Here is a 57,671-nt window from a genome sequence, read left to right as displayed (position 1 = left end):
CGGATGTGTTGTAGGGGGCCTCTTATTTACCGCCGCGAAACAAAAAAACGGTTTGCACAGCAAAAGCCGGAGATCCGGCATCTTAATCCTCAACCACTATGGCCGCAAAAACATTATTTAATATCCCCTACGCAGGGGTGGACAAAGGCAGTGACTTTGATCTGCTCATCGGTCTGCAGGGGGATTGTTCCATCATCATTAAGATCGTTAATCCGGTTATCCGGTTTTCAGCCCATGCCAGCGGATATGAAGAGTTTCATCATACGTTGCTGAATATCGTCAAAATTCTGGGCGATGGTTATATCATTCAGAAACAGGATGTCATCAGCCGCGCCCCCTGGAAAGGGAACCCTGCCGGGGAATATCTTCAGCAAAGATATAACGAGCATTTTGAAGGGCGTGAATGCCTGCATGTGGACACCTATCTTGCCATCACCAGGCCGCCAAAAAAAGGTGCCTTTTACGTTTACGACGCCAAAAAACTCCGGGAGTTCAGGATCGCAGTTGCCAAGGTGCTGGGTGTGCTGCCCTCGCCCTTCGTTCTGCGGGAAAAGGAGATCAACCTGCTCGTCATGCAGACCCTGAGCATGGATTTCAGGAGCAGTCACATCAGCCTGAACAACCTTTTCCCCACAGATACGGAGATCCGCTCAGGGAATAAGGTCATCCGGAACATCAGCCTGGTGAACATTGACAGCATCGACCTGCCCGGCGAAATAGGCACACATATTGAACTGAACGACAAGGAAAGCATCCGCGGATTTCCGGTTGACCTGCTTTCCTTTCTTTTTAAAGTGCCGGGTTGCGATGTCATTCTCTATAACCAGGTCATTTCCATTCCCAACCAGCTGACAACGCTGCGCAAACTGGAACAGAAAAAGAAACGGCACTCCGGGATACCCGACCCGGCCAATCAGTTATGTGTGGAGGATATTGACCTGCTGCTCAATGATGTGGCCAGGGAAAACCAATTGCTGGTCAACTGCCATTTTAATATTGTTGTCGGGGCAGCAGAAACGGAGATCGCGAAGGCTGCAAATTTCATTGAAAGCTCGCTTTTTCAACTCGGTATTTTACCCAGCAAAAATGCCTATAACCAGCTGGAACTCTTCCGGTCGGCATTGCCGGGAAATGCCGCTGAACTGAAAGACTATGACTGGTTTTTAACAACCTGTGATGCCGCGGCCTGCTTTTTCTTCAAGGAGTCCCTGCCGAAGGATGATGCATCCGACTTCCTGATCCGGTTCACGGACAGACAGGGCATACCCGTTGGAATAGATCCTTCAGACCTGCCCATGCGCACTGGCAGAATAAATAACCGCAACAGGTTCTGCCTCGGTCCCAGTGGTTCCGGCAAGAGTTTTTTTATGAACTCACTCATCGAGCAATACATGCTTTACAACATGGATATGGTGATTGTCGATACAGGACATTCCTATTCCGGCCTGTGTTCTTATTATAATGGAAAATACATCACCTACAGCGATACTACCCCCATCACCATGAATCCATTCCGGATCACCGAGCCGGAATATAATATTGAAAAGAAAGACTTTCTGTGCACCCTTATCGGTGTTGCATGGAAAGGAGCGGAGGGAACTTTCAGCCCGGTGGAAAGAGATGTCGTATCCAGCGTGATCTCGGCCTATTACCTGATATCATTTGCTGAAAATGCCGAACTTAATTTTAATACTTTCTATGAGTTCGCCCTGGACAGGATCCCGGTGATCAAAGCAGAGGAAAGGATCGTTTTTGATTTCGATGAGTTCCGCTATGTGCTGAAGAAGTTCTATAAAGGCGGCGAGTTCGCGCCGATCCTGAACAAGGAGTCAGATAAATCGCTTTTCACGGAACGCTTCATCGTTTTTGAAATTGACGCGATCAAAGAACATAAGATCCTTTTCCCGATCGTGACCCTTATTATCATGGATGTGTTTATCCAAAAAATGCGTTACCGTTCTGACCGCCGGAAGGCGCTGGTTGTCGAAGAAGCATGGAAAGCGATTGCCAGCCCGCTGATGGCCGGCTACCTGCTGTATCTCTATAAAACGGTCAGAAAGTTCTGGGGAGAAGCGATAGTGGTAACGCAGGAACTCGGGGATATCATCGGCAATGCCGTTGTGAAAGACAGTATCATCAACAATTCGGATACCATCTGCCTGCTCGATCAGACCAAATTCAAGGATAATTACAATGATATCGCCGCATTACTGTCCATTAATGAAACGGAAAGGCGCAAGATATTTACGATCAATCAACTGGACAATACGGAAGGGAGGGGCCGCTTCAAAGAGGTGTATATCAGGCGCGGATCAGCAGGCGAAGTTTATGGCGTGGAGGTTTCCCTGCACCAATACCTCACCTATACGACGGAAAAACCGGAAAAGTCGGCCGTGGAATATTATACCGGGCGCTATGGCGCTTACCGGGAAGGACTGGACGCCTTTGTGGCCGATTTCCATCAGAGCGGGCTCAGCCTGCCCCGGTTTATCAACCAGATTAATCAAAAAGCAAGATCATGAAAAAATTACTTACCGCAGTTTTCTGCCTGCTCGTTAAATGCAGTACCGCCCAGGTGCTGGTATTTGACCCTGTTACCTCAGGTGCCATAGCGGTCAACGCGGGCATCATCAATGGTAAACTGAACGATACCAATGATAAACTCGACCTTATTCAAAAAGGACAACTCACCGTCAGTGCCCAGCTATTAGTGATTAATGACCTGCAAAGTAAAATTTACACCGGCCTGAGCCAGGTGTCGTCCGTGATCAATAACCTGACGACCATCAAGGAGATCGCCGAATGCGGAAATGATATTGTGACGGATGTTGTCAGTTCGGTACAGCTGGCCAGAGCCAATCCCCTGCTGCTTTTATTTGCGGAACAGGGGGCAAGAGATTTCCAGACAAGAGCGGCAACGCTTGCGGCGGAGGTCAGCGCTTTTGTACTGAAGGGCGGCAACGCCAACCTGATGGACGCAGGGGAAAGAGCCAAACTGCTGAACCACATCGCTCAGGAAATGCGCATTCTTCGCGGCATAGCTTATGGCATGAACCGGTCCATGTACTGGGCGAAGATAAACGGCATATTTCGTTCCCTCAACCCCTGGGCCGAATGGCAGAACCAGGACGTCCGGATCGCTAACGATATATTAACCAATGCCAGATACCTGAAACGATGAAGAAGACACTTGCCACGATAACTTTTGCCGTTTTTTTTTATTGTGCCGCCGCGCAGCAGATCAACATTGTCGGAATACATCAGCTGGTGGACGAATCGATCTCTGAAAACAAGATCCAGATCAAAGCCCGCGATAAACAGGCAGTAGCCTCCGGCAATGAACAGGTCAACCTGACCCTGATAACAAAACTAAAGGGTACTTACCGGACATTGCAACAGCGGTATAACCTGCTGGGTACCGCGATCAGCCTGGCGGAGATCGGCGTTTCCGCCAGACCCATGGTCAGCAGGATCATCAGCAACCAGGCGGAGATCATCGGATTGGTACAACAAAATCCCGCACTGCTCCACCTCGGTTACCAGTCTGTCCTTGAGTTCGCGGATCAGGCAGGAAGTCTGTTAGGCTATATCACCGGGCTCACCCTGTCTTTTGGGGATGTTAATCAGATGCGCGCCTCTGACCGTAAACTCCTCTTTGATTACGTGATCGCTGAATTAAGCAGGTTACAGGAGCGCTCCGGTAACCTGCTAAGCCTTTTCAGATATACCAGCCTGAACGCGCTCCTGCGGGCAGCGAATCCATTTCAGGATTATATCGATATAGATAAGGGCATTGCGGAAGAAATACTTCAAAACGCAAAACAATGGAAATAATGAAAGCATTCTGTTTTTTGACGGCAACTGTGCTGATGCCCTTACTGACTTTTGCGCAGCAACTTGTGATCGATGTACAGCACTTTGTTGCCGTCAGTGAAAATGCCGCGGTGCGAACCGGTGCTGAAGCTACGCATGAACAGTATCTCAGCAAAATCAACCATAACATTGACAACCTCAACACCAATATGGGCTCCGTTGTACTGGCGCAGTCCATGATCTGTCAGGCCCTGTCCAATGTGAACTCCGCCCTGAAAAACGGTCTTGAAGTAAAATACATGGCCGTGATCATTGGCGACATGGGCAACTACATGGCGCAGGCCATGGAAATGGCCCGCGAGGAGCCCTGGCTGCTGCTTTTCGCGGAAAAGATATCCGCTGAAATGCGGGCCAAAAGCCTGGCGCTGGTCAATGACGTTTCCGGCTATATATTGAAGGAAGGCAGTAACATTCTTTCAGACTATAATTCCCGCGACCAGCTGCTGCATGATGTCACCCGGCGATTACAGGTGCTGAACGGACTGGCATACGGTGCCTGGAAGGCCATGTACTGGGCCAGGCAACGCGGGATCATCGCCGCTTTAAATCCTTTTCAAAACTATATCAACAGGGATAAAGCGATTGTCGCCCAAATTATTCAGAATGCCCGGTATCTCCGGGAATAATTACCGCTTAACGGCCGGCCGCCGGCAACTAACATCAACGATCATGAAAAACAGCATTATTCTTACCATCATATGCCTGATGCCCGGCTTATCGCCCGGTACCTATGGGCAAACGTTCGTCAGCGACAAAAGCATCAGGTACCAGCAGGAACGTATGGTCTTTTAAACAATGGGACCGCAAAAAATTTACGCCAACTTCCGGATTTCTGGGCCTCAATCCATGGTACTGGCTGACCTGGGGATTCTTTTACCCCAATTACCATAAAAAGGATCTGCGCCCCCTGAGCGGCCCCGGTCCGCAGACACAACGGCTGGCGCTGGTCGCAGCCATGAGCAATACCGACAATCACTATAAGCTGCAATCCGATACCCTGCGCAATAGCGCCTTATCAGAGATAGCCGGGCATTCCGGCCTTTTATCCGGTGCTGATCCGTTGTGGCAGTTGTATTACAGTAAGGAGTTCAGGCCGGTGCTCAACAATTCCATGGCATCCATTCTGGATGGATTATCCATTTCCGTACGTTCCAAACTGTTAGCGGAAGGCATGTACAGCTGGTACAAAAATGAACTGGACCGCTTAAAGGAACGGATCGATGGTGCCCGCTCAGCTGATATGGAAAGAGGAGCGAGGATTATGGCCTATTACCGCCTGCTCCGCGAATACCGTGAACTGGCCGCCATCTGGGCGATCCGGACCTCCGCGGCACAAAGCACCATAGAAATGACGGCTCAGCAGGAGCGCTTAAAGAACAACCGGATAGTGGCACCGGAATGGAGCCCGCAGGTGGATATCCGGATCGCCGGGGAGGTTTTACAACGTGTAAAATGAAAAGGAAGTTAACCTTACTATCGCTGTTGCCACTCGGAGTGACGACAGCTTTTTCCCAGCCAGCAGGCGGGATCAATAATGCCAAAACGCTGGAATATCTGCAGGGGGACGGTGTTTATGAAACGGGAGTAATGGTATTTTTAAAAGGACTCAAAGACTCCGTGTGGTCGCATTTTGATCTTTTTATTACCGATGCCAAAGCGCTTTCAGCGATCTTTATGATCATTTTTTTCGCGATCAAATCCTATGAGATGATGGTCGGTGATAAAAGGCTGGAAATCATGCCGCTGCTGAGGCCCTTCGGCCTGGTGATGATCATCCTTTGGTGGGGTGCATTTGTGAAAATGATCGCCTTTCCTACGGACCTGGTCGCCAGCCGGACGGAGCAGATGTTTGAAAGTGAACAAACCATCGTCAATAACCTGCGCCTGAACAGGGCAGACCTGATGCTGTCCGTAGCCAACTCACTTTACACCTTTCAGGCACAAACGGAAGTAGCAGAAAAGGAGAGCAGTACCTGGTATGGGCAGGCATGGGATGCGGTGTCGAGCACCGTCAAGCAGGGGATCAGCACCGTAGTATCACCGCTGATAGAACTGAAAAACAGGCTGACTATCGGGATGCAGCTGCTCTTTACCCAAATGCTGGAACTGGCGGGGATATGGATACTCAGGATAGCGGTCTACATTATATTTATGCTGCAAATCATATACTCCACCATCCTTATTATCCTTGGACCCTTCGCGGTAGCCGTCAGTATTTTGCCGGCATTCCGGGATAGTTTCAGCACGTGGATCGCCCGTTTTATTTCGGTCAACCTTTACTCCGGGATCGCCTACCTCATCATGTATCTGGTCGGACTCATGCAGGAATATGCGCTGACCTCAGAGATCAGCAAATACCAGGAACTGGTTGGGCACGACGGAACAAGCGCCAATCTGGAAAAAATGGCCTGGTTTGCCGGCAACGGCATCCTTTCTTTCGGAACCGTCATCATTGTATTTCTCATCGGTGCCATCTGCATGTTTACCGTGCCAAGTATTTCTACCTGGATCATTTCCACCTCCGGAATCAGTTCCGCGGCATCTACCTTCGGCAGAAGTGCCGGAACGGTAGCAGCGGTGGCCAGAAAGGCATCCGGCAGTATAATATAAAATATTCCGATTTTTCTCACTGCCGCCCGAATGGGCGGCCAACAATCTAATCATCTTATGATCATCAAAAACATTGAAGCGAAAATCAGGCTGGCGGTTTTTGTCTCAGCCGGGAGCCTGTGTACCGCGCTGCTTATCGTAGCTGTCAACTCTTTTTACGCCTACAAAATGGTGGCAAACGCACAGAAAAGCATTTACATTCTGGATAAAAATGTACCTGTGCTGGCACGGCAGACCGATATGCAGCTCAACCGCCCCGCCGAATACCGGGCCCATGTTGATCTTTTTCATTCCCTGTTCTTTTCGCTGACACCGGATGATAACTATATGGAATATCAGATGAAAAAGGCCATGTACCTCGTGGATGAAACCGGAATGAAGCAATACAATGACCTGAAGGAGAAAGGCTTTTTTAATTCTATCCTTTCCTCCAGTTCTGTACTTACTCTGCAAACGGACTCCGTCACCGTCGACGCGGTACGGCAATATTTCCGCTATTACGGAAAATTAAAGATCGACAGGCGCAGTTCCACGGTGATCCGCTCGCTGGTAACGGCAGGCTACCTCAGGGACATTCCGCGAAGCGACAATAATCCCCATGGCGTGCTCATTACCTCATGGAAAACACTTGAAAATAAAGACCTCGAAGATGTGGAGAAAAATACATTCTAACCGCGATCCCAGGGATACGCTGTTCAGCGAAATAAAAAAGGTGGTCAGCCCCCGGCTGGAGGGCTTAATGGAAGGGTTCACTGCCATGACGATCCGTTACCCCTGTTCTTTTCTGTTGTTAATGATCATATCCATGATGGTTTCCGCCGTGTTGTCTTTTACACTATTCCGTTCGGGAGAAAAACTGGCTAAAGCCCGTCCTGCCCCGAAGGTGATAAATCCGGTGCAGGATGGTTTAAGCCAGATCACCCGGGCGGCGGAAGAAATACAGGAGATGATGATTCTCCGGCACACCGTCGACAGCATTTCGGCGAAAAAACAGCTGACACCTGCGGACAGCCTGCTGCTGGACAGCGTGCTAAGCCGCCTTCAGCGTATTCACCCATTAAAACAATAATGTGATGCAGATTAATTTCAAACAACCCAAATATGTATTGCCGCTGCTCGCCCTGCCATTCTTATGCTTATTTTTCTATGTCTGGCACAGCGGATTTTCAAAGCCCGTACAGGAAGTGAAGGCAGATACGGGACTCAATGGCACCGTCGGTAATGTTTCCGCCGGCGTCAGAAAAAAAGAGCTCGATGATAAACTGGATGCTTACCGCAATACCTATAAACAAGCGGACGGATCTTCCGCCGTCAATATTATTCCGATGGAAACCTCCGCTGTTGAGGACAGCAGGAATGCCGATAAGGATAGGAAGAATCTGGAAGCGATCGACCGGGCGATGAGGGCGCAGTTCAGCGAAACCCCGGTCTCCGGTAAGGACAAAAAAATTGCTGATGCCCTTAACAGGATGCCTTTACCGCAACGCGAAACCGCACAGCTGCCAAATTCACAGGAGAAAGACCCCATGGAGGTCTTTAAACAGCAGATGGCCTATATGGACAGCGTAAGTAAATCCAATGATCCGGAGTACAAAGCGGAACAGCAGAAACTGCTGGCCGCGGAACAGGCGGCACAAAAAAAGGCCGGTACACGGAAGGTCAGCGTCACCAAAGAACCGCTGACGGACAGTAATTTTACGACAGTCATGCCGCAAAAAACCGATCAGTTTATTGCTGCGGTTATCGATGAAACGATAACCGGATATGCCGGTTCGAGACTGCGCCTGAAACTACTGGAGGATATCAGGGCAGGAACACGTATAGTTCCGAAAGGCACTTATCTTTTTGCTCAGATCAGCGGTTTCTCGGAACAGCGGGTCATGCTGTCCGTAACCTCAATTCTGTCAGCCGGAATGATCCTGCCGGTCAAACTTGACATCTATGACCTGGATGGCATGCCCGGTTTGTTTGTTCCCTTTTCTTCTTTCCGGGAGTTTACAAAGGACCTCGGGAGCAACTCCGTGCAGGGCGTAACCATCGGTGGCAACTCAGGAGGCAGCCAGTTCATCATGAGCTCTGTGGATAAGCTGTTTCAGTCCACTTCCTCCGCTATAGCAGGTATCATTCGCAAGAACAAGGCGAAAATGAAATATAACTCTTATCTCTACCTCATCGACACCGATGCGCTGCAAAATACAGGCAGTGCCGCTCAGCACCAATAAGCCGCTTGTCCAGGTCGCTTAGCTATTCAACATTCCACCTTAAAATTATTGAAATGAAAAAGATCTTTTTTTATATCGCCCTTTTTATGTCCCTGCAGGTATCCGCACAGGACAAATTACCCGTGGTTTACCTGCCTGCTCACCTGACCGTGCATTTCATATCCCCGGAACCGATCCAGTATGCGGACCTTTCTTCCGGGGCAATGGCAGGCGACCTGCCCTTAAAAAATGTGTTGCGGATCCGGATGAAAGATTCTGTTGCAGGAGTTCCGGACGCGGTCGTTACCATCGCCGGTGAAAAGTTTATCGCGCAGTACCGCATCCTTCCCGGAAAGGATACGGTTTCTACGGAGATCCTTATAACTCCCGACGTTATGACACCCCTGGATATTTCCGGCATTGGCTTTTCTCAAACTCAACTGAAATCCCTGGCTTTTGGGGTATTTACTGAAAAACCCTGGAAAGGGCATACAGAAGGCATCCTCCTTTGGAATTTCCGGAAAACTCAATCACGTGTATGCTGCCGGAGAATACCTCTTTCTGGACATCAGCTATAAAAATACTTCCGCAATGCAGTATGATATAGAAGATCTCCGGTTCAGGATAGCGGACAAAAAAGTGGCCAAAGCCACCAATGTGCAATCTTATGAACTGAAGCCGGTATTTGTGCTTTTTAACATCGCAGCTTTCAGGAAAAATTACCGGAACATATTTGTCTTTAAAAAGCTGAGTTTTCCGGGCAATAAAATACTTCAGGCCGAACTGAGCGAGAAGCAGATATCAGGCCGGGTGCTCAGCCTGAAGATCGCTTACCGGGATGTCCTTGACGCGGATGTTCTCCCAAACTGATCCTTTATGACTTCACTGATCGCCTATGACTATGTAAGGCTGATTCTGGAGGAAGAGTTCCTCACGGCCTACCTGTGCTTTTCCGGCAACGGCATTCTGCATTACGAACTGACCAATATACTGGAGTTATGTGCGCCTCTGCTGACCGGACTCGATGAGGATGACAGGTTTCTCCGGTATGAGGTAACCGGAATGATCGCAATTTATTTGGAGGAGGGGTAATATGGCATTCAACAGCAGTAAAAAACTGGCGGATAACATCGAAGCCATAGCGATAGCCCTTAATTATATCGGGCAGATCCTCTCAGACGATGAAATCCGCACCCTCTCCGCATACGCCGGATTCGGGGGCATCAAAGCGGTACTGTTCCCGGCCGGAAAGGACGATGACTGGCAGAAATTCGATATGTCGCAGGCGGACCTTAAGCTCCGGCCGCAGATCATGAAGCTGCACGAAATGCTGAAAAAGCATTTATCGGAAAAGGAATATAAGCGTTCATTTGATTCTCTGATCAACAGCGCAGGTACCGCGTTCTATACACCGGACTGGCTGCCGGAGGCAATCTACACCGTATTGAGCGATAACCATATTGTGCCGCGCAGGCTCTATGAACCCAGCGCCGGGGCAGGCGTTTTTGTCCGGGAAGCCATTAAGGCATTCCCGGAGCTGGAAGCGGTAAAGGCGGTGGAAAAAGACAGACTGACCGGTAAGATTCTTACCGTTTTAAGTCAGGCGATCAGCAGTAAGATATCGGTACAGGTCCGCGGGCTCGAAGAGACCGGCCCGGACGAAAAGGGACAGTCAGATCTGGTCATCAGCAACATTCCCTTCGGCAATTTTTCTGTCTATGATCCTGCCTTCAACGGCAGCGGCATTTCCTCCCGCATCCACAATTACTTTTTTGCCAAGGGACTGGATAAACTGGCAGACGGCGGCATCCTTGCTTATCTCGTTACAGACGGTTTCCTCAACAGCCCCTCCAATGACACCGCGCGGAAATATCTGTTTACTTCGGCTGACCTGATCAGCGTATCGGTATTGCCGGCCAACCTGATGAAGGAAAACGCGAATGTGGAGGTCGGTACCCATTTGCTGATCGTGCAGAAGAACGACGGCAAGCAAACGCTGACGGAAGCGGAAAGCCAGCTGATCGGAACGGTTGAATGTACCGGCAGCAAAGGAACGTATCACCAGAATGCCTTCCTGTTTAAGCATCCCGAACTCATCCTCGGTGATGAGATACTGGAAGGTACCAATGCCTACGGACAGCCGAATCTTACAGTCTGGCACAACGGCGATATGGCGGACCTCGCGGCGGAACTTAAGGCTCAGGTCCGGCGCGGGATCAGTGAAAACTTCGATCACCAGCGGTGGCTGGGCATCAGCTTTGATGTGCAGCGGTCAGCCGCCCGTAAGTTTACCTTCCTGCCGGTACCGGAGGTTAAGGATGTTGATGCTGTCGGACAGCTTGGCCTGTTTGATGCCGTTCCTGCCGCCAGCAGCAATAAGGCAGTTTCCTACCTCGATGATTTTGATCAGGCGACCGTTGATGCCACGACTGCCCGTGTGATCAGTACGGTCCGTACCACCGCCCGCCCCGTCCACGATAGTATTGTTATGCTGACCGCGAGAGCGAAAACGAACAGCCGGTACCTCTACAAACTTTTCAGCAATGTCGGGGAGCTGTCTGTATCTGCAAAATGGCATACCGGTATGGCCATTGGAAACGAGCTGGATAGCCTTTCAGCGAAACTGAAGTATTTCGCCTATGATTTCCGTTATGAAGGCGACACGAGCCTGGAGGCATCCTTTAAGCTTTCGCCGGACCGGCCAAAGGCCTTTACGGATCTGAGACCCTTTTACGAAAGCGGTACGCTGGTGCTGCTGGAAGGAAAAGCAGGACTGATCGGCCCGCCTGCCAATGATGAGGCTGAATTCAAACCGCTGGATATTCAGGACGATCCTGCCTTTTACCGGGCATATATCCGGCTGCGTGATACTTACCTGCAGCTATCTCTTCAGGAGGCTGAGCAAAAAATACCATTCCCGGAATTGCGTAAGACGCTGAATAGCTATTATGCAGCCTTTACTGAAAAATACGGTGAATTAAACAGGCAGGGCAACCGTTCCCGGATACTTGCCGATGCAACTTTTGGCTTCAGGATGATCGCATCGCTGGAGGTCAGGGAAAACGATCAGTTTACACGTTCAGATATTTTCCGTGGACCCGTGTTTCCCCGGGAGGAAGCTTTTAAAACCACTGACCCGGCTGACGCGCTTGCACGCTGCCTGAATGAGCTCGGCAGGGTAGATCTGGACTGGCTGAATGATCTAACAGGCGTTTCATCAGATGATCTCATTTATCGCCTGGACAGCCAGATCATACTGGATCCGGAAAGCGGGGAATGGCAGACCACCGATCACTATTTATCCGGTAACGTTGTCGAAAAACTCCGGCAGGCGGAGAATGCCCTGAGCGCCGATCCGGAAAACTTTCAGTTCCTGCGAAGCCTGACCGCGATCCGCCGGGTGCAGCCGGATAAGATCCCATTTGAACTGCTGGATTTTAACCTGGGTGAACGCTGGCTGCCCGTCAGCTACTATGAAAGATTCGCGGAAGATCTGTTTAAACTTCCAACGGAGATCAATTACTTTCCTTCTGTTGATACGTTCAGGGTAACATACGGTAAAGGCAATACGACAACAGATGAGGAATTTGCGGTCATTCCCAGGCAAAGCGATAAACTGACCGGTCGTACCCTGCTGGAGCATGCCCTGGAAAACACCTCCCCGCATATTACCTATCCGGTGGATGACGGTGACCGGGTGAGGAGGGTGCCGGACACGGAGGCCATCCAGGCAGCGCACCGGAAGATCGAGAACATCCGCAGCCGCTATACGGACTGGCTCAGGCAACTGCCTGCCGAAGATAAGCAGCGGATCGAAAAGCTGTACAACGACACGTTCAACTGTTATGTGCTGCGGGAGTATGACGGCAGTCACCTCAGCTTTCCGGGCCTTGACCTGAAAGCACTGAAGATCCCCGGTCTGTACAGCTCCCAGAAGGATGCTGCATGGCGGATCATTCAAAACCGGGGTGCGCTGGTTGATCATGAGGTTGGTCTGGGAAAAACGCTGACCATGATCGTGGCAGCGGTAGAGATGAAGCGGCTCGGGATCGTTCATAAACCGATGATCCTCGCGCTGAAAGCGAATGTCAGCGCGATCAGGGATACATTCAGACTGGCTTACCCTGCTGCACGGATCCTGGCACCGGGTGAAAATGACTATATGCCGGCTAAACGGCAACGCCTGTTTCACGAGATCAAAAACAACAACTGGGACTGCGTGATTCTGACCCATGACCAGTTCGGTATGATCGCGCAATCGCCGGAGATACAGCGGCAGATCTTTGAAGCAGAACTGGATAACGTCACCCGGGACCTCATGACCCTGCAGGGCCTCGGTGTCGCCATCAATAAATCCATGCTGAAAGGGCTGGAAGTGCGCAAGAATAATCTGCAGGTTAACCTCAATGCCATCCTGTACGCGATGGAGAACCGGAAAGATACCGGGATCAATTTTCAGGAAATGGGGGTTGACCATCTCTTTATTGATGAATCGCATAAGTTCAAGAACCTGACCTTTACCACCCGGCATAACCGGGTTGCCGGACTGGGTAATATGCAGGGCAGTCAGAAAGCACTGAATATGCTGTTCGCCATCCGTACCCTTCAGGAAAAGTATAAGGCCGATCTCTGTGTTACTTTTTTGTCCGGTACACCGATCTCCAACAGCCTGACCGAGATGTACCTTATCTTTAAATATCTCCGCCCGAATGAAATGGAGCGGCAGCGGATCAGCAACTTCGACGCCTGGGCCGCGGTATATGCCCGTAAAACGGTTGACTTTGAATTCAGCGTGACCAACGAGATCCGGGCGAAAGAACGTTTCCGCTACTTTATCAAAGTACCTGAACTGGCCCGCTTTTATAACGAGATCACGGACTACAAGACCGCCAGGCATATCAGCCTTGATAAACCGGTGCTGGAGGAGATACTGGTCAATATCCCGCCGACGCCGGAGCAGCAGGACTTTATCCGCAGGCTCATGAAATTCGCGAAGACCGGAGACGCTACGCTCATCGGCCGTCAGCCGCTGACAGCGAATGAAGACCTCGGACGGATGCTGATCGCCACCAATTACGCCAAGAAAATGGCGGTGGACATGCGGCTGGTCAGTGACAGCCGCTACGGCGACCATCCCGGCAACAAGGTCAGCATATGCGCACGGAACGTAGCGCGGGAATATAGTGAAAGCAATGCCCATAAAGGTACTCAGATCATATTCTCTGATATCGGAACGCCGAAACCGGAGGGATTCAATATCTATGATGCCCTGAAAGCTAAGCTCATGGAAGACTTTAATGTTCCTGCCTCCGAGATCACTTTTATACACGACTGGACAGACCGGCAGAAACCGGAGCTTTTCCGGAAAATGAATGCCGGTGAGATCAGGATACTGATCGGAAGCACGGAAAAAGCCGGTACCGGCCTCAATGTTCAGCAACGAGTGATCGCCATGCATCACCTGGATATTCCCTGGAAACCTGCTGAACTGGAGCAAAGGGACGGCAGGGGCGCAAGGCAGGGAAACTGGCTGGCGAAAATGTTCTCTGACAACAGGGTCAGGAACTATATCTACGCGGTAGAGCAGTCGCTGGATAACTATAAGTTCAACCTGCTGAAGAACAAGCAGACCTTTATCAGTCAGATGAAAAACAGTGAACTGAGCATCAGGACCCTCGATGAAGGTGCGATGGATGAACAAAGCGGTATGAACTTCTCCGAATATATCGCGGTGCTTTCAGGCGATACTTCGCTGCTGGAAAAAACGAAGGTAGAAAGGAAGGTCGCTGAACTGGAAGGCAATAAAGCTTCTCATTTTAAGGATGTAGCCCGCAGCCGGTATCTGCTCGAAGATATCGAAAGGAAAAGGAACGAAACCGCAGCTATGCTGGACCGGCTTTTACTGGATGAGACCGCTTACCTGAAAGTACTTAGCCATGATGCGAACGGCAGGAAACACAATCCGGTGAAAATATACGGGAGTACTGAAGCTGACGCTGAGCAGCTCGGTAAGCAGTTTATCGAACTGTATCAGCAATGGCAACCAGAAATTCCGGAACAGGATACCTGTCATTTCGGCGAACTTTACGGCTTTAAATTGTGTGTGAACAGACAGCTGGCATGGGTGCAGACCGGGCAGGGCAGTAAATATGAAAATGTCCGCTCCCTTTATGCGGAAAGCAGCCTGACCGGCATTAAGTATATGCGGAACAACGGTGTTCCCAATACGGACAATCCCAAAACCGCGGCCCGGTATTTTTTGAATGCCATTGACAACGTAGGATCATTGGTTATCCGTTACCGGGAAAAACTTCAGGGACTCGAAAAGGAAATACCTGTTGTCCGGGCGCTTACCGAAAGGCCCTTTGAACAGGAAGATGCCCTGAAAGCCCTGAAGGCGCAGCTTGCAATGCTCGAAGAGGAGATCAGCAGGAACATAGCAGCGAAACAGCAGGAAGCTGAAACGCAGGAGTGGATTGCTGAAGATATTGAAGCGGAGGAAGTGCTTACCCGGCAACCAAAACGCTGATTCATTACCGGTAGTAAGGCTGTCGCCTGGCCTTTTTTTATACCCGAAACTTATGGAAGAAACACGTGAACAGCAAAAGCTGCATGGTTTTATGCAATGCGGGATCTACCTGTCCATCCTGCTGGAAGCCTGCCTATTTATTTACCATGACGCGCCCTTCTGGGGTATCTTTCTACCGGTACTTGAAAAGATCGGAAGTCTGCCGGTGTACGGCAGCCTCCTCTATAGCAAGCTGGCGACTTTCGCCCTTATCTGCCTGGTCAGCATCGGTACGCTGGCAAAAAAGAAAACAGACCTCGATCCGAAAAGTCATATCGTGTATCCGCTCGCGCTGGGGCTGGCCCTGTTTTTTGGCAGTATGGCACTACAGGGACGGATATCGCAGCTTGTTGTTCCCTATACCTCCTGGTATGACCTGAGCTATATGGTCTGTTCTGTGGCCGGCGCGGTACTGATCAGCCTGTCAATGGATAACGTCTCTAAAATTATCAATTCCGGGCTGGGCAAAGACAAATGGAACACGGAAGCGGAAAGCTTTTTGCAGCCGCAGAAGAAGATAGAAACGCCTTATTCCGTGAATATCCCGATGTTGTTTTATTATGACCGCAGGGTGCGCAAGGGCTGGATCAATCTCTGTAATGTTTTCCGGGGAACAATGGTGATCGGCACGCCCGGGTCGGGTAAAAGCTACTCCGTCGTTAACCCTTTCATCCGCCAGCTGATTGCCAAAGAATTCGCGGTATGCCTGTACGACTTTAAATTCCCTGATCTGGGGCAGATCGCTTATTACCATTACCTGAAAGCCAGACAGGCCGGGAAAATGAAAGCTTATACTTTTCATGTACTGAACCTGAACGACCCGGAGAAAAGCAGACGGATCAACCCATGGCGGGCAGATTATATCCGCTCCCTGGCAGATGCCGCCGAAACCGCCGAAGCCCTCGTGGAAGCGTTAAAAAAGGGTGATAAATCCGGAGGAAGCGACCAGTTCTTTACCCAGTCGGCTATCAATTTTCTGGCCTCCTGTATCTACTTTCTCAGTAAGTACAGCAAGGGCAGCTATTCAAGCCTGCCCCATGTGCTGGCCATGCTCAACCGCAGCTATGAAGAGATATTCAACGCCCTGGTGTCAGAACCGGAACTGCGTTCCCTGATGTCGCCCTTCATGACGGCATTTAACGCCAAGGCATTTGACCAGCTCGAGGGCCAGATCGGTACGCTGAAAGTTTTTATCAGCAGACTGGCCACCAAGGAAACCTACTGGGTGTTTTCCGGCGACGACTTCGATCTGAAAATATCGGACAGGGAAAGGCCGGGAGTGCTCGTCCTCGCCAACGATCCCAATACGCAGAATATCAACGCTGCCTGCTACTCCATCGTGATCAACCGCCTCACGAAACTGATCAATACCAAAGGCAATCTGCCCTCCGCGCTGATCGTTGACGAAGTGCCGACCTTATTTATACACAAAGTGGAAAACCTGATCGCCACGGCCAGGAGCAATAAGGTCGCAGTGCTGATGGGCCTCCAGGAGCTGCCGCAATTCAGCCAGCAGTATGGTAAAGATACTGCCGCGACGATAACCGCCGTCATCGGCAATGTGCTGTCCGGTTCCGTCCGCAACAAGGAAACACTGGAATGGCTCGAACGGTTGTTCGGTAAATCCAAACAGATCGGTGAGGGCCTGTCCATAGACCGCAATAAAACCTCCACCTCCCTGAATGAAAAACTGGAGGTGCTGATCCCTGCCGGAAAGATCGCTTCGCTCAACGCCGGTGAAATGGTGGGCGTCATCGCTGCCGACGCGCAGGAAAAATTCACCGGGATCTTCGAGACCTCTGCCGTTAACTGCCGCATTGACCTGGACAGTGCCGAAATCGCCGGGGAGGAAAGGAACTATAAACCCCTGCCGGTATACTATGATTTTAGCGGGCGCAGGGAGGAAATACTCCGGCAAAACTTCAACCGCATCACACAGGAAATAGAAAATATGGTGCTGCTCTTCAGCACGCCGGCCCCATCTGGAAATTCAAAAATCAAATAATATGGAACTTAATGAGAATCTGGGAACACTCGTGCTGGTGAACCCGGAAATAGAGAACGATCCCGCAGGACGCAAAGGGGATATCGGCATAGTGGCATACATCGATGCGCCTAAAGGGGAAATATACCTTCGCTTTCCGGACGAATTTGAAGCGGTATATCCATTAAATGCGGTGTTCGCCCTGAAAGAGAGAAAAGACTTATTTAACGGTGGCGCGCATACGGCTCCTGATCTGAAAAGCTACAAGGACCTTTTCAAAATTTCCACACTCCGGGAGATGGGCAGAAGTACCGACTTGTGGAAAGCCCTGGAAATAGCACGGGACAATCCGCGTATCTGGCCTAACAGCCTCTTCTCCCTGACAGAGGGACAAAACCGGCGGCAGGTGCCCAATATCAGCCGTTGAAACCGCTGCTGTTGTGCTGCATGATCTGCCTGCCGCTTAAAAACCTGCAGATCACGTCCGGGTATGGTTACCGCATTCACCCGCTGAGCGGGAAAATCGCTTTTCACCCCGCTGTAGACCTGCGCGCCGGCCGTGACACCGTATTCGCTGTTATGAATGGCCGGGTAGCCACTGTCCGCTATGATAAGGGTCTGGGCATTTTTCTCCGGCTGGCACATGGGCCTGTTGAAACCCTGTACGGACATCTGAGCGCCGTTCTGGTTCATCCCGCCGATAGCGTTACGTGCGGACAGCCCATCGCTGTTACAGGTTCCACCGGAAAAGTGACCGCAGAACATCTGCATTTCACAGTCCACTTCAAGGGACAGCCCCTTGACCCGCTTGAATTCATTTATCAGTACATCTTAAAAAACAAACATCATGAGTAAAAACTTCAAACCGCTTTACGTGCAGGTCGCCGAAAAGCTCAGTGCCGAATTTAAAGCCGGCACTTCACCCATCCAGAAACCCGTTAAGGAGAATGGCCTCCCGGCTTTTGTCCCGCCTGTTAACCCGATCACCGGCAAAGGCTATAGTGCCATGAACGCCATCAACCTCGCCCTGAAAGGCTTCGACGATCCCCGCTGGATGTCCGCCGATACCGCGAGCTTTAATGGTTACCTCGTAAAGGAAGGTGCCAAAGGGACGCTGATCAACTTTCCGAAAAAGAGCGAGATCCAGGCGATTAGAACGCCGGACGGTGCCAAAGTAAAGGGAGAGGACGGTAAAACACAAACCAAAACCGTCGAATTCGATAAAGTACAAAATGGAAAAGCCTTCCTCTTTAATGCCACGCAGATCAGGGATATGCCGCCACTGGAGGACTGGCTGCGCGGAAAAGAAAAAGACGATCAGCTTACACCTGTTCAGAAAGCTGAAAAGCTGATAGCGGATAGCAAAGCAGTAATCGTTCATGGCGGGCAGGAGGCCTTTTATGACAAAGAAAAAGACCAGATCCACCTGCCGGAAGTTGAACAGTTCGAAAGCGAAACAAAGTATTATCAGGCAGCGATACACCAGCTGGCGCACTGGACCGGGCATGAAAGCCGCCTCAACCGCCCGATGGATGGTAAGTTCGGATCGATGGAATACGCGCATGAGGAACTCCGGGCTTCTATCGCGGCCATGCTCGTTGGCGCGGAAATAAAGCTCGGGCACAGCTTCGGGCAGCATCCGGCCTATACCGCGAGCTGGGCTAAGATGCTAAAGGAAAACCCTTTCGAAATATCCCGCGCGTCGGCAGATGCGCAAAAGATCGCCAACCGCCTGCTGGGCACAGACCAGAAACGCGAACTCAAACAGGCAGGCACTGCGGTCAATACGCTGTCAAAAGGGGAGGAGATCGCCTATAATGATACCACCTATAAGGTGCTGGATAAAAAGGGTAAAGGCTTCGAAATGGAGAAATCAGATACCGGTGAAAAGTTCAGGCTGAAACCGACAGATAAACTTTTTGCCAGCCTGATCGAAGCACGGAACAATCCGGCCCGTCAGGAGCTGGAAATGGAAACCGGGCAATCCTATAAAATCGGCAGATAAACGATGAACCTGATCAGCTTTAAAGAAAAGGACCTTCCGATCAAGGATCTGGAAGCCATAGGACTGGCATCGGGCGGGCAGCTCTTACTGAATGTAGACGACCTCAAGGCCCTGCTTTCAGGCCGCCGCACGAACCTGATGCAGCTCAAAGATCTGGAAGCGGAAGGCTTCCGGATCAAAGCGCTGGATGCCAAAGTCAGCCTGCGTGTGAACAGCGATGGTAAAACCGACCTGCTGATCCACCCGATCTACCGTAAACCGGCAAGGCCGGACTATCTCGACGATAACGAGGCAGAACAGCTGGAGAAAGGCGAAGTGGCGCACTTCCTGAAAATAACAAAGGATGATAAAGGGAACAAAAAGGAACTATTGGTGGAATTTGATGCGGAAACGAGGGAGTATATCGTCTCTGACACAGAAAAGATCATGGTGCCCGATATGGTGAACAGCGAGTTCCTGACCCCCGCGCAAAAAGAAAATTACCGCAGGGGAAAAGAGGTGCAGCTGGCTGATAAGACAGCCTTCAGCTATTCCGGAACGGATATTCATGGTATCCGCTCCAACCGCCTGGCTTTGATCGCGTCTGTGCTCATTGATGGCGGCCTTTCCTATATGGTCTACAAAGGACTGAACGCGGCATTCGGAAAGAAACATGACCCCGAAGAGGCGGAATTCCTGAGTCCCGGTTATCACAGCGCTATGCAGGATCTGGAGGACCAGCGCCCCGCCGTGGACAACCGCCACATCCGGTTCGGGAGCAGCTACAGGCCTTCCCGCTGATGCATCCTTTTTTTAACGAGCTTGGAGTTCCGGACGAACTCCAGGCTTTTCTTCAGCTGGACGAACCCGTGTTCTATTACAAGGATGAAGTGGAAATTTACCATCCCGACCTGCATATTGTTCCCACAACCTGCAGCCTGTGGATGGCGGGCAATTATACAGCTACCGAACTGATCCTGACCTCCAGCGCCATGGAGGCCATCGCTTATCTGACCCTCCGCCGTCACAGCTATCCGGTATTGTCCGCGTGTTCCATTATAGCGCTCGGCAATCTGCCCGCTTTGGCTCAATTAAACTGGATAAGACAATACGGCCGGAAAAGAAAAATAACACTGGTGTTCCCCAATGACCTGACCGGCCGCCTGACCGATATTTTCGTCTCGGCAGGCATCCGTAATAAAAGCGTCCGTTTGCGCTGGGGGCAGCATCAGGTCGTCTGCCGGGTGAACGATCGCATATTCGCCGCCGACCCTGAAAACCTCAGCCTTAATTCATTCGAGAAAGCCACGGGCTTGCGAAGCGGAATCCGCACCCGAAAACCTGAAATGCACAATAGCTTTCTCACACAAATTCGTTGCGAACGACAGATTTAAGCCCTCGCTATGCTGTTATAATGAACAGATTAATTAATAATTAAATTTGCATTTGTAGCGGAATCTTCGTATTTTAAAGTATTGAAAAGATCATGAAAACCGCGTTTTATTTTATCGCCACCTGTTTTATATCCACCTTCGCTTTTTTCGGCGCGCTGGCCGCAAAGAACCCCTTTCCCTGCTTTGCGGTTGCCTTCGGCATATGGACATTGTTTCTGTGGGGATATAACAAACGCTCCAAAAAGGAAGCGGAGAAGCGTTTCCGGGAGCAGCTGTTCAGCGAGTATATGCGTGCAAAAATGAGAAAACAGCTGCGCCGCTGATAACAGCCGCCAAAGGCTGCCGGAAGGTGATTATTTTGTTACCGGACGTTATTCATTAAGCCATGACCGGGTTACCTAAGATTGGCAGCTTCGCGAATTGCTGCACCTCCAGGCTGGCGCAGCCGTATTCCGCTACTACTTTTCCCGAAATCAGATAACAGCCCTGCCCCCTGAAAGGATAAGCAGGTGTGTTATTAGGGAAAAGTACCGTGTCAAAAAAGTTCCCCTCCACATCTAAAAAAGTACCGAACCACATATTTTGATTGTTCTTCGTACGTACCGTTTTCTCACAAACGTACCTTCCCACCATTTTTACCGTCCTATATGATTGATCAGATCGTCTGTACACAACTCCCCCCTGTAATCACTCTCCAATAACTCAAAAACCGTCATCGACAGTGGAAACCCTAAAAGTTCCAGTTCATGATTAGCATCTTCCAGTTTCGTGTTGACCAATACAGGAAGATTATAGTTTTTGCTTTCTACCTGGAACAGCTCCACATCATTTTTGGGCTTAACTTTGGTACCCAACAGCAAATGAACCTCCCATAACAATTGCTTTTTGCTTTTACCTGTAAAACGCAGAGCCCCTACACGGATCAATGTGATAGCCTGCTCAAGCCCAATGCCTGGAGGAAATACTGACCGCAGCGCAAAAGTAGCCAGCCCGACCATGAACACGGAATGCGTCAGCGAGTAGACGATCCAGATCACTGCTGTGCGCTGCATCCACATGCCAATGCGGGAGATCAGCTGCCCCGCAAAGAACAATTGATAGCTGCGGGACTGAAAGACCTGAAATACGGCGGTAGTACTCATTAGCTGTTTATTTACTTTAGCATTCCCATATACAACATCTGTTGGCGCGGCCAGATATTCAGTTGTCTAATTGCATAACTTTTAATTGATTGTAGCTGTAATTATAGTCAATGAACCCGATCATTAACAGTCTGTTCAAAAGGTTCGTCTTTATCCTTATCTTTTAGCTGGTGCCATTTTTTTATCGCTTCAGCTTGGAATGGCTTCAGTCTTTCTATATTTTGTCCCTGTTCGTCCTTCACGAAAACTGGCCCTTCTGTTTGTAACTGTTCAGCGGGCGTCTTTGATTTCTGATAATCTTCCATGTTTGTAGTTTTAATTAAAACAAGCCGTTCCACTTTGGGTTTGCTGGCGATATACGCAAAATTGATTGATAAATACGTCTTGGTTTAAGGTAATAACCAAACTGATCAATGGCGAAATACTCGTTTTTGATGAATGGGCAAACATATTACAGGCACTTGCTTGTTAGTGATAGAGCATTAAAATTCTATAATATGAAATTCATTAATCTAAAGACCCGTGCTGTTCTGGATTAAGCCGTAAGAATACTGCTGATAGCAGCACCTTGGATACTTGGCTTTGCTAATATTCAGGCTGCCAAATGCTTCGCCATTGAAGTTGGCGCTTTACTTTAATCATGTCCTCGATGACCAACTATGAGGGTGGTGCCGTTAAACCAATACCTATCCCTTACATTTACAATTAATACGCTCACGGGGATCTTTTTAGGCCGTTCAACCTGGTTATTAAGCTTTAATGATCGCATCAACCTGCCGCACCTGGCTGCCTCGTCGCCTTGTTGTTCTATGGCGATAATTACCTAATACTATTTTCAAGGCCACTTCCGATCTCATCGGCCTGCGGCTTGTTGTTTTTCTGATGGTTCATACATAAATAACTTCTGCCATTGATTTCCGTTTGCCGGAAAATACCCAAAATGTGATTAAAAAATACGCTTTTCTGAAACGGCTAAAACATGTGGGTATTAATACAAGTTGTATCGATAAAATAGCATCATGGCAAAGACAGCACATGGCGGTTTTACGCCGCCCAAGGGTAATCCGTCCGGTAGTGGGCGTAACCAACAAGGAGAAAAGGATTTATCGGAAAGAGATTTGGAGCGGGAGCAAGAGGTTTCTGATCGTTATACAAATGAGGAGGAAGAGCCGGCAGATAATACACGCGAACTTCATCCTAACCGGAACGTTAACAAAGGCGAGGATACCAATAAGCCGAACCAGCAATTGGATTTGTAAGAAAAAAATAAGAGATATGAGAGGCGGACCGACTTTACATTGCCGTGCTAATCTCTTATCCTAACCTTCAGGCATTGTTCGCTCTCGGCGTTCATCCGATGTTAAACCTTGAGCGTTCTTGGCCTGCCAGTCTCCGCCGTTCCGGTTCGTTGTGTGCGTTAATAATTTTTATCTAAACGTTAGATAAGCATTCATCAGGTTCGTGATTTTTGCTGATCTTTAAATACAGCCGGTTCAGCGCCATTATTTTTTCCCTCAAGGGACTCTAAGGCCGGATGCAGTTTGTTCGTTTTTTCAAAAGTCGTTTCGTCTTTTTTGAGGTCTTCCTCGCGCAGTGTATTTTTATATCCTTTTTATCTTTCATAAACAGGTTCCCTTTCGAACTTTCTATTTTGAATTAATTGTGGCTCTTTGCAAGTTGAGTCTTTATTTGCAAAAGCGTGCTGAAATTATTTAAGCAAACCATGCTCTACAGCAAAGCGAACTAAAGCAAGAGAGTTCCGACTGGACGTTTTATCGATCATGGATTGCCGGTGTCCCTCCACTGTGCGACGGCTGGTGAACAATTTATCAGCTGCTTCCTCATTGGTAAAACCGTCCGCTATGAGTCGTAGTACATCAAGTTCCCGTTCCGAAAATTCGATATTAGTTGCTTCTACCGGACTTTTTCTGGACCAAGCAGTAATTTGTTTTATCAAATTATTAGCAAGATTTGAACATAAGTAGGTATTGCCACTGGCTACCTGCCTAACAGCAAATGCCATTTCATGCGGATCTGAGGTTTTGAACAAATAACTTTTGATGCCTGCCTGAAATGCCCGCTGTACAAAAGCTTCGTCTTCCTGAAAAGTTAATAAAACAACTTTTAAATTTGGATAATTCACTCCTACAGCTTCGGCTAATTGAATCCCATCCATGATTGGCATACTTAGGTCTGCCAATAAAACATCAGCTTCTGTGCCACTTTCCAACAGGTCTATTATTTCCCGACCATTTTCGCCTTCGCCGGCTATCACGAAGTCCGGCTCTTGTTTCAGAATCTGTCGGATGCCGTCCCTTACAACGCAGTGGTCATCCGCTAATAATATCCTTATTCCCATATACATAACTAAACTATAGAAAAGAAGTATGGTTTTAATTATTGATTAAATTATTCCTGCTTAAATGATGAATTTAGATAACCGTTTTTCATTAATGGAAATTCTGCGAGCGTCAGATTACCCGATTCCTGCTACGTGTGGCGGAATCGCGTTATGTGCAACGTGCCTTGTCGAGATTTGCCGTGGTGTTGAGCAATTATCTCCACCAGTGGATGCAGAAATAGATATGTTGGAAACCTTACCGCTTCCGATAGGTGATTATCGACTGTCTTGTCAGCTTAGAAGTGATGAAGCATTAGACGGTTGCATATTCAGGTTATTTGCTCTATAGTTAATGCCATGATAAACTGATTGAATTGGTCCGGTCGTTTTACCGGCGACAGAAGCCATATGCCGGCAACTCGGACACATGCAACTACGCAATCAGCTTGTTCAACCTTTTGACGACTTACTTGTTCAAGTTCAAAAGTTCCGTCAGCGGTCTTTAAGGCGGCTTTCATAGCTTGTTTCTCTCCATATTTGTATTTTTAAATTAGTTGAAGGTGCGGTCGCAGGCGAATTTCTACCACATCACATCGCTTATCTTGTACCAGCCATAACAAACCGCTGCAGCAATATCGTCCGATTTGATCATTTCCTGGTTTGCAATCGCCTGTTGTTTTTCATTTGTGCTTTGAGGTTGCATGTCGGTATCTACAGCACCCGGCTCAATCAGCGTGATCCGTACACCATTTTCATTGACCTTTTTACGAAGGCTTTCGGCAAAGCCTTGAATACCGGCTTTTCAAAAACAGGTATTAAGCCAAAGGCGAAATGAGAGATATACGATTCGCCTGCATGGAAAATACGCAATATGCGCCAGGCTTAAACAAAACTGGCAGGTTAGCATTATTTTAGGTAAAACGAAGATTAAAGGAGCAAGCATGAAAACATTAGCGATACCCGATGATGAATTTTTTTATCTGCTTGCGGGTGGATATACATCCGAAAACAGAAATGGAATTGGTATATACTGTTTTCATACCAAAGGAGGAAAACTGGTATTGGTTAGGGAGTCGGCTGCTATGGAAAATCCATCTTACCTATGCATTGACCGTTCCGGCAAGTTTGTTTACGCGGTAAGCGAGCAAGAAAATGGCGGTACTGTGCACGCGTACACTTTTGATCACAGGTTGGGCCAACTAACTGCTATTAATCAGCAAGACTTGGAGGGGAGTGGCGGATGTTATATCACGATGGACAAGGATAGCAAACACATTTTCGTGGCGTGTTATCAAAGCGGCAGCTTATCTGTATTTCCGCTTAACGATGACGGCTCTGTTGGTCCGCACGAGCAGTTGCTTCAAGACGAAGGGCGTGGCCCGAATCAGGAGAGGCAGAAAGGTCCGCATGTTCACGCGGTCTGTTTATCTCCGGATGAGCGATTCCTGTTTCATACTGATCTCGGTACAGATCAGATCCGGATCTATAGTTATGACAAATTGCAACAAACACCGCTATCGCCAATATCAGTTATGGATGTTAAACCAGGAAGCGGCCCTCGCCACCTGGCTTTTTCAAAAAATGGCAAAATGCTTTATGTTGTGACGGAATTGTCGGGTGAAGTGATAGCATACAGGTATGAAAGAGGGAATTTACAATTAATGCAATCTATTTCGATGCAGGCCGAAAGCTTTAAAGGTAAAGCTGGCGGCGGCGACCTACAGTTATCGTCAGACGGCGCTTGGCTATATGCATCTAATCGTGGAGACGCGAACGAAATTATAGTTTTTGCTATAGACCAGGATACGGGAGGGCTGACTGTAACGCAACGGCGACAGTGCTTGGGACGATCTCCGCGTGGTCTGGCCCTGGATCCGACCGGCAAGTACTTATTGGTGGCTAACCAGGAAAGTAGCAACCTGGTTATATTTGAGTTGGATCAGGTAAACGGTCATACAGGTGAATCTGTTTTAACCTTGGAAGTTTCCCAACCTTCGTGTCTTAAATTTTTAAATTAAATATTTCTACGCTAATCAAGGCCGTTATTTCAAGTACTTTTTTGATATATAACCGGTATTTCCCCCGGAAACAAGCATAAGAACCGTGTTGTTTATTCAATAAGCATGTTTGTTCATTAAACAATAAAATTTAAAAAGTATGTTTTATCATGACAAAAAACTACAGTACCAGGTACGTGTAGAAAAACCTAACCCTGCGTTTGCAAAGTTGTTACAGCAAGCCATAGGAGGTATTGAAGGCGAAATACGGGTATGCCTGCAATATTTATTTCAGGCCTGGGGCAATCGGGGCCCTACAAAGTACCGCGATATGCTGCTTGATACTGGCACGGAGGAAATATCGCATATTGAAATGCTAAGTACGGCAGTAGCGCTTAACTTGGAGGGTTCTACCCATGAATTGAAGGATAAGATCGCCGGCGAGAATCCCATTGTAGGCAGCATTTTAGGCGGCATGGATCCCCGTCACGTTTTGTCGTCAGGGCTAGCTGCCATGGCTGTAGACAGTAATGGCGTTCCCTTTAACGGTTCATGGGTGGTTGGTAGCGGAAATATCGCGGCAGACATGTATGCCAATGTAATGGCCGAGTCTACCGGACGTGTACTGGCTACAAGGTTATGGGAACTTACCGACGACAGTGGCATGAAAGATATGTTGGCTTTTCTATTAGCAAGAGATACGATGCACCAAAATCAGTGGCTGGCGGTAATCGAGGATCTGGGTGGCGTACAAGCCAATTTGCCCATACCGAATACCTTCCCTATGAGTGAACAGGTACGCGATTTTGAATACGCCTTTGTATCAACCAATATTGAACAACCTGGCCCGCCAGCCGATGCCAGATGGACACAAGGCCCATCTATAGACGGTAAAGGCGAATTTAAGTATATGCATGCCGTGCCGCTTGGTCAGGAACCGGTATTAGGCCCGCCTGATCTGAAAGGCTATGCTCAGGAACAGCAAATAACTCGGGGCATTGATAAGGGTATCCTGGAAAACATTAAAGACACGATCATGCCATAAAACGGTTGGCGAAAGAACGCTTATGAAATTTATAAACAGAAAAACCCATGCCGTACTTGACTACCTTATAGGTATTGTATTGATCACCTCACCTTGGATATTTGGCTTTGCGGCAATTCCGGAAGCTAAATGGACGGCTGTTATAATTGGTATAATATTGCTTTTAACTGCAATGATGACGGATTATGAAGGCGGTATTGTAAAAAGTCTTTCAATGAAGACGCATTTAAACTTAGATGCTGTTGCTGGCATTTTATTGGCTATTTCTCCCTGGGTGATTGGTTTTAATGACCGAATTTATCTGCCGCACCTGTTAGTAGGAATTCTAGAAATTGGCGCAGCCATTTTTACTCAAAACAGATCGCAACACGCTCAAGTTTCCAGAAATGTAAAACGACAAAGTTTCTAAGTTGAAAATCAGATGCAAAATTTTCCATTAGATATTCAAAAAATCCGGAACGATTTTCCGATGGCAAAAGTTACCGTAAAAGGCAAACCGCTGGTTTATTTTCACAGCGCAGCTACCAACCACAAACCGCGGGTGGTTATTGATAAAATAACCGCGCTCTATAGCCAAAAATACGGGAAGACGGAAGAAAACCACACGTTCAGCCAGTTCATGAACCAGGCGTATGAGGAAACGACGAAAAAAGTCGCGAAATTTTTAGGAGCTAAGAGCTCTGAAGAGATCGTCTTTACAAAAGGCAGTACGGACGGTATTAATCTCATTGCTAATGGCTTTGCGAAGGCCATTTTAAAACAGGATGATGAGATCGTTATAAGTACGCTGGAACATCACTCCAACATTGTACCGTGGCAATTAGCTTGTCAGCTGACAGGTGCAAAGCTGGTCGTAGCGCCCATAAAAAAAATGGCGAACTGGACATGGAAGCCTTTGAAAACCTGCTTACTAATAGAACTCGTATCATTAGCCTGGCGCATTCATCCAATGTATTAGGCACGATCTTCCCGGTTAACCAAATTTGCACCATCGCGCATATCCGCGGAATTCCGGTTTTATTGGATGGCGCGCAGGCAGCGCCGCATATGCCGGTCAATGTGCAGGGCATCGACTGCGACTTTTATGTATTTTCCGCACACAAAATGGGCGGTCCAGCGGGTGTAGCCGTATTATACGGAAAACCCGAATGGCTGGATAAGCTACCACCACATCAAGGAGGCGAGGGTATGGCTTCAAAAGTCGCTTTTGCAGAAAGCACCTACAGTGCTGTTCCAAAAAAGTTCGAGGCGGGCACACCTCCTTTTGAAGAAATTATATCGCTTGGTACGCTAATAGAATATATCAACGGAATAGATTTCGCCAAAACCGCGGCTTATGAGCAGGAACTGCTAGCGTATGCCACTCAAAAGTTGAATGAGATCAAAGAGGTCAATATTTTCGGTACATCGCCGGAAAAGGAACCGCTAATCTCGTTTTCGGTGGAGGGCCGGGACGTAAAACAGCTTGAAAAATTTCTTAACGATAAATATAATATCGCTGTACGGGCCGGAAAGCTGAGCGCGCAACCGCTCATGGACTATTTAGAAGTGGATGCTTTACTAAGAGTTGCCTTCTGCTATTTTAATACCACGGAGGAGATAGATCTGTTAATCACCGCCATAAACAAATTTATACAAACGCATGAAGCATAAGCACCGCTATTTTAAAGTTGCTCCCGGTATATGGGGGATGAAGATTCTTTTCGTGAACATATATATGGTGGCCTCGGATAGCCATTGGGTGCTGATAGATGCCGGACTAGCCGGTAGTGCAAAACGAATACTCACGATGGCTGACGATCTGTTTAATGGCGCACCCCCCTCGGCTATTTTACTAACGCATGGACATTTTGACCACCGCGGCGCACTCGCTACATTATTAAAAACCTGGGATGTACCAGTATTTGATCACCCGCTTGAACTGCCTTATTTGACCGGGCGCTCCGCTTATCCACCGCCAGACCCAACCGTTGGCGGTGGATTAATGAGCCTGTTATCTTTCTTCTATCCTAAACAGCCCATCAATGTAGGTAAACGCCTTTGGCCTTTACCTGGTGATGGAAGCGTCCCTTATTTACCTGAGTGGGAAGTTCTTTTAGTTCCAGGCCATGCGCCAGGGCAGGTAGCTATGTTTAGACGTTCGGACCGGGTGCTCATTGCAGGCGACGCTTTTGTAACTACAAAACAGGAATCTGTGATAGCTGCATTTAATGCTTTGCCGGCTTTAAATGGACCGCCTAAATATTTTACGTATGACTGGGACGCCGCACTGGCTTCTGTTATCCGGTTGAAAAAGCTGTCGCCACAGAAGGCCGCAGCCGGCCACGGCCCGCTTATGTCAGGCGAGCAGTTACGGCTTGGCCTGGAAGATTTGGTGAAGAACTTTGAAAAAAAAGCCCGCCCTGGAAAAGGGAGGTATGTACCTAAGGCAGCGATCGCAGATGAAAGGGGCGTAGTTGAAGTGCCACCGCCAGTATTGTCTCCTATAGCGGCCTTTACAATTGGTCTGTTAACCTTGGGAACATTTTTAGTCATCAAACGCATAACAGATAAGAATGGAAGAAGATAAAAGTGAAAATTGCGTAGTACCTAATGGTACATTGCTGGTTGTAGGCGGTCATGAGGATAAAGGCGGCCGTGTCAAGAAAGAAAAGCAGGAAGCGGACCGTTCAAAAGATGTACTGGCTACATTCGTTCAGTTGACGGGTAAAAAAGAGCCGGTGATCGAAGTCATTACCAGTGGTAGTTCCGAAGGCGAGGAATCGTTTAAGATTACGAGAAGGCCTTTAATGCCTTAGGCGCTAAGCAGGTCGGTCATATTCATCATGACGAGCGAGCCGAAGTAATGCGTTCCGACTTGAATGAGCGGCTGAATAAAGCTGATGCCGTTTACTTTTCAGGTGGAGACCAATTAAAGTTAACGTCTGTTTACGGCGGTACCGATTTATTGCTAACACTAGCTTCTTTGAACGTGTTAAAGAAGGTACTTGGATGGGACATGTGATTGAACGCATTGCGCTGGAAATTTAAACGCTTGCTGGTTTTGATACTGGCTTTGGCCGCACAAGGGGTGCAGGAAAAGTTGGTGTTTATAACGTGATTTTCAGTTTCATCAACGAGGCCGTCGGTCGCTATGCTGCAACAGCTTCTGTACAAATTGCTGAAACACTAATTAATGGTCAGCCTAACCGCCGATCTGCAGAAAATGCAACAACTTGCAAAGAATGCGGATCAGTCAATCATATAAACGGAAGCAACAGTAAGTCGGGCGGTCAGTTACATTAACTATCTGATAGGAAAACTCCCACTTATTTCCAGCTTATCTGAACCGCACTTGCGCCAGGCAATTTAAATTCCAAATGACCTGCAGGCGTTGTTGTTTCCGTTATTTCTTCTTTTTTACGCTTCCCGGTCACTACTTTGATAACCGGAAGTTTGCGGTCACTTTGCGGGATAATGCGTAACGAACAGGTGAGCGCTGAATGGCCTTTGATATTAAAGCTTACCGGCTTTCCTTCTTTAATTTTTACGTTGGTGGTTGGGTAATCTGTATAGATCAGAAATGATTCGCCGGGTATCCGCAAATACTGGCGCGTTATGATACCAAAAGGCATCCCTGCCCCGTAAACCTCCTGTCCAACTGAACCTGATTTCTCCCAGCCGTCATGCATATCTTCAAGTGGTATCCAAAGGTTGGGATCCAATTCACCGCTTTCGCGTTCTTCCGCAAGCATTTCTTTTGGCAGCAGCGGCGGGTAGTAATATACTGATCTGGAAATAGCATAACGAACAAACTCGGCCAGCAACAGCGAAACTGATGGCAGCAAGGGCACATCACCAGAGCGCCTCAGCAAATCCACAATTGACGAGTAGGCTTCTTGCTCTTCATAAACCGCAGTGTAAGGCGCATCATTTAGCGGATAAATTGCAAAAAAGGTTGGAAAGTGCTGACCATAGCCATAACCGCAATTCCATAGCGACACGTTTTTAAACAGGTTAGCGATGAAAAGATAAGTGAGATCCATATAAACCTCGTCACCAGTCTCCTGATACAGACGAAGCATCGCGCCTGCCGAAAAGGCTGAATTATTGGCTTGGTAGAAAATATCAAAGCCCAGATCCAGGAGGCTTCGGGCAGCCTTCTCTGCTTCCTCAAAATATCGCTTATCCTTGGTAAGTTCCCAGGCTTGCAACATTATGTGCGCGTAGGCACCAGCAACATCCTTTTCGCCACCGGCACCTGGAGCTGTCTCGGATTTTAATATTTCCAGGGTTTCCATCTGGTAGAAGACCGGCCATTTATAGTTGAATTTTTGAGCCGCTTTAATGGCATAATCAATTGAGTTTAAGAAAAGGTCTTTTGCCTGATCATCGCCATTCAGGGCCATGCGGGATAGATTTAAGAGCGGGTGGTGCAGGTACCAGGCATCCATAACTTTCGGCTGCTTTTGCTCGCTCGACTTATCTAACTTGCTTTCCGCGGCAGGGAGCCAGCGCATGATAGTTTTTAGCTTGTCATCATAAAAATTGGGCAAGCCTTTATAAATGTCCCGGATCATGGTCACATCTTCACCGCTCCATTGCTGGTATTCATACAAAGGAATTAATACGGCCAGTTGTACCATAACCTCGGGCGGCGTAGTATAGTCACACACATATGCATTGAGATACGAATGTTCACCTACGTGTGTCCAGCAAGCCTTACTATCTATCAGGTCGACCATGGATCGGTGTGAGATGTCTGGAAAATCATGATAGGTGGTTTCGGGGCGCGGTAAATGCAGGTATAGCTCACCCAGCAGCTCCAGGAACTGCCGTGCAACCTGAAACTGATTGTCTGAAATTTTCGTGTCAAATGCGACATAAGCGTCAGAGATCACAAATTCTTTTGAGGCGGGCAGTTCCTTTTCATTGGTGGTTGGCAGGGCAAACCCCAGTTCCGGCCAATTGCCACCTACTGTTCCTGCGGCCGATGTTTGTGTTTGTTGGCAATAATCATTAAGCGCCGTTAGATTTTGCAGGTACAGAAATGACCCTGTGCCCGGGCTTTCTACACTGGCATGAATAATGCCGGAACGCATACCAACTTGGTTAATATAAAGATTCCCCTCACAAGTTTCTGCGTTTGCAGCTCCTGCCAGAATATCATGCGGCCAATAATTAATAAATAAAGGACGGGCAGCGATAAATGAAACCTGATAATGCAGCAGTGTTACCGCTGCCTGCGGAAATGATACGATAACCTTAAATTGCCCGATCGCGCTTAATAATTGAAAAATAACCTGGTTATTTTGCTCTTTAATTTTATCAATGACCAAAATGTCAGGCGCATAAGCTGTACGAAAAGCTGTTGTGGCTCCGTCGGGCCATGTAACAAGCAGCCAAAGCGAATCATCTGCTAAATGTGCAGCAAAGTTATAGCCGTCTATTTTCTTAACATAACAGGCATCTGTGTCGGACAGTAAGCCGGTTGCAGCTGCTGTTAACAAGGACAAAGGGTTACTCATAGTTATAGTTTTTTTATTAATACTCTTGTTTTGTTGGCCGATACAGGATCTCGTTGATATCCACTTCTTCCGGTTGGCTTATGGCAAATGCAACAGCACGGGCAAAAGAGTCGGCTGGAATGGCTAGATTCTTATACATTTGATGGACGCCCGCTGCAATATCCGGTTCACTGATAGTGTTGGGTAATTCCGTATCCACAGCGCCGGGTGAGATGATAGTAGTGCGCAGATCATATGGTTTTACTTCTTCGCGTAATCCCTCCGAAATGACCCGAACCGCATGTTTGGTTGCAGAATAAACTGTGCTGCCCGCACGTACTTTATGACCTGCCACTGACGACACGTTAATGATGTGCCCAGAGCGTTGTTTTATCATGTAAGGTAGCACTGCTGCTATGCCATACAGTACGCCTTTAATGTTAACATCGATCATTCGGTTCCATTCGTTTACTTTGAAACGTTCAAGCGGCGAATGCGGCATTAGCCCGGCATTGTTAATCAGCACATCCACCCGTCCGTACGCTTTAACCGCCTTTTCAATCAATATTTTAACCTGTTCGAGTTGGGTTACGTCTGTCTGTAATGCCATAGCCTTGCCACCGTTATGATCAATTTCTACAGCGAGTTGCTGAATGCGTTCCACGCGTCGGGCGCCCATCACAATGGTAGCACCCAGTTTACCCAAATGGCGGGCTGTTGCTTCACCAAGGCCGCTGCTAGCACCGGTGATCACGATGATTTTTCCTGCGATATTGTTACTCATGTTTGCAAACCAGCAATAACCGTACACAATAACCGTGTAATCGCAGTTCTTTTCAAATCAGGTATTTTTTCTGTGAATACTACCATACAGGATCGCGAATAATAATACGTAGCAATGGATTAATACGTGTTTAAAAGGAGCGTAAGCTCACCATTAGTGATGTTATGCTTTATGTGGCTTATACTTGCCCTTTAGAAAAGGTTCAGGGCAAACTTACACGCATTTTAATACAACCGACCCGTGGGATAATCGCTTGGGTATTTACAGGTTAGTGATACAAGGGACACAACCAAGGACCATAAAATAATTGTAAGCGCTGCTAACGCATGCAAAATGGGCGATTTGCGCGCATACGTGCGCGAAAAACTGATCAAATTCATTCGCGAAAACCACTTGCAGGCCCTGCCACGAACCAGGATAGCCCCTGATGTTCAAAGCTAAATAACCTCCTCTTGTTGTTATAATTGATTGGCTAAGTTACCCCTTAATCAAGCGGTGGTAAATACTTGGCTTAAAGGTGTAATTACTTGATTTTGAATCACAGAAAACATCCGTTTTGAAGACGGGTTCTTTAATAACTACCAAATCTATAAGTTATGGAAATCAACATTTTTATGCTGCAAGAGATGCAGTTAAATGAAATACCCAGCTATGCTGACCAGTTAAATGCAATTGACGGTATTGAACCGGGTGATGACGAAGGCAATCGGGAAGATTATCCGGAAACGGACGATCTAGATGATGAAACGTTAAATGGTGACGAAGAAGAGATCACCACAGCCGATGAAGATGAAAGCACCGATGAAGACCTAACAGATCCGTCTGCAAATGATATTGACGGTAATGGCGGCTATCCTGATGCAGCTAATCCGACTGAACTTAGTTCTTAACTATTGAATTTGAACGTTATGAAAACAAAACTGATGTCTCCAAAATGGCACGCTGTAGTTGACTACGCCCTTATATCAAGTTTGGTTGTATTGCCGCCACTGTTAAAATTGAATAGCAAAACTCGCATAATTTACGCTGTCGAAGCTGCATTGCTAATTCCTTACGTAGCTCTGTCAAAGCATCCCTTAGCTGTTAAAGGATTGATTCCGTTTAAAACACATGGCAGAATAGATTGTGTGAATGTTACTCAGTTTGCCATCCAAAGTATGCTCCCCTCTATCAGGAAACATAAAAATGATCTGGCATTTAATATGGTATTCACTGTCCTGGCAGGCCTTAATGTATTATTAACAGACTGGAAATCGAGGAAGTGACATAGAATTAACTTACAGTATTGTATGCGGTAGCATTTACCCGTTTCAAATAAAGGCTAACAAAAAGTTGTATGAAAAAGTATAGAGTAGGCATTATCAGTTACGGTGGTTTTGGTCAGTTCCTGCATTATTGGTAGTCAGGATTAAATGTAGAAGTAATAGCCGTGGCCGACCGCAGAACGTTGGAAAAGATTGAAAACTGTAAAGTTTATGGTGATTGGCGGGACCTGGTGGACGACCCTGATATAGACATCGTAAGCATTTTCCACGCCGCCATCGCTTCACACCGAAATGGCTTGCGCTGGTATGTGTACTGGAAAGCACGTGTTGTTGGAGAAACCCGTCGCCATAAATAACGAAGGTGCATAACAGATCTTAGCAACTCAAAGAGAAACCGGAAGAGTAATAACGGTCAATCATATGATTCGTTATAATCCGATCATTAAGCACTTGTTGAACCTGGACGCAACACATTCGGAAAATTACGGCGGGCAGTGGTTAACAATTATGCTCAAGACTCCGGCTTACCACCGGGCCATTGGTTTTGGAAAGACGAATTATCAGGAGGAATATTATTGAGTATGGCGTACACTTTTTTGATATTGTTAATGCATTGAGCGAACAACATTATAAGAAAGTTTATGGGTGCTCGTATATGCGCAACTGACTGCAGCGTGACTAGGTTGCCGCTCTGGTATTATACAACGAAGGGTTAATAGGCATTTACTACCATTCTTTTTCGGGCTCCGGCTTTTTTGAAGAAACCACCCTGCAGCTAACCTATGATCTGGTCAGGATTGAGATAAAAGGCTGGATGCCGATGAAGGGAACAATTAAGGCCCTGGTAAATTTCCAAACAAAAAAACAACTGGGAAGGCATACCAGGCTGGAAAATGACCCTGGCCAACGAATTAAACGAACTTAGAGGCGTATCGCGCCCCGAATGTTGGGGAAGTGGTTCAAAGCCGGAAACAACAGAGAATAGTGAAGCCGTGCAATACAGCCGGAATTGCCTACGAGGTTGACGAAATGTTAACAGGCACTTTTAACATCAATCAAACCAAGGGCCAGGTAAATGGTAAATGTGTGTAATCAATTTTAATCGACCTGATAAAAAGGGTAGAAGATAGTGATCACAAATTAACCTTCAGTATTGAAGATGCTTATGAGGCTTTGAATATAGCCGTTTTGACTTCTAAGAAAATACATAGATAGGTATCCACTCATCGATCCGACGCTTCTCAAATAAGTTTCTCATTGGTCGATAAATACCCATAATTCGAAACATCTACCTGATTTCTCACCCCGTATTTTACACATTAATGTAAATAAGTTGCTCATTTTAAGCCATTTGACTATTAAAAATACATCTCTATTCAGCAATGCAAAAAAAACTTACTCCGTAGCATAATGTTAAACCATAGATTAATTTTTTGCATAGAATATGAAAAAATTTTACCTGATCGCTGCATTGCTGATCGTTTCAAGTTGCCTGTGGGCGCAAGCACAAAACGCACCGGTAACCGGCCGGGTTACTGACGCCGCTACAGGCGAAACCTTGATAGGGGTAAGCATCAGATCAAACAACAACAATACCGGCACCCAAACAGACGTGAACGGCCAGTATAGTATTAGAGCTTCTGCTGCCGATAGCCTTACTTTTAGTTATTTGGGTTACACCACCCAAACTATTGCTGTGGCCGGTAGAACAGCCATTAGTATCAATTTACAACCCGGCACCAATGTGTTGCAGCAGGTAGTAGTTATAGGCTACGGCACGCAGCGCAGGCGCGACGTTACCGGCGCTGTGGGCAGTATTAACGGTGCACAGTTAGCTAAGCAACCCGTGCAAACCCCCACGCAAGCGCTTCAGGGGCAGGTAGCCGGTGTTCAGGTGATTGGTTCCGGGCAACCTAACTCACAACCCCAGCTACGTATCCGCGGTACAGGGTCAGTACTGGCGGGCGCTAACCCTTTATATGTGGTAGACGGCCTATTAACAGACGATATCCGTAACATTAACAACAACGACATTACCAGTATTGATGTGCTAAAGGATGCTTCAGCCGCAATTTACGGCGTTCGTGCTGCCAATGGCGTGATTATTATTACCACCCGCAGAGGCAAAAACGGTCCGCCGGTAATTCGTTATGATGGTAATGCCGGTTTCAGGCAGCTTTCTAACAAGGTGCAGATGGCCAACCGCGATCAATATACAGCATACCTACGTGATTCAAACCCGGGCGCGCTTTCGGCTGATAATTCGCCGCTTACTTATCCCGGTACAACCGACTGGTATAAGGCGGTTTTGCGGAACGGTCTGCAAATGAGCCATAACCTTTCGCTGTCGGGTGGATCAGAAAAGACAACGTATTTTTTTAGCGCAGGCGAGTTTACCGATAACGGCCTCATTAAAACCAATGCGTTTAACCGGTATACCTTCCGTTCAAATATTGATGTTAAGATCACTGATAACCTTACGTTTGGAACCCAGTTATCCCTTACCAATAGTGATGAGCGCCCTGTTCCAATAGGCGGAGTGTATGAGAATGTGTACCGTGCGGCACCTATGATTCAGGCAATAGATGCAAACGGAAGGTATGGCAATACCAGCGCCTGGGGTAATGTTGGCAACCCATTGTTAAGCATCATGAATGTTAACAATCAAACCGGAACTAACCGCATACAAGGAAATGTGTATCTGGAGTATAAGCCAATTAAGTCGCTAACGCTGCGCAGCGCTTTCAACGTTGATAATTTCTGGACCAAACAGCGCAATTTTACCAACAGGTTTGGTGCCGACGCCAACACATTTACCGTTGCGGGCGGCAACCAGTATAGCAATTTTTCAACGCTGTTTATCCAGAACGACCAATCAGTACATACAATTTGGGACAATACTGCTACATGGCAGCAAACGTTCGGTCAACACAATTTAACCGCTTTAGCAGGCTATACAATGGAATACCAGAGAACCGAGCTATTTAACGGTAGCCGACGCGATATACCCAACGACCCCGACTTGTGGTATCTGGATATAGGTAACCCCGAAGCCGGAGCTAATTATGCTAATAATGGCGCGCTATTCCGACGTCTGTCCTATCTGGGGCGCATCAATTATAGCTTCGCCGGTAAATACTTGTTCAGCGCGTCCTTCCGTGCCGACGGGAGCTCAAGGTTCAGGCAAAAATTTGGATATTTTCCAACCATTAGTGCGGGCTGGGTAATATCAGAAGAAGATTTTCTTCGTGACAGCAAAACTCTTACCCATTTAAAGCTGCGTGGATCATGGGGACAGCTGGGTAATGATAATATTGGCCAGGGTTTATATGTGGTAACAGCAAGCCCTAACCTTCCTTATTTTTTCAATAACAGCCTTATTTTGGGCACCGCCATTCAGGATATTAAAAACACTAACCTGAAATGGGAACGAACCGACCAGTGGGATATTGGTTTGGAGTATGGCTTTTTTGATAATAAACTGACGGGTGAATTTGACTACTACAATAAAAAGGTGCGCGACGCGCTTACCAATGTAACCATCCCCGGCATTTTAGGCGATCCGGACGCTTTGTATGTTACCAATGCGGCATCGTATCAAAACACCGGCGTAGAGTTTTCAATCAACTGGAAAGACAAAATAGGTGAACTGGAATACAGCATTGGCGGTAATATCAACTATAACCGCAATACGGTGGTTGGCTTAAATGGCGGCCAGGCTTTAATTGGCGGTACAGTAGGTAATCAGTCAATAACCCGCACTGATAACGGGCAGCCCATTGCCAGCTATTATGTATTGCAGAACACCGGCATATTTCAATCTCAGGCGCAGATTGACGCAGCCCCTGCCTATAACCTTAATGGCTACGCCAAAACCATCGGCGGACAAATGTTTGCCGATCTCAGCGGCCCAAATGGCTCGCCCGATGGCGTGGTTGACAATTATGACCGTACCTATTCAGGCTCTTATCAGCCCAGATTTTATGGCGGATTGAATTTTTCGCTCACCTACCACAGCTGGGATCTAAGTGCTGACTTTTATGGCAACTGGGGCAATAAGATCTATAATGGCAAAAGACAGTTTCGCGGTAATTTAAATGATAATATAGAGGCGGCTTACGCAAATAACCGTTGGACACTGCAGAACACCTCAACAAATAATCCGGCAACAATCCCTTTAAATATACCCGCATCAACTTACTTTATTGAGTCGGGCGCGTTTTTAAGGCTGAACAACCTTACGTTAGGCTATACCGTTCCGGCAGAGGCATTAAAACGCCTTAAACTGACACGGCTTAGAATATTTGCAACATCGCAAAACCTCTTTACCGCTAAAAGGTACAGCGGTTTTACGCCCGAAGTATTCACAACGGATATACTCGCCTCGGGTGTTGAGTTTAGCAACTACCCTACAACCCGCACATTTTCTTTTGGATTAAATGTAGAATTTTAAACCTGCATACATGAAAACGTTAAAACTAATTACGCTGCTGGCTATATTACTTATACCTAACTACTCCTGCAAAAAATATCTGGAGGTAGACCCGCAGGCACAAATTACCGAGGCTGCTATCATTAGTGACCCTAATGTTGCTACCAACCTGGTAACCGGAATTTATAATATATTTTTTGCCGGCGACGCATTCGGGAACGATTTGAGAGGATTTCAGTTTATTGTACTGGGCGATATAGCTTCGGATGATGCCGATAAAGGCAGCACGCCCGGCGATTACGGCGATGCGCAGACCATTGACAATTTACAGCCCAACGCCAATAATGCTGTAGTGAATAATATATGGAAAGGCTATTATCAGGCCATCGCCCGTGCCAATCAGGCGCTGGCTCAGTTGCAGAATGCACAGTTTGACGCAGCAACGAAAAACCGGCTGATTGGCGAAACACGCTTTTTAAGAGGCATGTTTTACTTTAACCTGGTGCGCATTTTTGGAGGAGTACCCTTGCTTGACCGCGTACCCGATCCTGCCGAGGCCAATTCGTCACAGTTTGCTACCAGGGCTACTGCCGCGCAAATTTATCAGTTTGTAATATCCGACCTTACTTTTGCTGCCGATAACTTGCCTGTTATATCGCGCGGTAGCACTGATGCCGGGCGGGCCAGTAAAGGCGCAGCGCAGGCATTGCTGTCAAAAGTGTATTTATACAATAAAGACTATGAAAACGCCTACAAGTTTTCGCAGTTGGTGATTGATAGTAAAACTTACGATTTATACCCCGACTATTTCAACCTCTTCCGCCAGGCGGGCAATAACAGCATTGAGTCAATTTTTGAAATACAGGCAGGCATAAACACCGCATGCAATGCTGCCATTGACCGTTTTACGTTGGTACAAGGTCCGCGGGCGGGCGGCAAAGCCGGTTGGAGCGATTTAGGATACGGTTTTAACACGCCATCGCAAAGTTTGGTTAATGAATACGAGCCTAACGATATCCGTAAGAATGCGACGATCATTTTCATTAACCCCACTGTGGGCACTAACCCTCCCGGCACCATCCTGTTTGATGGTTTCAGGATCCCCACGCAGGATTCTGTACAAAGTGAGCGGTATAATTATAAGGCTTATTACAGCAGAACGGCCGAAAGCAATTGCGGCAATTTTGACCGATTGCCAAAACATGTGCAGGTGATAAGATACGCCGAAGTTTTGCTCATAAACGCAGAAGCGGCATTGCAAACCGGGCGGGCCGGCACTGCGTTAACCAACATTAATTTACTGAGGCAGCGGGCAAAGCTATTACCGTTAGCGGGCACCACGCTTGAGCAGATCTGGCATGAGCGCAGGGTAGAGCTAGCAATGGAACAGGATCGATTTTTTGATCTGGTACGGCAAGATGCTGTGCAGCCCGGCCGCGCGGCTGCAGCTTTCGCAGCGCACGGAAAAACATGGAACCCTAACAGGGCATTGTTCCCTATTCCGCAGCAGCAAATTGATTTAAGCGGCGGGGCATTAACCCAAAACCCCATTTGACAATGAAGCTGCTGGCTTACATATTATTAGTATTTACGCTTACTGCACAGGCGCAACAACGCAAAACAAAGGCCTCGAAGTCTGCTAAACCGTTCCAGATAAAGCTTACTGCGGTTAACAGGGAGCTATCAGACAGCACCTTGCTGGATGTAGTACAAAGGCAAACTGCCCGCTACTTCTGGGATTTTGGCCACCCCGTAAGCGGCATGGCCCGCGAACGAAGCAACGTGGCCTACAATTATGGCAGTGAGGTGGTTACTACAGGCGGTACCGGCTTTGGCGTTATGGCCCTGCTGGTAGCGGCCAACCGCGGCTGGGTACCGCGCGACAGTGTTGCGGCGCGGCTGCTTAAAATGGTTAAGTTCTTAGCCAAAGCAAATTCCTATCACGGAGCCTTTCCCCATTGGATGAACGGAGCAACGGGCCAAACCATACCTTTTGGCCGAAAAGACGATGGTGCCGATCTGGTAGAAACAGCTTTCCTTTTTCAGGGCCTGCTTTGTGTGCGGCAGTATTTTAACGGCACATCGGCAACCGAAGCCGAACTGCGCAACAGAATTAACGGCCTTTGGAATGATATAGAGTGGAACTGGTTTACACGCGATGGGCAGGATGTGCTTTACTGGCATTGGAGTCCCAACAATGGCTGGGCCATGAATTTTCCGCTAAGGGGATATAACGAAACGCTGATCACTTATATTCTGGCAGCATCGGCACAGCGCTACCAGGTACCTGCCGCTGTATATCATAAAGGCTTTACGCAAAGCGATTTCTTTAAAAATGGTAAAACATTTTACGGATATAACCTGCCTTTGGGATTTGATTATGGGGGGCCGATGTTTTTTGCGCATTACTCTTTTTTAGGGCTTGATCCGCGCGGTTTGAAGGACAAATACGCTGATTACTGGGAGCAAAACACAAATCACACATTGATTAACCGTGCCTACTGTCTGGAAAATCCGAAGCACTACAAAGGCTACGGGCCAAACAGCTGGGGCCTCAGTGCCAGCGATAACCATGAAGGCTACAATGCACACTCGCCCACCAATGATTTAGGAGTAATAACGCCTACGGCAGCCCTATCATCTTTTCCATATACCCCCCAATATTCCATGCAGGCACTACGCCACTTTTACGAGGATATGGGCGGTAAAATATGGGGGCCATATGGTTTTACTGATGCCTTTAACGAGACGCAAAACTGGTATGCGAAATCGTATCTGGCTATTGACCAGGGACCAATTGTGGTGATGATCGAGAATTATCGCTCCGGCTTATTATGGAAGCTGTTTATGAGTTGCCCGGAGATTCAACAAGGACTAAAAAAACTGGGGTTTGAAAGCCCGGCTATACACTGACAAAAATACGATCATGAGCAAACCCATCTTCATAAACTTTATCAAACTGGCTATTGGCGTATCATTAATTGCTGTATCATATGCAGGCATGGCGCAAAGCAAAAGCGATAACGCCATGAATACCTACATTAACAAACTGATGAGCAGAATGACGCTTGATGAAAAGATAGGTCAGCTTAATCTGCCCTCGGTTGGATTTGATATCACCGGGCCAATATTGAGCCAGGATGTGGAGGGTAAAATACGTAGGGGAATGGTTGGCGGAGTATTCAATACTTATACGCCACAAGCTGTGCGTAAACTGCAGGAAATGGCTGTGAACCAAACTCGATTAAAGATTCCGCTTTTGTTTGGTTACGATGTGATACACGGCCACAAAACCATTTTCCCGATACCCTTGGGATTATCTGCTTCGTGGGATCTGTCGCTTATTGAACGTACGGCACGAGCAGCTGCAGAAGAGGCGTCGGCCGATGGCGTGAACTGGGTATTTTCGCCAATGGTTGATATTACCCGCGACCCGCGTTGGGGCCGCGTTTCAGAAGGATCAGGTGAAGACCCCTGGCTGGGTTCGCAAATAGCCCGTACCATGGTGCATGGTTACCAGGGCAATGATCTGGCTGCATATAACACGGTGCTGGCCTGCGTTAAACATTTTGCCTTGTACGGTGCTGCCGAAGCGGGGCGTGATTATAACGTTGTGGACATGAGCGAACGTAAAATGCTGCAAGATTACCTGCCGCCCTATCGGGCGGCCGTTGATGCCGGAGTGGCTACAGTTATGACCTCGTTCAATGAAATCAACGGTGTGCCCGCGACAGCTAATGAATGGCTGCTCAATACGTTGTTGCGTAAAACATGGGGCTTTAAAGGCCTGGTAAGTACCGACTATACCGGCATTATGGAACTGGTACAGCATGGAATAGGCGATGCCGACGAAGTAACAAGACAGGCCTTAATAGCCGGCAATGATATGGATATGGTAAGCGAATTTTACCTGAACAACCTTAAAAAACTGATCACAACTAAAAAGGTGAATGTATCCTACATCGATCGTGCATGCCGGAGGGTGTTGGAGGCCAAATACAAACTGGGGCTCTTTAAAGATCCTTACATGTATGTTAACCAAACAAGGGCTACACAACAAATAATGAGTGGCGATAAATTGCAGCTGGCTAAAGAAGCGGCGCTAAAAAGCATGGTATTATTAAAAAATAAAAGAAATATATTGCCGCTTAAACGTGATGCGAAAATTGCTTTTATAGGGCCAATGGTTAAAGATCAGCGGAACCTGATCGGTAACTGGAGCGGAGCGGGCGATTGGCACCAGGCTATTAGTTTATGGGACGCACTTCACAGACAATATCCAAACAACAGCTTTAGCTATGCAAAAGGCTGTAATGTATTGGACGACCAGGCGCTGATTAATAAGCTTAATCCACATGACGCACAAATTGTTCTTGATTCGCAAAGACCCCGGCAGTTACTTGATGAAGCAGTGCGCGTAGCCAAAGATGCTGATGTAGCGGTGGTATTTTTAGGCGAACCGTTCGGCATGTCTGGAGAAGCTGCCAGCAGAAGCAATATTAGTTTACCCGATAATCAGCGGGAGCTGTTGCGTGCGCTGAAAGCTACCGGAAAGCCGGTTATACTGGTGCTAATGAACGGCCGGCCGCTTACGCTGCAATGGGAGGATGAGAACCTTGACGCCATACTTGAAACCTGGTTTGCAGGAACCAAAGCGGGCGAGGCGATAGCCGATGTGCTTTTTGGTAAGTATAATCCATCAGGCAGGTTAACGTTTACCTTTCCGCGCAATGTTGGGCAGATCCCTATTTATTACAGCGAAAAGAACACCGGCCGGCCGTTTAATGAAGAGCAAAAATACACTTCTAAATATCTGGATGTGCCTAATACGCCTTTATATCCCTTTGGTTTTGGATTAAGTTATACCATCTTTAGCTACAGCCCTGTACAGCTAAATAAAAATACTTTAGCCCCGGGCAATGCGGTAACAGCTACAATTACTGTTACCAATACAGGTACTGTTGAAGGAATAGAAACAGCGCAGTTGTACATCCGCGATGTTGTAGGCTCTGTCACCCGGCCGTTAAAAGAACTAAAAGGTTTTCAGCAGGTTTCATTAAAGCCGGGAGAATCAAAGACTCTACGCTTTCCCATTACAGTAAACGACCTGAGGTTTTACAACATTCAAAACAAGTATGTGTATGAACCCGGAGATTTTGAAGTGATGATAGGGCCTAATTCGGCGCAATTATATTCGGCCGGGTTTCGTGTACTCCGTTAAGCAAATCCTCTTCACCTCAGGGAGCAATTAATCAACATCCTTTTTTAATTGCTTCTTGTCTTGATTGGGCTTCAGTACTTTTTCTATCACTTTTATAACAGCGTTTTCGTCGGGCTTATCCTTTTTCTGATCAATACCCGTCACCGCTGATGACATACCATCCTGTGTACATTTCCACATCAAACCAAAAAAAGACATGCGCGGGTCGCGGATTACATTAATAGGACCTTTTCTAAATTCGCCGTTGCCCTTCGGGTTATCATTAGGCATGGTCATATTAGCAACTAAGGACAAAAAGCCGCGCTTTTTAAGCGTATTGTCTTTTTCATCGCGCTTAAGTAAATTTATCTTTAGGTCTTTATAATAAAGGTCTATATTGCCTTTTGCAGTTTTGTTGGTGGCAGAAACGTACATATCCATTTGATTAATAGTGCCCGATTTTACTGCCATTAAACCCAGCGGAGCCGACAAAGGATTAGCTGCCTTAGCATCCATGGGGCCCATATGAATAAAAGATGTAAAGGCTCCGTTTTTGCTTGTAAGGTTAAAAATATATTTAACACGCGTTTTACCTTCGCCCATCATCCGGCTGTATGACCGGACAACCAAATAAGGGTTTCGTTTTTTTTCCATGGCATTGTTAGTAACATGATAAATGCTGCTTTCAATATTCGTCATATATAAATTAGCTGTACGTTTTGACTTTTGTGCGGCAATGGCGTAACGAAAATAACCACTGTGCATTTTAATGGTATCTATAGTAACATCAAAAGCCAGGAGTTGTAACCGCTGTTGCGGATGAACGATATTACGCTCGGGCCTAACGCGCCTTGGCCAGTGATAATTATTATATACCTCTGTCCATGAACTAGCTGCCGTCATAGCGCCTACATGCAGTTGCTGTCTACGCAGCAGTCGGTCTAGGTCAATGTTCTTCATCCACATATCATTGTAAACAAAGTGCAGCCTGTCACGGTTAAAGCCCGACTGGCGATAAAAGGCCACTTTATTTAACCTCGGCTTAAGCACAAAACGCTTAATGTACATACTGCGCTGCTCTGGCATCAACCGCATGTCGGTAACGGTAAGCCGGTATAAACTATCGGGGGTGGCAATACTTACGCCTTTTATTTTTAATGCTGCCTGCTTTCCTTCGTCACCGCTATCTTTATTGCCTCCGAAATTCGCCAGACTTATATCCGTCAGGTTCATGTTCCAGCCTCTTAAAACCGTCTGTTTTGTGCTGGATTCGTTTTTATTGATGTAGGTAAGCGTCATATTATTGACGGTTACCTGCTGTACGAGACATATTTTTAACACATCCTTTATCAAACCTTTTATCAGCGAACTACCGGCCCTTACAGTATCGTTATACGCCCGCCGCTTATTGCTGCATACTATAACTGGGTGCTTTACAATGATAGCAGCTATGTTAAAGCGTCTTCCTGAATCGGTTTTAATAAAGCCAAATTTTTTAATAATAAGACTATCTATCTTTACAGACAGCACATTATTTGGCGCATTATTTTGAGTAATAAGGCGACCGTACACAGCCGTATCAGCAATAAGCTTAAGATTGGTGATTAGCCCTTTGCCCGAGTCGATATTCAGGTTGAAGCTATTATACTTCATCTGATATAATCCGTCGCTCGCATTATGCAACATTTTTTTTAGCTGATCGGTCAGCAAAGGTTTTGCAATTTTGCTGTTTGCGTTGGCCAGGTCTTTCTTAAAAAAATACCATCCACTGATCAGTGTGCCGGTTATGACAAATAAAGCCGCAACGATCCACAGCCATTTCTTTTTAGGAGCCATAGTTGATGTTTCATTAAATTTAAGTTGGTATTAGCTTTAGATTATAAAGACAGGCACATTGCTCATCAAAAGCTTAAAAGCCGCCAGGACAATTTTTATCAAAGCCCCGGCGGAATCAAAAACTACTCGCTACCTACGGTTTTAACTATTTTGTTATAAATTCCAAATAGCAAAAAAGGAGCAACCCACTGTCCGAAGAACAGTGCCTTGTCATCTTTTGCGGTAAGTTTAAATAGCAACGACACGCCCATTGCCGCTATTGCTGCTCCCAAATAAAAATCCGACGGAATTTTTGAAGTTTCGTTTTCTATGGCCTTGGTCATGTTACCTTCGCCGTGTTGATTTGATGTTTCCATTTTTTCCATTTTAGTTTTACCATAAAACAATGAGGCTACGATCCGTAATACAATTTAGTCGCCGGAGAAGCCAACGCCAGCTTGAGCCATTTTACGTTGCTTTTCGGCTATTTGCTCCTGATAATCACTTTCATTGTTAATAGCGTTATCCTGATCATTGGTTTTGCTTTGGCCACCAGCTTCGCCGCTACCGAGATCAACTGATTGTTTCTGTTCTTCTTTGTCTGACCGACGTTTTTCATGTGTTGTCATAATGGATTTTTTAAGTAGTACAATCTGATAGAACAACAAGGCGTTAGGGGAAGCGGTTCGCTGATAAACTACGCGTTTTAGGTAAGTGTATTACTCTATTTTTATAGTATCTGCTGGGGGTTATTCGTATTCAACACCTGATATCAGCCCGGACAGACAGGTATTTAGCACAGTTTGGATCAACCTGTCGGTAGGTTACCGACTACAAATATCACTTGGTAAATGTTTTGAACAGGCATACACAGATTGTTGTACTAGAACTTCTAATTGAATTGAACGCTCTAATGAAGAATTTGCCAGTTATATGGAAGCAGAAAGGCGTTGATTGATGAATACAATGAGCGCAAAGACCGTAAACTTGATTATAAGCTGCCATCTGTACCTGATCTGCACACTAGGTTAAAGACTATTTTCCAAAAAGCAGATCATGTACTGCAATCTTTGATGGAGATCAATTCTTTATTTTTTACAAATCAAAATTTAAACCTGCGAGCGCATTTCGATACTTTCCAAGCTTATTGACCAAATATTTAGTAAGGATGATGGATTTTCCAATTTTATTGAAGGAGCTTTACCTTTTTTAAAAATAGCCCGCGCTTTTAGGGGTTGCTTGGATCACAGGTTAGAAGACGTCCAGATACTGGATTTTACTTTGCAACCAAATAAGGACGTACTGACAGCTAAAATTTCGATGGAACATCGAAAAGAACAATTAGACCCAATGCCTGTTTCGGAATTACTTAAGGTCACAACAGAAAATCTGCTATATATTACCGAAATGTCTATCGCTTATTTAGCTGCCAAGCACCCAAAGCCATCTGGTTTGGCTTATCAGGTAAAAGAGCCGCCTTTGGAAAAACGTACCAATAAGCATATTAGATATGCCTTTTGGGCACCAATCGGCCCTGATGGATTTTTTATGCAATAAGGATTAATTATCATAAAGTCGTGAACTTTTGGCGCTGAATATCTCACTGAGTTATCTTTATATCTCACATCTTAAAGTGAAAGTTGCAAAATAATGCCTAATATTGCCAAGTTATCAACACCTCGGGTAACATGATAGTACCAACAATGACCTAAATTTAGGCCAAAAAATTTGTTTCTAATTTGGTGCTAAAATTTTATAACTTACTGACAATCAACGTATAAGTACTTTCTGTATCGGTAAGTAACTGACAATCAATTGTCCAAATAAGATTGCCAGAAAAAATAAAGTCATGGCAATATATATCAGAATTATTGCCCAACCACAATCAAGTCCTTTTTCCTGAGCCAGCCTTTGCTGGTTTGTCCATTATCGTTGGTATACACCACGTAAATAAAGCCGTTTCGGTCGTCGATGGCTTTTAAGCGTGCGTTGTTCCATTGGTTTATATTTGCGTCACGTTTGCTCGTTTCGTCCGGTCTGTTGTGGAAGTAAGCGTAAGTACTAAACAATGTAAATACTTTACCTACATCGCTGCCTTTACCGCTATAGGCCGGCGCAGGTTTAGCAGGCTTTGGTTTAGGTGCTGTTTTTTTTAACACCTTTTTAGCCGAATCCTTTTTTGTTTTCTTAACCGGCAGAATTTCGGGTTTTCCAATAGGCTTGTTTACCGTTACCTCTGCTTCTTCCTGTATTTTTTTCCGGGGCACTGGCTCTGTCGGGGCTTTTTTTGAGCTTTCGGTACTAGCAATAGTATCTTTTGGAACTGAAACAGCCGCTGCCGTCCCGCCATTAAAAAGGTAATGGCCGGCCAACGCACCCATACCGATAAGCAGCAGCCCAATACCGATTGATAGGGCCTTTGACATACTTTTACTGCTATTTTTATGTGGCGCCGATGCTGTTACCGGCGTTGCCTTAAATGCCGGCTGGATATTTTTAAGCTGTGTTATTTCCTGCTGTAACTGGCTTGTCTTTGCCGCCTCTTCCTGTAGTTTTAATTCAAGGGCTTCTATTTGGTTTTGCAGGATTAGGGCACTCTCTGTATCATCTTTTACGCTGATCACACTGTGTTGTATCACCTCACGCAGTTCGGTGCCGTCGGCGTAACGGTCGGCCGGATTCTTTTGCAAACATTTAGAGATGAGCGTTAGCAGCCATCCAGGTACTTGCAATTCACGGTGGCGCTGGTCCTCGGGCCAGTTTAAAGGCATGTTTTTTTCACGCAACGCAAACAGATCGGGTGGCTCTTGTTCCAGGTGTGCTATCATTACAGCATTACGGGCGGTCTGGCCGTTGTCATTCAGTTTAAAGGGAACAGTGCCCGCCAGCAACTCGTAAAGGATAATGCCGTAGCTGTAAACATCGCTTTGCGGCAACAGGTTGCCCTCGCTTTGCTCCGGCGCCATAAACTCTACCGCTCCCGCATTTCGTAAGCTGCTCCTCCGCTGCTCGTCGCTCATAATTGCGAGACCAAAATCAAGCAACACATAGTTGCCTGTATTGATGTTGAATTTAACGTTGTTGCTTTTGATATCGCCATGCTTTACTGATACCTTATGGCAATGACTCAGCGCATTTGCAAGCTGATAGGCCACCTTAATGGCTTCAGGGATGGTAAAAACAGGTGTATCTTTCTCTGTAAGCAGTTCCGCAAGATCAGGACCCTCAATAAATTCCATCTCGATAAACGGAAGCGAGCCGCTTTCGGTAATGCCCGAGTTGAGTATCTTAACAACATTAGGGTTTGATATCTGGTTAACTTTTTTTAATTTCTCTACCTCGTTAATAAAGTCTTTATAGTGCTTGTCGTTCTCATCTTCGGCATGAATTGGGTTAGGCAAAAGCTTTACTGCTACAAAAATTTCGCCGATGCGCCTGCCTTTGTATACCGAACCTTGGCCGCCCGTGTGCAGAGCGCCCATGTTTTCGAGCCCATCGGTTATCGTAAAAATTTTACCCATTTGGTTTTGTTAACGCTAAGCTGTTTTTGCTATAAATGTATCCATTTCAAAACCCCACTTCACAAAAATAGTTTTTTTGAACCGTAAGTATTAGAGCCGGCCCTGCTGCCAGGGTTTAGTATGCCTGAATTATTAGGGCTATCAAAAAACCCCAAATAACCATCGCAGAGCTACGTAAGACACATAGATAGTAGACGCGAGGAAAATTACCAGCACTATTAAAATTAAGGCAATAATTCCTTTACCGCTGCCTTGATGCTTACCTTCCTGGTAATGCTCCTTTAGCAACTTAATGTTGCGGGTATTCGCTTTAAAATAGAAGTCGGTAATTTGCCCGAGGAGAGGGATTCCGCCAAGAAGCCCATCTATGCAAATGTTAACAGCCATTAAAATAAGTACCTTGCGACTCACACCCCCGTTCTTTGCAATTACATAAAGCAGCGCTGCTGCTACGATAAAGCCTGAAACATCTCCTGCAAAAGGGATAAAGTTCAGAATAGGATCGAGCCCAAAACGAAAATTTGTACCGGGGAAACGGAATTTGTCGTCCATAACAGAGGCTATCCGCTCAACCCATTTTAACTGCCCTGTAAGTGCTATGTTTTTTGGTAATTGTTTCATTGCTATTAGAGGAATGAAAAGTACAGTGATTTGTTTTGTGAAATTGTAGGCCGAAGCTTTGGCCAGAACTAGTGTCGTTATTGTTTAATTTTAAACGTGGCCCGTGGCCGCATTTTTAAACTTAATTTTTGTTATGGAATAGCCTTACGAACTGCGGATCCCAAACTATCTCTTTGGTTTATATATTAGCATTAATTTATTTAGAGCTTTTGAGTTAAATTATTCTATCTTGATTTTTTAAACAAATGCCTGCTTTATGGATCTGAAAACATTTACCCATCTACCCTTTTATATTAAGCTGGCCTGTGTGCTTTTCAGCCTTTTTGCTATTGGCTACCTCGTTATCATTGCTAAAGAAATTCTTTCCCCGATAGTCTTTTCCTGCCTTTTTTCTATTTTATTGTTGCCAGTAGCGCAGTTTTTTGAGTTTAAACTACGCCTGCCCCGGAGTGCGGCGGCGATGGTAGCTGTTTTATTGTTGCTGGCTTTTATCGGAGCGGTCATTTACGTGATCGGCTCTCAAATAGCAGACTTGGCTAAAGAATGGCCTGATTTTCAGGCCCAGATGAAAAGATCTCTTTGGGAGTTTCGCGGGTGGGTGCAGGATAACTTCCACGTTACGCGTGGTAAACAATTAAGAGTCGTGAATACCGCCACAAGTAAAGTGTTATCGCCTGACACGGAGACGGTAGGGGCGACGGTACTGTCTTTATCTTCCATCATTCTATTCCTCGTATTTACTTTTATTTATTCTTTTTTCTTTTTGTTATACCGCAGTTTGATCATGAAATTCCTGGAATCGGTTTTTCTAAAAGAAAATAATGCCACAGTACACGAGATTATAGAACGAGTGCAGCACATCATCCGCAAATATATTATCGGCTTATTGATCCAGATGGCTATTGTAGCCATTGTGGTTAGTGTGGCTTTTTCTCTTATGGGCGTGAAGTATGCTATCCTGTTGGGATTGATAACCGGTCTTTTTAACGTGATACCATATATCGGAATATTTACCGCGCTAATTATCAGTGCTGTTGTCAGCCTTGGAACCTCGTCTGACGGCAGTCAGGCAGTGTGGGTGATGAGTTCACTAGTGATCATGCATTTATTGGACAGCAACGTTATATTACCCATGGTGGTGGGTTCTAAAGTACGCATCAATGCCTTTGTGACAATTTTAGGCGTGGTAATAGGAGAGATGCTCTGGGGGATCCCGGGAATGTTCTTATCTATTCCTGTTATTGCGGTATTAAAAATTGTTTTTGACCGGGTAGAGAGCTTGCAGCCATGGGGAATTATCCTTGGCGACGAAGAGCGGAAACAAAACAAGCTTGCAACCCGGTTAATGGTCAGGAACAAAAAGATCAAGGTTAAAGCCGAAGAATAGAACGACAATTTGTTATATTAATGGTATGATAACAGTTTAACCGCGCTTTAAGGTAATCACAGCTACTTCTGGCCACATGCCGATGCGTCCCTTCAAACCGATAAAGCCAAAACCCCGGTTGACGTAAAGGTAGCGCCCGGCTGAATGATAAAGCCCGAGCCACTGTTTGTAAACGTACTGCACAGGGCTCCATTTAAAGCCGAGGAAATCGATACCAAACTGCATGCCGTGTGTGTGGCCGGATAATGTTAAGTGGATGTGCTGCTCATGATTTAACGTAACTGCTTCCCAGTGCGAAGGATCATGAGATAAGAGTATTTTAAAGCCTTTATCCGGTACGTTAAGGGTCGCTTTTTTCAGATCCCCGTATTTATGAAAGCCACCCTTGCCCCAGTTCTCTACGCCAATCAGATTAATAGCCGCACCGTCTTTTTGCAAGCTAATAGACTCGTCCAGCAACAAACGGAATCCCATTTCTCCATGAACCTCTTTCAATCGCTTAAGGTTGGCTTCTTTGGCTTCATCGCTCTCCCATTTTACGTAGTCGCCATAGTCATGGTTACCAAGGACGGAATACTTACCCATAGATGCCTTTAGTCCCGCAAACGGTGTAATCCAGGGATCCATTTCAGCCGCTTTATTGTTAACTAGGTCGCCGGTAAATAAGATCACATCACTACGCTGCGTATTTACAAGTTCCAGTCCTTTTTTTACACCCTCAGCGTCCATAAAACTTCCGGAATGAACATCGGTGATCTGTGTAATGGTAAATCCATCAAAGGCAGCCGGCAAGTCGGGAAAGATTAATGTCGATTTTTTTAACCGGTAAAAATGGCGTCCCCGGGTAATTCCAAATAAAACAACGAGGAACGCGATGCCGGCAATAATAACAGCCACTTGGCTTACCCAAAGTGATCTGGGCGGAAAACCCCGAACTATGCGCGTTAAATCTTCTATCAATAAAAAAGGCGTTGCCATCAGGCTGGGGACGAGCACCAGCAGCATAAGTCCCATAAGCCACGTTATCAGCGTTTGCTGCAGGCCAGAGCCGCGTCGCACAAAAAATGCGGAAACAATGCCACCAATTAATAGTACGTTGATCAGCCAATAAAACGCTGCGTACAAATCTGTTACAGAAATGGTTTTTATTGCCTGATAAAAATACAAGTTGCTGAGCAACCAAAGAAGGATAATGAAAGGAAGTCTTTTAGCCATATACTGCTAAGACGAATTAAAGCAGCAATCATTTTAAAAAAAATAGTAAATGAGATACAAATGACACAAAGTATTTCCACCTGTTTTGCCACTTTCCGTTATGATCTATTAAATCACAAAGCCACCCTGTTTTACCAGAGTGGCTTTATGGGATTTAAAATTAATGTCGCTTATAAAACGGCATCTTCATTATCATACCCACTGTCTGACTCTCTGTTGTCGCTTTGCGAACCCGAGTTTCCATTAACGGCATCCTGGTCGCTGTAGCCACCCTGATCGCCGGATTGTTGTTCCTGACGGTTGCCTTGGCGTTGATCTTGTCCGCCGTACTCTGAACTCCAGTTTTGCTGACCTTGTTGATTGCCTGAATTTCCGCCATCAAAATTTGATTGCTGCTCCTGTTGATTAGCTTGTTGCTGGTCGTGGCGTTCTAAATTAGGATTGTCGCTGTTAAACTGACCTTGCGACCCACTGCTTGGGTTACCCGGATCGGCGTTGCCTTGTTGCTGTTCTTGCTGGCTGCCACCGTTAGCATCCTGATAGTTTTGATCCTGGTTTCTTTCAGGCTGCCCTTGTTGATCGGCGCTGCTGCCGCTACCTTGCAAACCAGCGTTTGATTGCTGTTCCTGGTTGCCGCTACGACTCCAATCTTGTTGATTACCTTGTTGGTTGTTTTGATCTGGTGAGCCAGAACGTTGGTTCTGATCATCACTGTTCCATGTGTTGTTTTCCATAACCTAGATATTTATTTGGTATTAGTATAACACGTTGCAAAACGAGTTTGTTTTCTTAAAAATTAAAAATGTTTCACAAAAGTAGGGGTGAATTCGTCATATAAAAACTTCCTAAACAACAACGCCATCCCGGTCTATCGGCATGGCGTTGTTTTTAAAACTCAGTATTATTACAACTCAGAATCGTCGTAACGTTCCTTGTCATTCAGGTATCCATTGCTCAGGTATTTGTCGCCGCCTTCTTCCTGGCGACTGCCGCTATGCTTGTTGTTATTGGTCTGCTGCTCCTGTTGGCTACGGTTGTTATTCCTGTTTTGTTGACTTTTTTGTTCTTGCGACGCAGAACCTTGGTTCACATCGTCATTCTTCCTTTTGTTACTTTCCATAATTTTAGAAATTTATTTGGTAGAGTATAACAAGCGCAGTTGCGGTTTTGTTTTGTTGAGGTCAAAGTGGTTATAAGGCTTAGGTTGCAAAACATCAATGGCAGAAATAAATTTTAGTTATGCATTATATATTTTACAAAATAATTTGCTGAAAAGTCTTATAATAGCATGCTCAAATATAAACAGCAACCAATAGCCTGTTAAGGCTAAATAATAACCTGATTAAAACCCAATTATTAATATAAAATGAATCTTTCTTTTAAAAATTTACTATCATCGTTAAAGCACAAAAGGAGCTATCAGATTGCAACTTTAGTACTTATAGCGGCATCTTACTCGGCATACGTAGCCATTAATGATGATCGCATATGGGGGGCATACAGAGGTAATTCTGAAACGAATGCCTATTCGCCTTTAACACAGATCAATAAAGACAACGTACAAAATTTAGAGGTAGCCTGGCAATTTGGCCCGGCGCCAGCACCGGCAGCCGCCGGCGCTGCCCCGGGCAGAGGCTTTGGCGGTGGCGGTAGCCAATCCAACCCAATCATTGTTGATGGGGTAATGTACTCTGTGCTTGCCCGCAATAAAATTTACGCCATTAACTCATCAACCGGCGAGCAGGTTTGGGAGTTCGATCCAACGAGTGGCGGCTATGGTGGCAGTGTTACCAGAGGCGTAACTTACTGGGAAAAAGGCAGCGATAAACGCATTTTATCAACCATAGGTAATAACCTTGTAGCCATTAGCGCTACAACCGGCGAGGTAATAAAAACCTTTGGCGACGGCGGCAAGGTAGATCTGCGCGTTGGTTTGCGCGATGACCCTAAGACGATAACCTCTGCCGGATCGTCATCACCGGGCGCCATTTGGGGCGACCTTATTATATTGGGTGCACGGGTTGACGAAAGCTATGGTGCTGCTCCCGGATATGTGCGTGCATTCAATTGTATTACCGGTAAACTTACCTGGACCTTCCATACCATTCCGCAACCGGGTGAGTTAGGTTACAACACCTGGCCTAAAGATGCATGGAAAGAATTTGGTGGTGCCAATGATTGGGCCGGCTTAAGCGTTGATAAAAAACGCGGCATGGTGTTTATAGCAACCGGCGGCACATCATATGATTTTTATGGTGTTGATCGCCCGGGCGACAATTTGTTTGCCGATTGTGTGGTAGCATTAGACGCCAGAACAGGTAAACATATCTGGCATTTCCAGACCATTCACCACGATCTTTGGGATTGGGACCTTTCTTCGCCACCCAACTTAGTTACTATTACTAAAAATGGTGTAAAAAGAGATGCTGTTGTACAATTGAGCAAAAGTGGATTCACTTTTGTATTAGATCGCGTAACAGGTAAATCACTGTTCCCAATTAAAGAAACCCCTGTACCAAAATCTGATATTCCGGGCGAGATCACGTCTCCAACCCAACCTATACCGGTCTTGCCTAAACCATTCGCACGCCAGGCACTTACTGAGAAAGATATCAGCAACTTTTCGCAAGCCGCTCATGACTCATCTATGCGCTTATTGAAAACGCTGCGTTATGAAGGCATTTTTACGCCTCCATCTGTACGTGGAACCTTCCATAGCCCCGGCTCAAACGGTGGTGCTGACTGGGGTGGCGGCTCTTTTGACCCGCGTACCAACATCATTTATATTAAAACAAATGATGCGCCGGAGATCATCAGAATGCAGAAGATAGAGAACCGTGCGGTAACCAACCAAACCGACTTTGAGGTAGGTAAAGGCATCTATAGCACTTACTGCGTTGCCTGCCACGGTGCGGATAAGTTAGGCGACGAACAGAGCTATCCATCGCTAATTAACGTACAGAAACGTTTAACCGACGCGCAGATTATTGCTAAAATAAAAGCCGGCGGTGGTAAAATGCCGGGCTTTGCCAGTGTGATAAACGATAAATCTAAAGAGGCTGCTATATTATCATACATAAGTGGTACTGATACTAAAACCAGAACTGCTCCGGATGGTAAACCTGTGCCAGCAAAGGTAAGGTATACCAACGTTGTTGCTTACAATGCAATATCAGACATGAATCGTAATCCATTCGTTACACCACCATGGGGAAGTTTGGTTGCTATTAATTTAGCTACCGGTAAAGAATTATTCAGGGTACCTGCGGGTAACGATGAATCCCGGCAGAAACCAGGCGAACCTGAAACCGGGTTAACCGGAAACGCCGGTGCGGTATCAACTGCCGGAAACATTGTATTTTGGGGCGGAGGTAGAGACAAAAAATTACGTGCCTTCGATTCTAAGACAGGTAAAGTGATATGGTCAACCATTATGCCTGCGTCTTCAAATGCTACGCCAAGTATCTATAAAGGCAAGGATGGCAACCAATATATTGCTGTTACTATAGGCAGCGATGCTACTCATCCTAATGGGTCAATAATAACCTATAGGCTTAAAAAATAAATTAGAGGAGAATCCTCTTGTGATAAAAGGGCTGGTGTTTACACCGGCCCTTTCTTGTTTAAAATCTTTTACTTCACACTCATCAAGGCTATTTCTATTCTTAATGAATTGCATATCGTTTATTCGCTCACTGGTGAAAAATACTTGTTTGTGTTACGGTTAACACGTCACCGCACATCAGTAAAGCCCACATAATACCTGAAAGCTAAAAAATACAAACCGCTCATTAATAGCCATGTTAATAAACTTAGTTTCATTGTTCAATGACTTAATTATTGGAAATGGCATTAACTATTTATTATGAGCAAGCTTGAATATTTTAACGTCGCGCCAGGTGTATGGGGCATGAAAATAATCTTTGTCAACATTTATATGGTTGCCTCAGATGACCATTGGGTACTGATAGATGCCGGGTTAATTGGTAGTGCGTCACGGATAAAGCGAATGGCTAATGATCTCTTCGGCGGAGTGCCCCCGGCGGCCATATTGCTAACTCACGGGCACTTTGACCACCGTGGAGCTATTAAAGAACTACTTAAAGTGTGGGCAGTACCCATATATGCCCACACTCTTGAATTTCCATATTTAACGGGACAATCCGCTTATCCACCAGCAGATCCCACATCAGGCGGCGGGTTAATGAGTTTGTTGTCTTTTTTATATCCAAAACGGCCAATTAATTTGAGGGGCCATATCCTGGCGCTTAAGGCGGGCGAGGCTCCGCACTTGCCTGAGTGGGAAGTTATATTCACCCCCGGACACTCACCCGGTCACGTTTCGTTTTACCGTAGATCTGACGGCTTGCTTATTGCAGGTGATGCATTTGTAACTACGCGGCAGGAGTCTGCCATGTCAACATTAACAGACAAGGTCGTTGTTAGCGGGCCGCCAAAATATTTTACCTGCAACTGGAAGTTGGCGGAGGATTCAGTTAATAAACTTCAGGCGCTGATGCCGAAAATTGCTGCTACCGGCCATGGCATACCCATTAACGGCAAAGTGCTGACGGATGGGCTTGAACAATTAACATCAAACTTTAATAAGATTGCAAAGCCAAGGCGCGGGCGCTATGTACCATTGCCGGCTATTACCGATGGGAGTGGGGTTCGTTATGTGCCACCTTCACGTTTGCATCCACTTACGCTTACATTGGTTGGTGCCTTAACTGTAGTTGGGTTTGCTTTAATAAGAAAGACGATAAAAAGATCTTGACAATTAAATACATAAAATTATGAACACTC

The 57,671-nt window shown here is 46.5% G+C and carries 55 protein-coding genes and 2 pseudogenes (2 of these 57 only partly in view); 42 read left to right on the top strand and 15 right to left on the bottom strand.

Annotated elements, in window-relative coordinates:
* From ACVW2L_RS07350 to ACVW2L_RS07250, 21 genes are all read left to right on the top strand, one after another.
* On the top strand, positions 1-121 hold the 3' end of the coding sequence (locus ACVW2L_RS07350; RefSeq protein WP_457127315.1) for a plasmid transfer protein. 167 nt of this gene lie to the left of the window's left edge; only the last 121 of its 288 coding nucleotides appear in the window; the start codon falls outside the window, past its left edge; the stop codon is at positions 119-121.
* Entirely contained in the window at positions 99-2,522 is a 2,424-nt protein-coding gene (locus tag ACVW2L_RS07345; RefSeq protein WP_457127314.1) for a TraG family conjugative transposon ATPase, read from the top strand. Before ACVW2L_RS07350 ends, ACVW2L_RS07345 begins: the two co-directional genes overlap by 23 nt.
* Positions 2,519-3,181: a hypothetical protein gene (locus ACVW2L_RS07340; protein WP_457127313.1), complete on the top strand. Its 663-nt coding sequence runs from the start codon at positions 2,519-2,521 to the stop codon at positions 3,179-3,181. The genes ACVW2L_RS07345 and ACVW2L_RS07340 overlap by 4 nt, the downstream gene beginning before the upstream one ends.
* Entirely contained in the window at positions 3,178-3,834 is a 657-nt protein-coding gene (locus tag ACVW2L_RS07335; protein ID WP_457127312.1) for a hypothetical protein, read from the top strand. Before ACVW2L_RS07340 ends, ACVW2L_RS07335 begins: the two co-directional genes overlap by 4 nt.
* A complete protein-coding gene (locus ACVW2L_RS07330) occupies positions 3,825-4,499 on the top strand; it encodes a hypothetical protein (RefSeq protein WP_457127311.1) in 675 nt (224 codons plus the stop codon). Before ACVW2L_RS07335 ends, ACVW2L_RS07330 begins: the two co-directional genes overlap by 10 nt.
* A 104-nt stretch (positions 4,500-4,603) precedes the next feature.
* Entirely contained in the window at positions 4,604-5,329 is a 726-nt protein-coding gene (locus ACVW2L_RS07325; protein WP_457127310.1) for a hypothetical protein, read from the top strand.
* On the top strand, positions 5,326-6,483 hold the full coding sequence (locus ACVW2L_RS07320) for a plasmid transfer protein (RefSeq protein WP_457127309.1): 1,158 nt from the start codon (positions 5,326-5,328) through the stop codon (positions 6,481-6,483). Before ACVW2L_RS07325 ends, ACVW2L_RS07320 begins: the two co-directional genes overlap by 4 nt.
* 57 nt (positions 6,484-6,540) lie before the next feature.
* Positions 6,541-7,155, top strand: coding sequence for a conjugative transposon protein TraK (gene traK, locus ACVW2L_RS07315; protein ID WP_457127308.1), 615 nt, complete (start codon positions 6,541-6,543; stop codon positions 7,153-7,155).
* Positions 7,133-7,552, top strand: coding sequence for a hypothetical protein (locus ACVW2L_RS07310; RefSeq protein ID WP_457127307.1), 420 nt, complete (start codon positions 7,133-7,135; stop codon positions 7,550-7,552). The genes traK and ACVW2L_RS07310 overlap by 23 nt, the downstream gene beginning before the upstream one ends.
* Positions 7,553-7,556: 4 nt before the next feature.
* Positions 7,557-8,705: a conjugative transposon protein TraM gene (locus tag ACVW2L_RS07305; RefSeq protein WP_457127306.1), complete on the top strand. Its 1,149-nt coding sequence runs from the start codon at positions 7,557-7,559 to the stop codon at positions 8,703-8,705.
* A 53-nt stretch (positions 8,706-8,758) separates the two neighbouring features.
* Complete coding sequence (locus ACVW2L_RS07300) at positions 8,759-9,262, top strand: hypothetical protein (protein ID WP_457127305.1); 504 nt, start codon at positions 8,759-8,761, stop codon at positions 9,260-9,262.
* Entirely contained in the window at positions 9,219-9,554 is a 336-nt protein-coding gene (locus ACVW2L_RS07295; protein ID WP_457127304.1) for a DUF4138 domain-containing protein, read from the top strand. Before ACVW2L_RS07300 ends, ACVW2L_RS07295 begins: the two co-directional genes overlap by 44 nt.
* A 6-nt stretch (positions 9,555-9,560) precedes the next feature.
* Positions 9,561-9,776 carry a hypothetical protein gene (locus ACVW2L_RS07290; protein ID WP_457127303.1) on the top strand — a complete coding sequence of 72 codons (216 nt, stop codon included), beginning with the start codon at positions 9,561-9,563 and terminating at the stop codon, positions 9,774-9,776.
* A gap of 1 nt (position 9,777) precedes the next feature.
* Positions 9,778-15,213, top strand: a complete 5,436-nt coding sequence (locus tag ACVW2L_RS07285) for a helicase-related protein (RefSeq protein ID WP_457127302.1) — start codon at positions 9,778-9,780, stop codon at positions 15,211-15,213.
* Positions 15,214-15,265: 52 nt separating this feature from the next.
* Entirely contained in the window at positions 15,266-17,257 is a 1,992-nt protein-coding gene (locus tag ACVW2L_RS07280) for a type IV secretion system DNA-binding domain-containing protein (RefSeq protein ID WP_457127301.1), read from the top strand.
* A 1-nt stretch (position 17,258) separates the two neighbouring features.
* Positions 17,259-17,663: a hypothetical protein gene (locus ACVW2L_RS07275; RefSeq protein ID WP_457127300.1), complete on the top strand. Its 405-nt coding sequence runs from the start codon at positions 17,259-17,261 to the stop codon at positions 17,661-17,663.
* On the top strand, positions 17,660-18,091 hold the full coding sequence (locus ACVW2L_RS07270) for a M23 family metallopeptidase (RefSeq protein ID WP_457127299.1): 432 nt from the start codon (positions 17,660-17,662) through the stop codon (positions 18,089-18,091). Before ACVW2L_RS07275 ends, ACVW2L_RS07270 begins: the two co-directional genes overlap by 4 nt.
* The gene (locus ACVW2L_RS07265; protein ID WP_457127298.1) at positions 18,084-19,241 is read left to right on the top strand and encodes an ArdC family protein; all 1,158 of its coding nucleotides are present in this window, start codon (positions 18,084-18,086) and stop codon (positions 19,239-19,241) included. The genes ACVW2L_RS07270 and ACVW2L_RS07265 overlap by 8 nt, the downstream gene beginning before the upstream one ends.
* A 3-nt stretch (positions 19,242-19,244) precedes the next feature.
* Complete coding sequence (locus tag ACVW2L_RS07260) at positions 19,245-20,021, top strand: DUF4099 domain-containing protein (protein WP_457127297.1); 777 nt, start codon at positions 19,245-19,247, stop codon at positions 20,019-20,021.
* Positions 20,021-20,614 carry a hypothetical protein gene (locus tag ACVW2L_RS07255; RefSeq protein WP_457127296.1) on the top strand — a complete coding sequence of 198 codons (594 nt, stop codon included), beginning with the start codon at positions 20,021-20,023 and terminating at the stop codon, positions 20,612-20,614. Before ACVW2L_RS07260 ends, ACVW2L_RS07255 begins: the two co-directional genes overlap by 1 nt.
* A 92-nt stretch (positions 20,615-20,706) precedes the next feature.
* A complete protein-coding gene (locus ACVW2L_RS07250) occupies positions 20,707-20,937 on the top strand; it encodes a hypothetical protein (RefSeq protein ID WP_457127295.1) in 231 nt (76 codons plus the stop codon).
* 55 nt (positions 20,938-20,992) lie between these two features.
* On the opposite strand, the gene ACVW2L_RS07245 is transcribed toward ACVW2L_RS07250, so the two are convergent.
* The 3 genes from ACVW2L_RS07245 to ACVW2L_RS07235 form a co-directional block, all read right to left on the bottom strand.
* Positions 20,993-21,247, bottom strand: a complete 255-nt coding sequence (locus ACVW2L_RS07245; protein ID WP_457127294.1) for a hypothetical protein — start codon at positions 21,245-21,247, stop codon at positions 20,993-20,995.
* A gap of 2 nt (positions 21,248-21,249) precedes the next feature.
* Entirely contained in the window at positions 21,250-21,756 is a 507-nt protein-coding gene (locus ACVW2L_RS07240) for a hypothetical protein (protein ID WP_457127293.1), read from the bottom strand.
* 107 nt (positions 21,757-21,863) lie between these two features.
* Positions 21,864-22,061: a hypothetical protein gene (locus ACVW2L_RS07235; protein ID WP_457127292.1), complete on the bottom strand. Its 198-nt coding sequence runs from the start codon at positions 22,059-22,061 to the stop codon at positions 21,864-21,866.
* Positions 22,062-22,775: 714 nt separating this feature from the next.
* Between ACVW2L_RS07235 and ACVW2L_RS07230 the strand changes: the two genes are divergently transcribed.
* A complete protein-coding gene (locus ACVW2L_RS07230; protein WP_457127291.1) occupies positions 22,776-23,015 on the top strand; it encodes a hypothetical protein in 240 nt (79 codons plus the stop codon).
* A gap of 449 nt (positions 23,016-23,464) precedes the next feature.
* Here the strand turns inward: ACVW2L_RS07230 and ACVW2L_RS07225 are convergent, their stop codons facing one another.
* Positions 23,465-24,115: a response regulator gene (locus ACVW2L_RS07225; RefSeq protein WP_457127290.1), complete on the bottom strand. Its 651-nt coding sequence runs from the start codon at positions 24,113-24,115 to the stop codon at positions 23,465-23,467.
* A 64-nt stretch (positions 24,116-24,179) separates the two neighbouring features.
* Here ACVW2L_RS07225 and ACVW2L_RS07220 point away from each other — a divergent pair, with 64 nt between their 5' ends.
* The gene (locus ACVW2L_RS07220; RefSeq protein ID WP_457127289.1) at positions 24,180-24,446 is read left to right on the top strand and encodes a 2Fe-2S iron-sulfur cluster-binding protein; all 267 of its coding nucleotides are present in this window, start codon (positions 24,180-24,182) and stop codon (positions 24,444-24,446) included.
* Positions 24,447-24,677: 231 nt separating this feature from the next.
* Here ACVW2L_RS07220 and ACVW2L_RS07215 read toward each other — a convergent pair whose 3' ends face one another.
* A complete protein-coding gene (locus ACVW2L_RS07215; RefSeq protein ID WP_457130185.1) occupies positions 24,678-24,890 on the bottom strand; it encodes a hypothetical protein in 213 nt (70 codons plus the stop codon).
* A 148-nt stretch (positions 24,891-25,038) separates the two neighbouring features.
* Here ACVW2L_RS07215 and ACVW2L_RS07210 point away from each other — a divergent pair, with 148 nt between their 5' ends.
* The 7 genes and pseudogenes from ACVW2L_RS07210 to ACVW2L_RS07180 all read left to right on the top strand — a co-directional run bounded on the left by ACVW2L_RS07210 (position 25,039) and on the right by ACVW2L_RS07180 (position 30,424).
* The gene (locus ACVW2L_RS07210; protein ID WP_457127288.1) at positions 25,039-26,115 is read left to right on the top strand and encodes a lactonase family protein; all 1,077 of its coding nucleotides are present in this window, start codon (positions 25,039-25,041) and stop codon (positions 26,113-26,115) included.
* A gap of 139 nt (positions 26,116-26,254) precedes the next feature.
* The gene (locus ACVW2L_RS07205; RefSeq protein WP_457127287.1) at positions 26,255-27,139 is read left to right on the top strand and encodes a manganese catalase family protein; all 885 of its coding nucleotides are present in this window, start codon (positions 26,255-26,257) and stop codon (positions 27,137-27,139) included.
* A gap of 22 nt (positions 27,140-27,161) precedes the next feature.
* Entirely contained in the window at positions 27,162-27,548 is a 387-nt protein-coding gene (locus ACVW2L_RS07200) for an SPW repeat protein (RefSeq protein WP_457127286.1), read from the top strand.
* 12 nt (positions 27,549-27,560) lie between these two features.
* Positions 27,561-28,792 (top strand): annotated as a pseudogene (locus ACVW2L_RS07195) (aminotransferase class V-fold PLP-dependent enzyme).
* Positions 28,782-29,708 carry an MBL fold metallo-hydrolase gene (locus tag ACVW2L_RS07190; protein WP_457127285.1) on the top strand — a complete coding sequence of 309 codons (927 nt, stop codon included), beginning with the start codon at positions 28,782-28,784 and terminating at the stop codon, positions 29,706-29,708. The pseudogene ACVW2L_RS07195 and the gene ACVW2L_RS07190 overlap by 11 nt, the downstream one beginning before the upstream one ends.
* A complete protein-coding gene (locus ACVW2L_RS07185) occupies positions 29,695-29,937 on the top strand; it encodes a hypothetical protein (protein ID WP_457127284.1) in 243 nt (80 codons plus the stop codon). Before ACVW2L_RS07190 ends, ACVW2L_RS07185 begins: the two co-directional genes overlap by 14 nt.
* 112 nt (positions 29,938-30,049) lie before the next feature.
* Positions 30,050-30,424: pseudogene (locus tag ACVW2L_RS07180) on the top strand (cyanophycin synthetase family protein).
* Positions 30,425-30,447: 23 nt separating this feature from the next.
* Here ACVW2L_RS07180 and ACVW2L_RS07175 read toward each other — a convergent pair.
* Complete coding sequence (locus ACVW2L_RS07175; RefSeq protein ID WP_457127283.1) at positions 30,448-32,646, bottom strand: hypothetical protein; 2,199 nt, start codon at positions 32,644-32,646, stop codon at positions 30,448-30,450.
* Between the two features lie 16 nt (positions 32,647-32,662).
* A complete protein-coding gene (locus tag ACVW2L_RS07170) occupies positions 32,663-33,409 on the bottom strand; it encodes an SDR family oxidoreductase (protein WP_457127282.1) in 747 nt (248 codons plus the stop codon).
* Positions 33,410-34,023: 614 nt separating this feature from the next.
* Between ACVW2L_RS07170 and ACVW2L_RS07165 the strand changes: the two genes are divergently transcribed.
* From ACVW2L_RS07165 to bglX, 7 genes are all read left to right on the top strand, one after another.
* Entirely contained in the window at positions 34,024-34,299 is a 276-nt protein-coding gene (locus tag ACVW2L_RS07165) for a hypothetical protein (RefSeq protein ID WP_457127281.1), read from the top strand.
* 18 nt (positions 34,300-34,317) lie between these two features.
* The gene (locus tag ACVW2L_RS07160) at positions 34,318-34,674 is read left to right on the top strand and encodes a hypothetical protein (RefSeq protein WP_457127280.1); all 357 of its coding nucleotides are present in this window, start codon (positions 34,318-34,320) and stop codon (positions 34,672-34,674) included.
* 291 nt (positions 34,675-34,965) lie between these two features.
* The gene (locus ACVW2L_RS07155) at positions 34,966-35,043 is read left to right on the top strand and encodes a hypothetical protein (protein ID WP_457130184.1); all 78 of its coding nucleotides are present in this window, start codon (positions 34,966-34,968) and stop codon (positions 35,041-35,043) included.
* A 1,075-nt stretch (positions 35,044-36,118) separates the two neighbouring features.
* Positions 36,119-39,127: a SusC/RagA family TonB-linked outer membrane protein gene (locus ACVW2L_RS07150; protein ID WP_457127279.1), complete on the top strand. Its 3,009-nt coding sequence runs from the start codon at positions 36,119-36,121 to the stop codon at positions 39,125-39,127.
* A 10-nt stretch (positions 39,128-39,137) separates the two neighbouring features.
* Entirely contained in the window at positions 39,138-40,661 is a 1,524-nt protein-coding gene (locus tag ACVW2L_RS07145) for a RagB/SusD family nutrient uptake outer membrane protein (protein WP_457127278.1), read from the top strand.
* 2 nt (positions 40,662-40,663) lie between these two features.
* Positions 40,664-42,019 (top strand): glucoamylase family protein, encoded by a 1,356-nt coding sequence (locus ACVW2L_RS07140; RefSeq protein ID WP_457127277.1) that lies wholly within the window; start codon positions 40,664-40,666, stop codon positions 42,017-42,019.
* Positions 42,020-42,032: 13 nt separating this feature from the next.
* The gene (gene bglX, locus ACVW2L_RS07135; protein WP_457127276.1) at positions 42,033-44,327 is read left to right on the top strand and encodes a beta-glucosidase BglX; all 2,295 of its coding nucleotides are present in this window, start codon (positions 42,033-42,035) and stop codon (positions 44,325-44,327) included.
* 27 nt (positions 44,328-44,354) lie between these two features.
* Here the strand turns inward: bglX and ACVW2L_RS07130 are convergent, their stop codons facing one another.
* From ACVW2L_RS07130 to ACVW2L_RS07120, 3 genes are all read right to left on the bottom strand, one after another.
* Positions 44,355-46,142 carry a hypothetical protein gene (locus ACVW2L_RS07130; protein ID WP_457127275.1) on the bottom strand — a complete coding sequence of 596 codons (1,788 nt, stop codon included), beginning with the start codon at positions 46,140-46,142 and terminating at the stop codon, positions 44,355-44,357.
* A gap of 122 nt (positions 46,143-46,264) precedes the next feature.
* Positions 46,265-46,498, bottom strand: coding sequence for a hypothetical protein (locus tag ACVW2L_RS07125; protein WP_457127274.1), 234 nt, complete (start codon positions 46,496-46,498; stop codon positions 46,265-46,267).
* A 54-nt stretch (positions 46,499-46,552) separates the two neighbouring features.
* A complete protein-coding gene (locus ACVW2L_RS07120; RefSeq protein ID WP_457127273.1) occupies positions 46,553-46,750 on the bottom strand; it encodes a hypothetical protein in 198 nt (65 codons plus the stop codon).
* Between the two features lie 652 nt (positions 46,751-47,402).
* Between ACVW2L_RS07120 and ACVW2L_RS07115 the strand changes: the two genes are divergently transcribed.
* Positions 47,403-47,678 (top strand): hypothetical protein, encoded by a 276-nt coding sequence (locus tag ACVW2L_RS07115; protein ID WP_457127272.1) that lies wholly within the window; start codon positions 47,403-47,405, stop codon positions 47,676-47,678.
* Positions 47,679-47,989: 311 nt separating this feature from the next.
* Here the strand turns inward: ACVW2L_RS07115 and ACVW2L_RS07110 are convergent, their stop codons facing one another.
* On the bottom strand, positions 47,990-49,642 hold the full coding sequence (locus ACVW2L_RS07110) for a serine/threonine protein kinase (RefSeq protein WP_457127271.1): 1,653 nt from the start codon (positions 49,640-49,642) through the stop codon (positions 47,990-47,992).
* A 141-nt stretch (positions 49,643-49,783) separates the two neighbouring features.
* Positions 49,784-50,263, bottom strand: coding sequence for a DUF4112 domain-containing protein (locus tag ACVW2L_RS07105; protein ID WP_457127270.1), 480 nt, complete (start codon positions 50,261-50,263; stop codon positions 49,784-49,786).
* 256 nt (positions 50,264-50,519) lie between these two features.
* Here ACVW2L_RS07105 and ACVW2L_RS07100 point away from each other — a divergent pair, with 256 nt between their 5' ends.
* The gene (locus ACVW2L_RS07100; protein ID WP_457127269.1) at positions 50,520-51,650 is read left to right on the top strand and encodes an AI-2E family transporter; all 1,131 of its coding nucleotides are present in this window, start codon (positions 50,520-50,522) and stop codon (positions 51,648-51,650) included.
* Positions 51,651-51,686: 36 nt separating this feature from the next.
* On the opposite strand, the gene ACVW2L_RS07095 is transcribed toward ACVW2L_RS07100, so the two are convergent.
* From ACVW2L_RS07095 to ACVW2L_RS07085, 3 genes are all read right to left on the bottom strand, one after another.
* Positions 51,687-52,865, bottom strand: coding sequence for a metallophosphoesterase (locus tag ACVW2L_RS07095; protein ID WP_457127268.1), 1,179 nt, complete (start codon positions 52,863-52,865; stop codon positions 51,687-51,689).
* Positions 52,866-53,035: 170 nt separating this feature from the next.
* Positions 53,036-53,599, bottom strand: a complete 564-nt coding sequence (locus ACVW2L_RS07090; protein ID WP_457127267.1) for a hypothetical protein — start codon at positions 53,597-53,599, stop codon at positions 53,036-53,038.
* Between the two features lie 170 nt (positions 53,600-53,769).
* Positions 53,770-53,985: a hypothetical protein gene (locus tag ACVW2L_RS07085; RefSeq protein WP_457127266.1), complete on the bottom strand. Its 216-nt coding sequence runs from the start codon at positions 53,983-53,985 to the stop codon at positions 53,770-53,772.
* Positions 53,986-54,231: 246 nt separating this feature from the next.
* On the opposite strand from ACVW2L_RS07085, the gene ACVW2L_RS07080 reads away from it, so the two are divergent.
* From ACVW2L_RS07080 to ACVW2L_RS07070, 3 genes are all read left to right on the top strand, one after another.
* Positions 54,232-56,430: an outer membrane protein assembly factor BamB family protein gene (locus ACVW2L_RS07080; protein ID WP_457127265.1), complete on the top strand. Its 2,199-nt coding sequence runs from the start codon at positions 54,232-54,234 to the stop codon at positions 56,428-56,430.
* Between the two features lie 300 nt (positions 56,431-56,730).
* Positions 56,731-57,642, top strand: coding sequence for an MBL fold metallo-hydrolase (locus tag ACVW2L_RS07075; RefSeq protein ID WP_457127264.1), 912 nt, complete (start codon positions 56,731-56,733; stop codon positions 57,640-57,642).
* Between the two features lie 19 nt (positions 57,643-57,661).
* Positions 57,662-57,671, top strand: partial view of a hypothetical protein gene (locus tag ACVW2L_RS07070; protein ID WP_457127263.1) — the 5' end (the start) only. 197 nt of this gene lie beyond the right edge of the window; 10 of the gene's 207 nt are visible here — the first part of the coding sequence; its start codon is at positions 57,662-57,664; its stop codon lies off the right edge, out of view.

The organism is Mucilaginibacter sp. HD30 (assembly GCF_054061755.1).
The sequence above is the reverse complement of the archived record's forward strand: the minus strand, read 5'-3'. Positions and strand labels throughout refer to the sequence as shown.

What these genes read in the sequence shown, in the direction of transcription:
- bglX (WP_457127276.1), top strand. Translation starts at nt 42,033, where the DNA reads ATGAGCAAACCCATCTTCATAAACTTTATCAAACTGGCTATTGGCGTA.
- ACVW2L_RS07110 (WP_457127271.1), bottom strand. Translation starts at nt 49,642, where the DNA reads ATGGGTAAAATTTTTACGATAACCGATGGGCTCGAAAACATGGGCGCT.
- ACVW2L_RS07280 (WP_457127301.1), top strand. Translation starts at nt 15,266, where the DNA reads ATGGAAGAAACACGTGAACAGCAAAAGCTGCATGGTTTTATGCAATGC.
- ACVW2L_RS07220 (WP_457127289.1), top strand. Translation starts at nt 24,180, where the DNA reads ATGATGAATTTAGATAACCGTTTTTCATTAATGGAAATTCTGCGAGCG.
- ACVW2L_RS07105 (WP_457127270.1), bottom strand. Translation starts at nt 50,263, where the DNA reads ATGAAACAATTACCAAAAAACATAGCACTTACAGGGCAGTTAAAATGG.
- ACVW2L_RS07305 (WP_457127306.1), top strand. Translation starts at nt 7,557, where the DNA reads ATGCAGATTAATTTCAAACAACCCAAATATGTATTGCCGCTGCTCGCC.
- ACVW2L_RS07335 (WP_457127312.1), top strand. Translation starts at nt 3,178, where the DNA reads ATGAAGAAGACACTTGCCACGATAACTTTTGCCGTTTTTTTTTATTGT.
- ACVW2L_RS07320 (WP_457127309.1), top strand. Translation starts at nt 5,326, where the DNA reads ATGAAAAGGAAGTTAACCTTACTATCGCTGTTGCCACTCGGAGTGACG.
- ACVW2L_RS07165 (WP_457127281.1), top strand. Translation starts at nt 34,024, where the DNA reads ATGCTGCAAGAGATGCAGTTAAATGAAATACCCAGCTATGCTGACCAG.
- ACVW2L_RS07290 (WP_457127303.1), top strand. Translation starts at nt 9,561, where the DNA reads ATGACTTCACTGATCGCCTATGACTATGTAAGGCTGATTCTGGAGGAA.
- ACVW2L_RS07345 (WP_457127314.1), top strand. Translation starts at nt 99, where the DNA reads ATGGCCGCAAAAACATTATTTAATATCCCCTACGCAGGGGTGGACAAA.
- ACVW2L_RS07080 (WP_457127265.1), top strand. Translation starts at nt 54,232, where the DNA reads ATGAATCTTTCTTTTAAAAATTTACTATCATCGTTAAAGCACAAAAGG.
- ACVW2L_RS07325 (WP_457127310.1), top strand. Translation starts at nt 4,604, where the DNA reads ATGGGCAAACGTTCGTCAGCGACAAAAGCATCAGGTACCAGCAGGAAC.
- ACVW2L_RS07260 (WP_457127297.1), top strand. Translation starts at nt 19,245, where the DNA reads ATGAACCTGATCAGCTTTAAAGAAAAGGACCTTCCGATCAAGGATCTG.
- ACVW2L_RS07175 (WP_457127283.1), bottom strand. Translation starts at nt 32,646, where the DNA reads ATGAGTAACCCTTTGTCCTTGTTAACAGCAGCTGCAACCGGCTTACTG.
- ACVW2L_RS07150 (WP_457127279.1), top strand. Translation starts at nt 36,119, where the DNA reads ATGAAAAAATTTTACCTGATCGCTGCATTGCTGATCGTTTCAAGTTGC.
- ACVW2L_RS07100 (WP_457127269.1), top strand. Translation starts at nt 50,520, where the DNA reads ATGGATCTGAAAACATTTACCCATCTACCCTTTTATATTAAGCTGGCC.
- ACVW2L_RS07255 (WP_457127296.1), top strand. Translation starts at nt 20,021, where the DNA reads ATGCATCCTTTTTTTAACGAGCTTGGAGTTCCGGACGAACTCCAGGCT.
- ACVW2L_RS07285 (WP_457127302.1), top strand. Translation starts at nt 9,778, where the DNA reads ATGGCATTCAACAGCAGTAAAAAACTGGCGGATAACATCGAAGCCATA.
- ACVW2L_RS07250 (WP_457127295.1), top strand. Translation starts at nt 20,707, where the DNA reads ATGAAAACCGCGTTTTATTTTATCGCCACCTGTTTTATATCCACCTTC.
- ACVW2L_RS07235 (WP_457127292.1), bottom strand. Translation starts at nt 22,061, where the DNA reads ATGGAAGATTATCAGAAATCAAAGACGCCCGCTGAACAGTTACAAACA.
- ACVW2L_RS07210 (WP_457127288.1), top strand. Translation starts at nt 25,039, where the DNA reads ATGAAAACATTAGCGATACCCGATGATGAATTTTTTTATCTGCTTGCG.
- ACVW2L_RS07125 (WP_457127274.1), bottom strand. Translation starts at nt 46,498, where the DNA reads ATGGAAACATCAAATCAACACGGCGAAGGTAACATGACCAAGGCCATA.
- ACVW2L_RS07160 (WP_457127280.1), top strand. Translation starts at nt 34,318, where the DNA reads ATGAAAACAAAACTGATGTCTCCAAAATGGCACGCTGTAGTTGACTAC.
- ACVW2L_RS07225 (WP_457127290.1), bottom strand. Translation starts at nt 24,115, where the DNA reads ATGGGAATAAGGATATTATTAGCGGATGACCACTGCGTTGTAAGGGAC.
- ACVW2L_RS07190 (WP_457127285.1), top strand. Translation starts at nt 28,782, where the DNA reads ATGAAGCATAAGCACCGCTATTTTAAAGTTGCTCCCGGTATATGGGGG.
- ACVW2L_RS07230 (WP_457127291.1), top strand. Translation starts at nt 22,776, where the DNA reads ATGGCAAAGACAGCACATGGCGGTTTTACGCCGCCCAAGGGTAATCCG.
- ACVW2L_RS07120 (WP_457127273.1), bottom strand. Translation starts at nt 46,750, where the DNA reads ATGACAACACATGAAAAACGTCGGTCAGACAAAGAAGAACAGAAACAA.
- ACVW2L_RS07170 (WP_457127282.1), bottom strand. Translation starts at nt 33,409, where the DNA reads ATGAGTAACAATATCGCAGGAAAAATCATCGTGATCACCGGTGCTAGC.
- ACVW2L_RS07185 (WP_457127284.1), top strand. Translation starts at nt 29,695, where the DNA reads ATGGAAGAAGATAAAAGTGAAAATTGCGTAGTACCTAATGGTACATTG.
- ACVW2L_RS07095 (WP_457127268.1), bottom strand. Translation starts at nt 52,865, where the DNA reads ATGGCTAAAAGACTTCCTTTCATTATCCTTCTTTGGTTGCTCAGCAAC.
- ACVW2L_RS07090 (WP_457127267.1), bottom strand. Translation starts at nt 53,599, where the DNA reads ATGGAAAACAACACATGGAACAGTGATGATCAGAACCAACGTTCTGGC.
- ACVW2L_RS07205 (WP_457127287.1), top strand. Translation starts at nt 26,255, where the DNA reads ATGTTTTATCATGACAAAAAACTACAGTACCAGGTACGTGTAGAAAAA.
- ACVW2L_RS07200 (WP_457127286.1), top strand. Translation starts at nt 27,162, where the DNA reads ATGAAATTTATAAACAGAAAAACCCATGCCGTACTTGACTACCTTATA.
- ACVW2L_RS07340 (WP_457127313.1), top strand. Translation starts at nt 2,519, where the DNA reads ATGAAAAAATTACTTACCGCAGTTTTCTGCCTGCTCGTTAAATGCAGT.
- ACVW2L_RS07240 (WP_457127293.1), bottom strand. Translation starts at nt 21,756, where the DNA reads ATGAGTACTACCGCCGTATTTCAGGTCTTTCAGTCCCGCAGCTATCAA.
- ACVW2L_RS07145 (WP_457127278.1), top strand. Translation starts at nt 39,138, where the DNA reads ATGAAAACGTTAAAACTAATTACGCTGCTGGCTATATTACTTATACCT.
- ACVW2L_RS07300 (WP_457127305.1), top strand. Translation starts at nt 8,759, where the DNA reads ATGAAAAAGATCTTTTTTTATATCGCCCTTTTTATGTCCCTGCAGGTA.
- ACVW2L_RS07265 (WP_457127298.1), top strand. Translation starts at nt 18,084, where the DNA reads ATGAGTAAAAACTTCAAACCGCTTTACGTGCAGGTCGCCGAAAAGCTC.
- ACVW2L_RS07310 (WP_457127307.1), top strand. Translation starts at nt 7,133, where the DNA reads ATGTGGAGAAAAATACATTCTAACCGCGATCCCAGGGATACGCTGTTC.
- ACVW2L_RS07075 (WP_457127264.1), top strand. Translation starts at nt 56,731, where the DNA reads ATGAGCAAGCTTGAATATTTTAACGTCGCGCCAGGTGTATGGGGCATG.
- traK (WP_457127308.1), top strand. Translation starts at nt 6,541, where the DNA reads ATGATCATCAAAAACATTGAAGCGAAAATCAGGCTGGCGGTTTTTGTC.
- ACVW2L_RS07085 (WP_457127266.1), bottom strand. Translation starts at nt 53,985, where the DNA reads ATGGAAAGTAACAAAAGGAAGAATGACGATGTGAACCAAGGTTCTGCG.
- ACVW2L_RS07140 (WP_457127277.1), top strand. Translation starts at nt 40,664, where the DNA reads ATGAAGCTGCTGGCTTACATATTATTAGTATTTACGCTTACTGCACAG.
- ACVW2L_RS07330 (WP_457127311.1), top strand. Translation starts at nt 3,825, where the DNA reads ATGGAAATAATGAAAGCATTCTGTTTTTTGACGGCAACTGTGCTGATG.
- ACVW2L_RS07245 (WP_457127294.1), bottom strand. Translation starts at nt 21,247, where the DNA reads ATGGTGGGAAGGTACGTTTGTGAGAAAACGGTACGTACGAAGAACAAT.
- ACVW2L_RS07155 (WP_457130184.1), top strand. Translation starts at nt 34,966, where the DNA reads ATGGCTTGCGCTGGTATGTGTACTGGAAAGCACGTGTTGTTGGAGAAA.
- ACVW2L_RS07130 (WP_457127275.1), bottom strand. Translation starts at nt 46,142, where the DNA reads ATGGCTCCTAAAAAGAAATGGCTGTGGATCGTTGCGGCTTTATTTGTC.
- ACVW2L_RS07275 (WP_457127300.1), top strand. Translation starts at nt 17,259, where the DNA reads ATGGAACTTAATGAGAATCTGGGAACACTCGTGCTGGTGAACCCGGAA.